We start from the raw sequence: 56580 nt of genomic DNA on the forward strand, positions 1-56580 counted from the left end.
CGGCTTCCTCCAGATTCGCAGTCGCCCGCGACACCCTTGCCGTTCAGCTAACTCTTCCCCTTGTCGGGCGAGTAGAGGACTTGCACCTCCCAGTGAGTGCGCCCTGCCGGGCGCACCATAAAAAAGGGAGCCGCAAGGCTCCCTTCTTACTGGCGTTGGCTATCCATTACATTATATGCTGGCCAATCCACCAGGCGACTGCAGCAACAAACGCGGAAGCGGGAATCGTGAAGATCCAGGCCCAGACGATATTGCCCGCCACGCCCCAGCGCACGGCCGACATTTTTTGCGATGAGCCGACGCCGACGATGGCGCCCGTGATGGTGTGCGTGGTCGACACGGGAATGCCCAGCGCCGTCGAGACGAACAGGGTGATGGCGCCACCCGTTTCGGCGCAGAAGCCACCTACGGGTTTGAGCTTGGTGATCTTCTGGCCCATGGTCTTGACGATGCGCCAGCCACCGAACAGGGTGCCGAAGCTGATGGCCGTATAGCACGAGATGATGACCCACATTGGCGGCATGGCGTCGGCCGCACTGGAGTAGCCGGCGGCGATCAGTAGCATCCAGATGATGCCGATGGTTTTTTGCGCATCGTTGCCGCCGTGGCCCAGACTGTAGGCGGCCGCCGATACCAGTTGCAAACGGCGGAACCACTTGTCGACCTTGCGCGGCGTCGAGCGCACGAATATCCACGACACCATCAGCATCATGATCGAGCCGAACACAAAGCCCAGTACGGGTGCGATGACGATGAAGGCGACGGTTTTCCACAGGCCGGCCGCGACCAGCGCACCCGTGCCGGACTTGGCGACAGCGGCGCCTACCAGGCCGCCGATCAGGGCATGCGAGGACGACGAAGGAATGCCGTAGTACCAGGTAAACAAATTCCAGAAGATGGCGCCCATCAGCGCGCCGAAGATCACGTACTGGTCGATCACTGCCGGATCAATGGTGCCCTTGCCTACCGTGGCGGCCACGGTCAACTGGTGGAACACGAAGATGGCGACGAAGTTGAACGTGGCGGCCATGGCAACCGCGGTCTGCGGTTTCAATACGCCCGTCGAGACCACCGTGGCGATCGCGTTGGCGGCATCGTGGAAGCCGTTCATGAAGTCAAACAGCAGCGCGAGGACGATCAACAGGCCTAGCACGTAGATGCTGATTTGTATGGTCATTGTAGTTTCTTTTCTGATTCTGGTTCAGGACATGCCCAACGCTTACGCGTTTTCGACGATGATGCCTTCGATAATATTGGACACATCTTCGCAACGGTCGGTCACGGTTTCCAGAATTTCGTAGATCGCTTTCAGCTTGATCAGGTTGCGCACGTCCGGTTCGTCGCGGAACAGCTTGGACATGGCGGCGCGCATCACGTGGTCGGCGTCCGATTCCAGGCGGTCGATCTCTTCGCAGATGGCGACGATCTTGCGCGAGTTATCCATGTTGTGCAGCATGGCGACGGCGTCGCGCACTTTTTCGGTACAGGCCAGCACCAGTTCGGCCAGGCGCTTGGCTTCCGGCGTGACGGCTTTCAGGTCGTACAGCGAAACGGTTTGCGCCGCATCTTCCAGCAGGTCGAGGATGTCGTCCTGGCGCGTAATCAGCTGATGGATGTCGTCGCGGTCGATCGGCGTGATGAAGGTCTTGTGCAGCATTTCCACGGTGGCGTAGGTGACTTTGTCCGCCTGTTTCTCGATGCTTTCGATCGCATGCACGCGGTTTTCCAGGTCGTCGAAATTGGTCATCAGGCCGAGCATCTCTTTGGCGCCCTTGACGCACAATTCCGCGTGCTGGTTAAACAATTCAAAAAACTTGCCCTCAGTGGGCATCAAGCGTCCAAACATGTCATTCTCCGTTAAGCATTGAGTCGTGTTATTTACTACAGAAAACCGCCCCGGTGGAGGGGGCGGCCAATGGAATACCAGTGCTGCTGTGTTAGTCGCCTTGGTAAAGCGCCAGGCCACCACTGTAATTGCCAAATTTGGTGTACTGCCCCATGAAGGTGAGGCGGATGCTGCCGATTGGACCGTTACGTTGTTTACCGATGATGATTTCGGCCGTTCCCTTGTCTGGGGAGTCGGGGTTATACACCTCATCGCGGTAAATGAACAGGATCACGTCGGCATCCTGCTCAATAGCGCCCGATTCGCGCAAGTCGGACATGACAGGACGTTTGTTCGGACGCTGCTCCAGCGAGCGGTTCAGCTGGGACAACGCGATCACGGGGCAACCAAGTTCTTTCGCCAGGCCTTTCAAGCCCCGCGAAATCTCGGAAATCTCCGTGGCGCGGTTGTCGCCCGGGCTATTGGCCGACATCAGCTGCAAGTAATCGACGATGATCAGGCCCAGCTTGCCGCATTGGCGCGACAAACGGCGCGAGCGGGCGCGCAATTCGATCGAGTTGAGCGCCGGCGTTTCATCGATGTACAACTGCGCGTCGTTCATCTTTTGAATCGCATTCGTCAGGCGTGGCCAGTCTTCGTCGTTCAGCCGGCCCGTGCGCAAACGATGCTGGTCGAGCTGTCCGACGGAGCCGAGCATACGCATGGCCAACTGGGCGCCGCCCATCTCCATCGAGAACACGGCCACGGGCAAGCCGCTGTCGATCGCCACGTTTTCGCCGATATTGACGGAAAACGCCGTCTTGCCCATCGACGGACGGCCCGCCACGATCACCAGGTCGCCCGGCTGCAGACCGGAGGTCATACGGTCGAGGTCGATGAAACCGGTGGGCACGCCCGTGATTTCACTCTGGTTGTCGCGGCTGTACAGCTCGTCGATACGCTCGACTACTTGCGTCAGCAGGGGCTGGATGGCGGTCCAGCCCTGCGCGCCGCGCGCGCCTTCTTCGGCGATGGCGAAAATCTTCGATTCGGCCTCGTCAAGCATCTGCTTGACTTCCTTGCCTTGCGGGCTGAAGGCCGTGCCGGAGATATCGTCGGCGACGGTGATGAGTTTGCGCAGCACGCCGCGGTCGCGCACGATCTCGGCATAACGCCGGATGTTCGCGGCCGATGGCGTGTTTTGCGCCATGGCGTTCAGGTAAGCGAGTCCGCCCACATCATCGGCCTTGCCGAGCTGGGTCAGGGTTTCAAAAACAGTAATGACATCGGCTGGCCTGGAGCCGTTAATCATCTTGACGATTTGCTCGAAGATGATGCGATGGTCATAGCGATAGAAATCCTCCGCATGCATGAAGTCGGCGATGCGGTCATACGCGGCATTGTCGCGCAGCAGACCACCAATGACGGATTGTTCTGCTTCGATCGAATGCGGCGGAATACGGAGGGAATCCAGTTGCGGATCAGAGGGGGCGTTCATGGCGCGAATTATACCCGCTTCGGCGTGCTGGCAAAAATAAAGGGCTGAAATTGAGCGAAAAAAAGGCCACAAAAAAGCCGGGCGAGCCCGGCTTTTCATACTGCGGCAACGCTTGCGGGCCAGGCCCGCAGACGATTACGCGTTCGCGTCTGGAACGACAGCGATAACAACTTCCACGACCACGTCGGTGTGCAGAGCAACCGAAACGTTGTGCTCGCCAACGATCTTCAGCGGGCCGGTAGGCATGCGGATTTGTGCTTTTTCAACAGCAAAACCTTGCTTGGTCAGCGCTTCAGCGATGTCGAAGTTGGTGACGGAACCGAACAGACGGCCATCAACACCAGCTTTTTGAGCAACTTGAACGGTCAGACCGCTCAGTTTTTCGCCCTGGGCTTGCGATGCGGCCAATTTGGCGGCAGCAGCTTTTTCCAGTTCGGCGCGCTTGACTTCGAATTCAGCCACAGCGGTTGCCGTAGCACGACGTGCCAGGCGTTGCGGGATCAGGAAGTTACGTGCGTAACCGTCTTTGACTTTGACGACTTCGCCGAGGTTACCGACGTTAACAACTTTTTCTAACAGAATGATTTGCATAGTTCTTCTCCAGGAATATCTGACCGATTAAGCGTGGTGCAGATCGGTGTATGGCAGCAGCGCGAGGAAGCGAGCGCGCTTGATTGCGGTGTCAACTTGGCGCTGGTAGTGCGCTTTGGTACCGGTCAGGCGTGCTGGCATGATCTTGCCGTTTTCTTGGACGAAGTCTTTCAGCGTGTCGACGTCTTTGTAGTCGACTTGCTCAACGTGAGCTGCGGTGAAGCGGCAGAACTTCTTGCGTTTGAACAACGGGTTTTGCTGTTTGCGTTTTTCTTTAAGCTTGAGCTTATTTTTGTCGAACTTTTTACCGAATGCCATGTCAGGCTCCTGTATCTAAAATGCGCTAGTCAAAGTGACTGCACTAAAATCAATGATGTGAAACACCAAACTCTTGCTGTTGCGGCTCTTCCTGGCCAGGAAACCCGTGAACTGATATACCCCGCCCAAGCTTGCCTGACTGAAACGGCCTGAGATTTCGCCAGCGGCTAGCGCGGCAACATCAAACTCGGTCAAACGGGCAATCCCTGCTTCCATCTGCTGCGAACTGTGTTGCAATACTGCATTCACAATCGGTAGCCCTGCCGGGGTATAGCGCAATATTTCGCGCTCGGCAATGATGGCGGTGACTTGTAGCTGGTTCAGCGCACGATCCTGGTCAAGAATTAAGCTGCTGCTGCGGCTGGAGCGGCTGCTGGTGCTTCGGTGCGGTGGCTTTTGGCCGCGTCTTCGCGTTGTACCGATTTCATCATCGGCGAAGGAGCTGTTTCAGCTTTCTTCATTTTAACGGTCAGGTGACGCAACACGGCATCATTGAATTTGAATGCTGTTTCCAACTCGACCAGGGTCTCGTTGTCGCATTCGATGTTCAGGCAGATGTAGTGTGCTTTAGGCAGCTTTTGGATCGAGTAAGCCATTTGACGGCGGCCCCAATCTTCCACGCGGTGAACCGAACCGCCGCGGGTGGTTACGCTGGCTTTGTAGCGTTCGATCATCGCGGGCACTTGCTCGCTTTGGTCCGGATGGACGATAAAGACTATTTCATAATGACGCATGCAAACTCCTTCAGGTCGGATTGATAATCGCCCACCCCGGCGTCAAGACGGGTGTGGGAAGGTCAGCCGAAGATTATAACCGCCTTTTGCAAACGTTTCAATCATTCCTTCCACCAGCGCCCGAAAAGCCTGCACTCGCCCCTGCTTTGCGCCCATGGACAAGTATTTCTTGCGAAATTCGCCTGAAACACGGAAATCCCCTTGCATAGTGGGCGATACTGTACAAAAATACAGACTGTTCATATAGACAGCATTTTAGTATGCACCCACCGCTCATGATCAAGCTGACAGCACGACAAGAACAAATCCTGAACCTGATCAAGGACGCGATTGAAAATACGGGTTTTCCTCCCACCCGTGCCGAAATCGCCAATGAACTGGGTTTCAAATCGGCCAATGCGGCCGAAGAGCATTTGCAGGCCCTGGCCCGCAAGGGCGCGATCGAGATTTCGCCCGGCACGTCGCGCGGCATCCGCCTGATCGGTGCGGCGGCGAGTGCGGCCGCCGATGCGCTTGCATCGAAAGTACCGGCGGCGCTGCTGCTGTCGCTGCCCCTGATCGGCCGCGTGGCGGCTGGTTCGCCCATCCTGGCGCAGGAAAACCTGGAAGCGAGCTACAACGTCGACCCCGCCCTGTTCTCAGCCAAGCCCGACTTCCTGCTCAAGGTACGCGGCTGGTCCATGCGCGACGCCGGCATCATGGATGGCGATTTATTGGCCGTCAAAAAGGTCGACAGCGCCAAGAATGGCCAAATCGTCGTGGCCCGCATCGGCGACGAAGTCACCGTCAAGCGCTACAAGAAAACGGGCTCCGTCATCGAACTGTTGCCGGAAAACCCAGACTTCAAGGTCATCACCGTGTCGCCGGAAGATGAGTTCGCCCTGGAAGGACTCGCCGTCGGACTGATGCGCAGCTGGCATTAAATTACATGCCGGGATCAGCGCCCGCCGGGTCTGACCCCAGTTTTTAGTTTGCCTCAAAACTGGCACACGGCCTAGTCACCAACACCGCTCTCAGCCCTCCAGCGCACCACGGAAGTCTTCCAGCAGATCGGCCTCATCCTCGATCCCGACGGATACGCGGATCAGCGATTCGGCGATGCCCATGCTGGCGCGGCGCTCGGCTCCCATCTCATAGAAGATCGTGTGGGCGACGGGAATGACCAGGGTGCGCGTGTCACCCAGGTTGCTAGCCGGAATCGCCAGATTCAGGCGATTCAGGAAATCGAAGCAATCGATGCCATCTTTTAATTCAAAGCTGAACAGCGAACCATAGCTGCGGAACAAGTCCGTCGCCAGCGCGTGCTGCGGGTGCGAGGACAAGCCTGGGTAATGCACTGCCGCCACTCTCGGGTCCGCTTGCAACATGGTGGCCAGCGCCAGGGCGTTCGAGCAGGTACGGTCCATGCGCAAGGCCATGGTTTCGGCGCCGACGGCGATATGGTGCGCCGCTTCCGGACCCAGGGATGCGCCGAAGTCGCGCAAGGCCTTGGCGCGGATTTGCGCGATGCCCCACTGTGCCGGCGCGGCCTTTTTATAATTATCGAAAATGTTTGGATACTGCGTCCAGTCGAACACGCCCGTGTCCGTCAAGCTGCCACCCAGCGCATTGCCGTGGCCGCCGATGGATTTCGTCAGAGCATTGACCACCAGGCCCGCGCCCACCGCTTTCGGGCGGAACAGGTATGGCGTCGTCATCGTATTGTCGACGATGTAAAGGATGCCCTTCTCACGGCACAGCTCGCCGATCTTTGCCAGGTCGGCGATCTGCGTGCGCGGATTGGCGATGGTTTCGACAAACACGATGCGCGTGGCCGGCGTGATGGCGGCGGCCACGTTGGCCACGTCGGTGGCGTCGACGAAGGACACGGCGATGCCCTGCCCCGTCACCGTTTGCCACAGGCTGTTGGTGTTGCCAAACAAAAAGGCTGACGAGACGACATGATCGCCCGCGCGCAGCAAGGATTGCACCACGGCGCCGATGGCGCCCATGCCGGTGGCGAAGCACAGGGTGGCCACGCCATCTTCCATCTTGTTGACCTTGTCTTCCAGCGCGGAGACGGTCGGGTTGCCCTGGCGGCCGTAGCGGAAGCCCGGCTCCTTGCCCTGGAACACGGAAGCGAGCTGGCGCGCATCGGCGTAGCCGAAGGCGACAGAGGTATGCACGGGTTTGTGCAGCGAGCCGTGCTCGATGCCCTTGCGGCGGTCGTTGTGCAGGATGGTGGTGGTGAAGCCGTAGGTTTTTTTGGTGGTCATGGTGGATGCTGGAAACTATTAACCCTAGACAAAAGCTGGGGTCAGTCCCTGCGGGATCGGAATGCGCACCACTGGCGCGCGTTCCCCCGACGAGTCTGACCCCAATGGCAAGGCGGCGATTACGCTTCTGTCGTTGCCAGGTTCAGGTTCAGCTGGGAACGCGGCGTATCTTCGGGCGCTGCCGCCTTCGGATGGTGGCGCGCATATTCCAGGCGGTCCAGGTATTCCTGCGACACGTCGCCCGTCACGTACACGCCATCGAAGCACGACGCCTCGAAGTTGGTCAGGGCCGGGTTGACGTCGGCGATCGCCTGCTTGAGCGCGCCGATATCCTGGTACACCAGGTAGTCGGCCGTGATTTCGCGGCACACTTCTTCCGTCGTGCGGCCGTAGGCGATCAGCTCGTCGCGCGTCGGCATGTCGATGCCATACACGTTCGGGTAGATGACCGGCGGCGCGGCCGAAGCGAAGATGACTTTCGTCGCGCCCGCTTCGCGCGCCATCTGCACGATTTCACGGCTGGTAGTGCCGCGCACGATGGAATCGTCGACCAGCAGCACGACTTTATCCTTGAATTCGGACGGGATGGCGTTGAGCTTCTGGCGCACGGATTTCTTGCGCGCCGCCTGGCCCGGCATGATGAAGGTGCGGCCGATGTAGCGGTTCTTGATGAAGCCTTCGCGATACTCGATGTTCAGCGCCATGGCCAGCTGGATGGCGGCCGGACGCGAGGAATCAGGAATCGGCATGACCACGTCGATATGCACGCCAGGCAACTCGGCACGGATCTTCTCGGCCAGGTATTCACCCATTTTCAGGCGCGTGGCGTACACGGAAGCGCCGTCGATGACGGAGTCGGGACGGGCCAGGTAGACGAATTCGAACACGCACGGGTTCAGGCTGGCATTGTCGGCGCACTGGGCGCTGTGCAATTTCTTGTCGGCATCGATGAAGACGGCTTCGCCGGGACCGATGTCGCGAACGAAGCGGAAGCCCATGCCTTCCAGGGCCACGGATTCGGAGGCAATCAGGTATTCGGGACCTTGCTCCGTTTCATTGATGCCCAGGCACAGCGGACGGATGCCGTGCGGATCGCGGAAGGCCAGCAAGCCCACGCCGGCGATTTGCGCGACGGCGGCGTAACCACCCTTGACGCGGCGGTTCAGCACGGTAACGGCCTTGAAGATGGCTTCCGGGTCCAGGTTCAGGCCCGTCGTCGCTTCCTGGATTTCATGCGCCAGCACGTTGAGCAGCACTTCCGAATCGGAATCGGTATTGATGTGGCGGCGGTCGTTCTTGAACATTTCCAGCTTCAACTGTTCCCAGTTGGTCAGGTTGCCATTGTGCGCCAGGGTGATGCCGAACGGCGCATTCACATAGAACGGTTGTGCTTCCTCTTCGCTCGACGAACCGGCCGTCGGGTAACGGCAATGGCCGATGCCCGTCGTGCCTTGCAGCGAACGCATGTTGCGCGTACGGAAGACGTCACGCACGAGGCCATTGGCTTTGTGCATGGAAAACATACTGCTGTGATTGGTCGCAATCCCTGCCGCGTCCTGACCGCGATGTTGCAGGAGCAACAATGCATCATAGAGCAATTGATTGACAGGTTGATGGGAAACGACGCCGACGATGCCACACATGGTGTGCTCCTAAACTGTGCTACTGATTTTAAAAAAATTCAAAATTTCACATGCTGCGCATAAGCGGCAGGCAGATAAGGCTTGATGGCGCGGGCGCCCTGCTCCGCGAGCGGGCTGAGCTGCGCGTTTTTCCAGAATGGCTGCTGCGGTATGGACGTCATGCCACACAAGATCACGGCGGTCAGCACGATCACAAGGCCCCGCGCCACGCCGAACAGGCTGCCCAGGGTGCGGTCAGCCAGACTCAAGCCCGTCACCTTGACCAGTGCATCGACCGTCATGGACAGCAATCCCATCAAAATGCGCACGCCGATGAACAGCACCACGAAGGCCAGCAACAGGCGGATGGCTTCGCCCGGCACGGCTTCCGGCAGGAATTTCGCCAAGGTGGCGCCATAGGCATTGGCAATGACGAAAGCCACGATCCAGCTGACCAAGGACAGTATTTCCTTGACCAGGCCGCGCATCATGCTGATCAGCACGGACGTCACAAGCACGAACAGCACCAGGTAATCGAAGATCGTCACGCGCGCTCAGCCTTGCAACATCACGCCGGTACCAGGCTGCCGCCCAGGCCCAGCTTTTGCAGCTTGGCGCGGGTCTTTTCGGCGTCTTCGCGGCTGCCGAACGGGCCCACGCGCACGCGGATGCGCTCGCCCGCCGGGCTGGAGACTTTCTGCGTGTACGACTTGATGCCCGCTTCGCGCAGCTTGTCCTGCAATTCATCGACCTTGTCCTGCGTCGCCAGCGCCGCCACCTGCACCACGAACTTGCCGCTGCCGGCATCGTGTGCCTTGTCTTGTGCTTTCTCTTGCGGCTTGTCTTGCGGCTTGCCTTCCAGGATAGCCAGCGCGCGCGCGGCATCGTCGGCCGATTGCGCCGGCTTGGCAGGCTTGGTCTCGGGCTTGGCTTCCGGTTTTACTTCATGCTTGGGCTCGGGCTTGGATTCGTGTTTCGGCTCCGGCTTGGTTTCATGTTTCGGTTCCGCTTTCGGCTCCACCTTGACAGGTTTCGGTTCAGGCTTGGGCTCGGGTTTCGGTTCCACATAGGCAGGCTTGAGCGGTGCAGGCTGGGCGGCGGCCAGCACGGGTGCCGGCGTAGGCGTAGGCTTGGCTGCAGCAGGCAGGGGCGCATCGACGATCTCTTCGGACTGGTCCAGGCCATTCGCTGCGGCCTGGGCCGGAACGGCCGCCACGGGCGCCGGCGCCGGTGCAGGTACAGGTGTGACGGCCTTTTCCTTCGACGGAATGTCGATGGCGATATCGTTGAAAGGCGCTTTCGGCTCGGAATCGAGCAGCATCGGCAAGCCGACAGCCACGCCCAAGGCCAGGGCGATGGCCCCGACCAGGCGGCGGCGTGCGCGCTTTTTTTCAGGCAAGACCGGATCCGGCGCTTCCTTGCCGCCACGGCGCGATCCGCCGCCACCGGAGGTGTTGGCGGCGCGTTTGCGGGTCGGCGACTGTGCTTCGCCAGGGACATAAAAGCCGCTGTCTTCGCCAGAGGATTCTTGCTTGTTTTTAAACAGTTTCGAGAACAAGCCCATGCGTGATTTTCAGTCAAGTGCGTTTCAGTGAAGTGAGGATTTTCGGGCCTTCATCACGCCGGCAACGGTGAGGAAAGAACCAAAGACCACAATTCTATCATTCTCACCGGCCCGGCTCATTGCATTTGCAAAAGCTTGTGCCGGATCATCGAAAATAGACACAGTATGTTCACTGCTGTCGGGCTTATCTTCCAGCATGATCTGCACCTTGGCGGCCAGCTCGGAAGCCGTGGCCGCGCGCGGCGAAGGCAGACCCGTCAGGCACCAGTGGTCGACGTGTTCGCTCATCGCGGCCAGCACGCCATCGATATCCTTGTCTTGCATGGAGCCGAACACGGCATAGGTGTAGGGGTGGAAACCCATATTGCCCAGGTTCTGGTTCAGTGCCGAGGCCGCGTGGGGGTTGTGCGCCACGTCGAGGATCACGCTGGGTCGGCCAGGCAAAACCTGGAAGCGGCCCGGCAATTCCACCGTCACCAGGCCCGTGCGCACTTCCTGCGCGCCCACGGGCAGTTTCAGCTTCAGCACTTCCAGCGCGGCCAGCACGGCCGTCGCATTGAGGATCTGGTTGGCGCCGCGCAAGCTTGGATACGCGAGCGAATTGCGGCGCTGTTCGCGCCCACCGTAGTTCCACTGCTGCTTGTCGCCCGAATAATTGAAATCGCGGCCCATCAGCCACAGGTCCGCGCCGATGGCGGTCGCATGGTCGATCAGCGACTGCGGCGGCACGGGGTCGCTGCAGATGGCCGCCTTGCCCGGACGGAAAATGCCGGCCTTTTCGAAGCCGATCGCTTCGCGCGTGTCGCCCAGGTAATCCGTGTGGTCGATATCGACGCTGGTGACGATGGCCACGTCGGCGTCGATCACGTTGACGGCGTCCAGACGCCCGCCCAGGCCCACTTCCAGGATGGCCACGTCCAGCTTGGCCTGCGACAGCAAATGCAAAATCGCCAGCGTGGTGAATTCGAAATACGTCAGCGGCGTGTCGCCGCGCACGGCTTCGACGACATTGAAGCTGGCAACGAGCTGCTCGTCGCTGGCCATCTCGCCCAGCACGCGGGCGCGCTCATTGAAATCGAGGAAATGCGGCTTGATGTACAGCCCCACTTTGTAGCCAGCACGCAACAGCACGGATTCCAGCATGGCGCAGGTGGACCCCTTGCCATTCGTGCCCGCCACCATGATCACAGGGCAAGTAAAAGCCAGCTGCATGCGTGCCTTGACGGCTTGCACGCGGTCCAGGCCCATGTTGATCTGGGTTTCCGAATGACGGGTTTCCAGCATGGCGAGCCAGTCCGGCAAGGTGGTAGGGAGGTTTTGCATGGGAGACTTCTTGAAAAGAGTGCGCGAGGCCGGAAAGACATGAGACCCAAACCGAAGACTGGGGTCGGATCCTTAGGGTCCGACCCCAGCAGTTCAGGTTTTGGGGTAAATCAAATTACGCAAGTACTTCGACAGCCTGGTTTTGCAGCAAAGCCAGCAGGCGGGCGATTTCTTCGCGCATCTTGCGACGGTCGACGATCATGTCGACGGCGCCCTTGGTGACGAGGAACTCGGCGCGCTGGAAGCCTTCCGGCAGTTTTTCACGCACGGTGTTTTCAATCACGCGCGGGCCGGCAAAGCCGATCAGCGCTTTCGGTTCAGCAATGACCACGTCGCCCATGAAGGCGAACGAGGCGGACACGCCGCCCATGGTCGGGTCGGTCAGCACGCTGATGAAGGGCAATTTCTTTTCCGACAGCTTGGTCAGCATGGCCGTGGTTTTCGCCATCTGCATCAGCGACAGCAAGCCTTCCTGCATGCGCGCGCCACCGGTGGCAGTGATGCAAATGAAGGGCACCTTCTGTTCCAGCGCGATTTGCGCGCCGCGCACGAAGCGCTCGCCCACGACGGACCCCATGGAGCCGCCCATGAATTCAAATTCGAAGCACGCCACGACCACTGGCAGGCTCATGATGGCGCCGCCCATGACGACCATCGCATCCGTCTCGCCCGTCGCTTCCATGGCGGATTTCAGGCGATCCGGGTATTTCTTGCTGTCCTTGAATTTCAAGGTATCGACGGGCAGGATTTCCTGGCCGATTTCATAGCGGCCGCCCGCGTCAAGCAGGCTGTCGAGACGTTCACGCGCGCGGATGCGCATGTGGTGATCGCATTTCGGGCAGACGTGCAAATTCGATTCCAGGTCCGTACGATACAGCACGGCTTCGCACGACGGGCACTTGACCCACAGGCCTTCCGGCATGGTCTTGCGCGCGGCAGCGTCCGAACGCTGGATGCGCGGTGGCAGCAGTTTTTCCAACCAACTCATATTTTCTCCTTGGGCCCTTGTAGGGGTAGCGTCGGTAGACGCCCCCGGCAGACGGTAAACGGCGACGCCCCGCAGGGCGCCACCAAAAATTTTATCTATTGCACAATAACAGCAAAATCAGTGGCCGAAGTGTAGCCGTTTATCGCCGGGCTGTCGAACTTTGCCGCCGACGCATCTTGCGTAAACGGCAAGCTTGCTCAGGCGTCCAGGGCGGCGCGGATGCCAGCCGTAAAGCTGCGCACGGCGTCGACGGCGCCCCCTTCCGGGGCATTTTCTATCTCCTGGATGATGCGGCTGCCGATCACGACGGCATCGGCCACCTTGGCAACGGCCTTGGCCGTGGCGCCATCGCGGATGCCGAAGCCCACGCCGATGGGCAATTTTACATGCTGGCGGATAGCCGCGAGGCGCTCTGCCACCTGTTCCGTATCAATGTTACCGGCACCCGTGACGCCCTTCAGCGACACATAATAGCTGAAGCCGCCGCCAACCTTGGCCACTTGCGCGATGCGCTCTTCGGTCGAGGTGGGCGCCAGCAGGAAGATCAGGTCGAGTCCCGCTTCACGCATGGCGGCGCCGAACTCCTCACACTCTTCCGGCGGATAGTCGACGATGATGGCGCCGTCGGCGCCGGCCGCTTGCGCTGCATCAATAAACGCGGCGCTGCCGATGCGCTCGATGGGATTCGCATAGCCCATCAGCACCACGGGCGTCGTCTGGTTAGTCTCGCGGAACTGGCGCACATAGCCGAACACATCGTGGATGCCGACATTGAATTTCAAGGCCCGTTCGCAGGCGCGCTGAATGACGGGGCCTTCAGCCATGGGATCGGAAAACGGCACGCCGAGCTCCAGTATATCGGCGCCGCCCTCGACGAGCGCATGCATCAGGGGCACGGTGGCGTCAGGGCCGGGGTCGCCGGCGGTGATGAAGGTGACCAGGCCGGTCTTGTTGTTCGATTTTAAGTTGGCAAAGGTGGTGGCGATACGGGACATGGATATCTCTTTTCTGAGGGAAATTGAAGGCTGGGTCAGACGGGGACGCCGAGTCCCGGCGGGTCTGACCCCGGTAGTCAACAGCTAACGATCAGCTAAAGTTGAGTCCCATGCGTTCCGCCACGGTATGCATGTCCTTGTCGCCACGGCCCGACAGGTTGGCCAGCACGATCTGGTCTTTCGGCAAGGTGGCCGCCAGCTTGGCCGCGTAGGCCAGCGCGTGCGACGATTCCAGGGCCGGGATGATGCCTTCGATATGGCAGCAGTCATGGAAAGCCTGCAAGGCCTCGTCATCGGTGATCGACACGTATTGCGCGCGGCCCAAGTCTTTCAACCACGCGTGTTCCGGGCCCACGCCGGGATAATCGAGGCCGGCCGAGACGGAATGCGTCTCGATGATCTGGCCGTTTTCATCCTGCAGCAGATAGGTGCGATTGCCATGCAGCACGCCCGGAAAACCGGCTGCCAACGAGGCCGAGTGCTTGCCCGTATTCAATCCTTCACCGGCCGCTTCCACACCGATCAGTTTGACATCCTTCTGGTCGATATACGGGTAAAAGATGCCCATGGCATTCGAGCCGCCGCCGATGCAGGCCAGCACGTAATCGGGCTGGCGGCCCGTCATTTCCGGCATTTGCACCAGGCATTCCTCGCCGATCACGGACTGGAAGTCGCGCACCATCATCGGATAGGGATGGGGGCCGGCCACGGTGCCGATGATGTAAAAAGTGTTTTCGATGTTGGTGACCCAGTCGCGCATGGCTTCGTTCAGCGCATCCTTGAGGGTCTTGGAGCCGGATTCGACGGGCACGACAGTAGCGCCCAGCAGTTTCATGCGGTACACGTTCTGCGCCTGGCGCTTGACGTCTTCGCTGCCCATGTAGACCACGCATTCGAGGCCGAAGCGGGCACAGATGGTGGCCGTGGCCACGCCGTGCTGGCCGGCGCCCGTCTCGGCGATGATGCGCGGCTTGCCCATGCGCTTGGCCAGCAGGGCCTGGCCGATCACGTTATTGATCTTGTGCGCGCCCGTGTGGTTCAAGTCTTCGCGCTTGAAATAGATTTGCGCGCCGCCGGCCATTTCGGACCAGCGCTTGGCGTGGTAGATGGGCGACGGACGGCCAACGAAGTGCTTGAGCTCGTAGCGGAATTCTTCGAGGAATTCCGGGTCGACGCTGTAGCGGGCGTAGGCGTCTTTCAGCTCGGCCAGCGCATGCGTGAGCGTTTCGGCAACAAATGCGCCGCCGTACGGGCCGAAGTGGCCCCGCACGTCAGGAAATGGGTAATCGGTGGCGTGGAACAATGCGGCGGCGGCGCCGGGCATGGTGGTGTGGTCATTCATGGTTGTTTCCTCTGGCAATGATGGCATCGGCATCCTGCACCGCGGCGATGAACGCGCGGACACGGGATGCGTCCTTGATGCCCTTGGACGCTTCGACACCACTGCTGATGTCGACGGCGTAAGGGCGCACGCGCACCACTGCGTCAGTCGCGTTTTGTACGCTCAAGCCACCACTTAAAACGACCCGAGGCGCGAGTTCTTCTGGAATGAGGGTCCAATCAAATACCTTTCCTGCACCGCCGTAGGCATCCACATAGGTGTCCAGCAAGAGGCTGGAAAACAAGGGACTGGCGGCGCGGTAGCGCTGTTCGTATTCTAGCAAATCTTCAAAGGAGGTGTCGGGTTTGATGCGGAACACTTGCGTAAACGGCGTATTCACGGCGCCGGCGAGCGCCGCGCTGTGTTCGGGCGTCTCATCGCCATGAAATTGCAACAGTGACAAGGGCGCCACGGCCTTCGTGGCCCGTACCTCGTCCACGGTGGCGTTGACGAACAGACCCACCGTCGTCACATAGGGCGGCATGGCCGCGATCAGACTGGCCGCCTGCTCGGGCGTCACATAGCGGGGGCTTTTCGGATAAAACACGAAGCCGATGGCGTCGGCGCCCGCCGCCACGACCGCCTGGATGTCTTCAACGCGGGTCAGGCCGCAGATCTTGATGCGTGTGCGTGGCATGTTATTCCTTGAGGTTATTGCTTGATGCGAAACGTCAGAACCAGGGCAAGGCGCTGCTGCTATCTTGCGGCAATGCCCATTTCGGGTCGTAATCGATCTGCGCCAGGTACAGTCCATCCGGCATGAAGGTGGGCGCGGCCGCGTGGCGATCCTTGCTTTCAAGCAAGTGCCCGAGCCAGTCCGGTTTTTCGCGCCCCGTGCCGATGTAGACGAGCGAACCGACCAGGTTGCGCACCATGTGGTGCAAAAAGGCATTCGCCGTAATGGTAAAGATGACGCAATCACCGCGCCGCTCGATGCGGATGTCATGCATGAGCTTGACGGGCGACTTGGCCTGGCATTGCGCGGCGCGGAAGGCCGTGAAATCGTGCCAGCCCAGCAGCGGCTGCACGGCCTGGCGCATCAGTTCCACGTCCAGCGGACGGAAAAAGAAGCCGGCGCGCCCTTCCACCAGCGGCGAACGGGTGGCGTTGTTATACAACACATAATGATAGGTGCGCGCACGGGCGCTGAAACGGGCGTGGAAGAAGTCATTGACCGTCGGATCGCCTTCGAGTTCCCTGGCCCAGCGCACGGCGATGGATTTCGGCAGGAAGGCGTTGACACCGCGCACCCACGAGTGCACGTCGCGGTTCAGTTCCGTATCGAAGTGCACGACTTGCTCGAGCGCATGCACGCCCGTATCCGTGCGGCCGGCGCAGGTGGTGGCCAGGCGCACGCGGGCAAACTGCTCCAGCGCGTTTTCCAGCTGGTCCTGCACCGTTTGCCCATCTTCCTGTTTCTGGTATCCGTGCCAGGCCGTGCCGTCGTACTGCAGGCCGAGGACGATACGCTTCAATGGCGTTGCTGTCGTAATATTTTGCATCGAAGCATTATACCGGCGCAAAGGCGGCCACGCCTTCTGGCCACACAAGCGCCTGAGACGGCGTTCAGGGCAAGGCGCGCGGTCGAAGACAGTACGAATAGTACGGCGAGACCGTGCAACGCAGCCATGGACGTCGTATCAGGTGCTTAGCTCAGCAGCGCGCGCATGGTATTGGCCTTGGCAACCTGTTCGGCGCTGCCACCCTTGATGACTTCATCGATCAACTCGCGCGCGCCTTCCTTGTCGCCGATTTCCTGGTAAGCGATCGCCAGGTCCAGCTTGGTATCCATTTCCATGTGGATGGCCGACAGCGGGTCGTCCACGCCGACGCTGGCCGTCTTGCCATCGTTGAGGTCCAGGTCGATGCCGGACAGGTCGAATTCCTGTGCCGGCGGTATGGCTTCCGGCAAGCTCGCTGGCGTTTGCGCGTCGTCGAACAGGCTGTCGAGGGAAGGCTCGGCCGCCGCGACCGGTGCGGCAGCTGGCGCCACCGGTTCGTCGAGATCGAAATGGGCCAGGTCCACGTCCTTCAATGGATCGGGCAGCGGCGTCAAGCCGGCGCCCACGCCGTTCACGGGACCGGCCGGCGGTTCCAGGTCCAGGCCGAAATCCATGCTGGCGTCATAGTGCGCATCCTGCGTGGCGGACTGCGGCTTGCTGTCCGGTCCCGGCATGACGATCGGGTCGCTGGTGGAAACGGGCTCGAAATCGAGGCTGTCGAGGTCAAAATCGAGTGGGGCGCGCGCATCGCGGGCCGTCACGGAGGACACGGGCTCGGCCGGCGCCAAGTCGGCCGATGGCACTGACTCAGGAGTAGACAGATCGTCAGGCAAGTCCATACTCTGGCCATGCAAATCGTCGCCGGCAGCCTTGCTCAGGCTGACAACGGCGTCGTCTTCCGTATCGCCATACAGGGGATTGGCAGGATCGAGCGCCAGGCCCAGGGCGGCCGCCTGCGGCCACTCTTCACCCTGGCCGCGCGTCAGGCTGTACAGCTCGCTGGCCTGGTCTTCAAATGCGCGCACGTCGTTGCGGGCCGAATAGATTTCCAGCAGCTTCAGGCGGGCCGCATGGCGTTCCGGGTGGATGCGCAAGGCTTCCTTGAGGATATCTTCGGCCTGGCCATCGCGGCCGTAGGCAATATACACATCCGCTTCGGCGACCGGGTCCGTCTCATTCGCATCGAGCATGCTGGCACCCGCCGCCGCGGCCACGCCGGCAGCGGCGGCGCCCGTGCCGAACAGGTGGTTGCTCGCTTCGGACTGCTGGTCTTCCGGCGCCAGCCCGGCCGGCGGCGCCACTGGCGCTTCCGGCTCGAACACGGGGGCGATATCTTCGGCGGGCGGCGGCGCGTCCTTGCGGCGGCGCGCGATCACCAGCGCGGCCACGGCGGCCAGCAGCGCGGCCAGGCCGATGCCGATGGCACCCAGGTGGTCGCTGATCTTGTCGGCGAAGGTCGGTTCCAGCGGCGACGGTTTTTTCACCAGCGGTACCGGCTTGGCTTTGGGCACGGGAGGCTGGGCTTCGGCCGGCGCGCTGGCGATGGCACTGGCCGAAGCACTGGCCAATGCGCTGGCAGCGACCTCGGCCGGTTTGGCGGGCGCCGGGGCGCTCTTGTCGGCCATGGCCTTGCTCTTGACCGCCATCAGCTTTTCCAGGTCGCTGACGTTCTTTTCCAGCTCTTTTACGCGGGCAGCCGCTTCATCGACCTGTTTCGCCTTGGCGATCTTGTCTTCCTCGCTGGCGACGGCGCTCTTGCCGGCAGACTTGGCCGCCGGCTCCGCCTTCGACAGTTTCAGCTTGTCTTGCGACTCACTCACGGCCGTCGGCTTTTCCTGCACCTTGGTCGGGCCGATCTTGCCGGCCGTGCTTTGCGTCGCTTGCGCGGCCTTGGTCGGCTTGCTTTGCGACACCTGGCCTGCCAGCTTGTTGCGGTAGGCTTCGAAATCGATGGCGTGCGCCGTCACGATGCCCTTCGCTTCAGCCGCAGCGGTAGCGCGCACCGTGTCCGCACCCGGCACGGCCAGAATGCGCCCGGCCTGCATGCGGTTCATGTTCTCGCCCTTGAAGGCGTCGGGATTGGCGCGGTACAGGGCCACGAGCATCATGTCGAGCGAGACGCCCGATGGTTTCAGTTCGCTGGCGATGCGGCTCAGGGTGTCACCCGCCTTGACCTTGTATTCACCAGCCGGCTTCTTGCGTGACTCTTGCGCCGCCGTCGGCTCCACATTGCGCCCGGCCCGGCCAGGTTCGGCCGGGGCCGTCACTTGCGCGCCGCGCGTCTGGCGCGCTTCGGGCGTGTCGAGCACGAACGCATATTCGCGCACCTGGCGACCGCTCTTGCTGCTCAGTTCCAGCAGCAGGTCGACCATGGGTTCGGCCACAGGTTGCGCCGAACTGATGCGGATGAAGGACTTGCCGTCGCGGCTTTCCACGGCAAACGTCAGCGCGTTCAGGGCGGGATTGAATTCCACGTTGGCCTGGCGATACGCGTCCGGCGGCGCCAACTTGGCCAGCAGGCTCGGGGCCTCGCCTGGCTTGACGGCCGATAATTCAACCTCGGCGCGCAGCGGCTGGCCGGCGGCGGACAGCACCGTGATCTTGCCCAGCTCGGCTGCGGATACCGCCGGTGACAAGAACACCGCACAGGCGACAGCGCTGCTGAGTGTTTTAATGGCAAGGGAGGCGACCCGGGGACGAGTGTGTACAGGCATAGTTGGCGGCATCTTAGTTGACATGGGAAAACTGTTACTTTTCCAGAGGTATCAACATATCATCATGCCCAGAGCTATGCAAGCTCCGCATGGTTGAGCCTTGACGGGCTCAGGGCGAAAAAAAAGCCGGGAAAACAGCCCCGGCTTGATTTTGATCAGCACTTTATTGCCATTACGCGTCGAGCAAAATGCGCAGCATGCGGCGCAGCGGCTCGGCCGCGCCCCACAGCAACTGGTCACCCACGGTGAACGCGGACAGGTATTCACCACCCATGCTCATCTTGCGCACGCGGCCGACAGGAATCGTCAGGCTGCCCGTGACCGCCGCCGGCGACAGGTCGCGCACGGACGCTTCGCGCGTGTTCGGCACGAATTTCACCCATTGATTATTGCTGGCGATGATGTCGTTGATTTCATCGAGCGGCACGTCTTTTTTCAGTTTGATGGTCAGGGCTTGCGAATGGCAGCGCATGGCGCCGATGCGCACGCACAGGCCGTCGACAGGAATTTCCTTGGTGCCGAAATCGATGCCGCGACCGAGGATCTTGTTCGTTTCCGCGCCCGCCTTCCACTCTTCCTTCGACTGGCCATTGCCCAGATCCTTGTCGATCCACGGGATCAGGTTGCCGGCCAGCGGCGCGCCGAATTGCTTGATTTCATCCGGGGAATAGCCGTGCTGGGTGGCCAGCACCTGGCGGTCGATTTCCAGGATGGCGGAAGCCGGGTTGTCCAGCAGCGCCTTGACGGAGCCGTTGATGGTGCCAAATTGCGTCAGCAGTTCGCGCATGTGCTGCGCGCCGCCGCCCGATGCCGCCTGGTACGTCATCGACGTCATCCAGTCGATCAGGTCGTGCTGGAACAGGCCGCCCAGGCCCATCATCATGCAAGAGACGGTGCAATTGCCGCCGATGTAGTTCTTGACGCCCTTGCCCAGCGCATCCTTGATGACGTGCAGGTTGACGGGATCGAGCACGATGACGGCGTCTTTTTCCATGCGCAAGGTCGAAGCCGCATCGATCCAGTAGCCATTCCAGCCGCTAGCGCGCAGCTGCGGGAAGACGGCGCTGGTGTAGTCGCCGCCCTGGCAGGAAATGATGATGTCGCACTTGGACAGTTCGGCAATGTTGTTGGCATCCTTGAGGATGGTTTCATTCTTCGCCATGGCCGGCGCCGCGCCGCCCGTGTTCGAGGTGGTGAAAAACACCGGTTCGATATGGGCGAAATCACCCTCTTCCTGCATGCGCTGCATCAGGACCGAACCGACCATACCGCGCCAACCTACCAAGCCAACTAATTTCATTACCATTCCTCAAGATGAGACGGCGACTGCCGTCATTAGACTATTTTATCCCAGTGCTTTTACAACTGCATCGCCCATCGCCTCGGTACCGACCAAAGTCGTGCCCGCTTCGTGGATGTCGGCCGTGCGCAGACCCTGCGCCAGCACTTGCTTGACGGCTGCCTCGATGCGGTTTGCCTGCTCTTCGCGGTTGAGCGAATAGCGCAGCATCATGGCGGCCGACAAAATCGTCGCCAGCGGATTGGCGATGCCCTTGCCGGCGATATCGGGCGCCGAGCCGTGCGATGGCTCATACAAGCCCTTGTTGTTGGCATCGAGCGAAGCCGATGGCAGCATGCCGATCGAGCCCGTCAGCATGGCGGCCGCGTCCGACAAGATGTCGCCGAACATGTTGCCCGTTACCATGACGTCGAATTTCTTCGGCGCCCGCACCAGTTGCATGGCCGCGTTATCGACATACATATGATCGAGCGCAACATCCGGGTATTCCTTGTGCACGTCGGTGACGATGTCTTTCCAGAACTGGAACGTTTCCAGCACGTTCGCCTTGTCCACGCTGGTCAGCCGCTTGTCGCGCTTCTGAGCGGCCTGGAAAGCCACGTGGGCGATGCGGCGGATCTCGCCTTCCGCATAGCGCATGGTGTCAAAACCTTCGCGCTGGCCCTTGAACGGACCGTCCGGGCACTCGCGCACGCCACGGGGCTGGCCGAAATAAATGTCACCCGTCAATTCGCGGATGATCAGGATGTCCAGGCCGGACACCACTTCCGGCTTCAGGGTCGAAGCGCCCGCCAGTTCCGGGTACAAAATGGCCGGACGCAGGTTGGCGAACAGGCCCAGGTTCTTGCGCAAACCCAAAATCGCCTGCTCCGGGCGGAACTGGCGCTCCAGCTTGTCGTATTGATAGTCGCCAACGGCGCCGAACAGCACGGCATCGGCCGCTTTTGCCAGCGCCAGGGTGCCTTCCGGCAAAGGATGGCCGTGGGCCGCATAGCCGGCGCCGCCGACCGGTGCTGTTTCCAGCTCGAACGATTCGCCCAGCACGTTCAACACCTTGACGGCTTGCGCGACGATTTCAGGACCGATGCCGTCGCCGGGTAAAATTGCAATTTTCATATTTTTATCGATTAGATGACGTTGGCGAGCCAGGGCTGACTATGTAAGTGACGCTCTTCGAAGGCGCGGATGTCGTCGGCATGGCGCAGGGTCAGGCCGATATCGTCGAGGCCATTCATCAGGCAATACTTGCGGAAGGCATCGATCTCGAACGGGTACGAAACGGAACCATTGCTGGTGCGCACGCACTGCCGTTCCAGGTCCACCACCAGCTTGTAGCCGGGGAAAGCCTTGACTTCATTGAACAGGTGCTCGACCTGGCTTTCCGACAGCACGATGGGCAGCAAGCCGTTCTTGTAGCAATTATTGAAGAAGATGTCGGCAAACGAGGGCGCGATGATGGCGCGGAAGCCATACTGGTCCAGCGCCCACGGCGCGTGTTCGCGCGAGGAGCCGCAACCGAAATTCTTGCGCGTCAGCAAGATCGACGCGCCCTGGTAGCGCGCCTCGTTGAGCACGAAATCGGGGTTCAGCGGGCGGCGGCTGTTGTCCTGGCCCGGTTCGCCATGGTCGAGGTAGCGCCATTCATCGAACAGGTTGGGGCCGAAACCGCTGCGGTGGATCGATTTCAGGAATTGCTTCGGGATAATCGCGTCGGTATCGACGTTGGCGCGGTCCAGCGGGGCCACCAGGCCTTCGTAAATCGTAAATTTATCCATGCTGTTTCTACTCGGTAGGACGCGCGGCGCAGGGCGCCGTCACGTCACGGTTTATTTTCCGCCGGCGCCAGTGACGACCTGGCCGACTTTCTGCACATCGCGGCCGATGCCGGAGACGGTGTTGCAGCCAGACAGGATGACGGTGGCGATGAGGAGGGCGAAGAGTTTTTTCATGATGATTTCGTTTATTTCAGGGGAATGGATGGCGTTAGTGTAAACCAGCAACTGAAAGCTGGGGTCTGACCCCAGAATTTAGCTGCGTTGCCACGCAGCACCCTTAATTCATCGCAATCCCCGCACGTCGACAAAGTGGCCGGCGATACCCGCCGCCGCCGCCATCGCTGGCGACACCAGGTGGGTACGCCCGCCCTGCCCTTGCCGGCCTTCGAAGTTGCGGTTCGAGGTCGAGGCGCAGCGTTCACCCGGTTCCAGACGGTCCGCATTCATGGCCAGGCACATGGAGCAGCCCGGCTCGCGCCATTCGAAACCGGCATCCTTGAAGATGCGGTCCAGGCCTTCGCGTTCGGCCTGGTCCTTGACGAGGCCGGAACCGGGCACCACCAGCGCCAGGGTGACGTTCGAGGCGCGGTACTTGCCGCGCACCACGGCGGCGGCCGCGCGCAAATCCTCGATGCGCGAATTGGTGCAGGAACCGATGAAGACCTTGTCGATGCGGATGTCTTCGATGGCGGTGTTGGGCTTCAGGGCCATGTAGACCAGCGCCTTTTCCATCGCATCGCGCTTGACGCTGTCTTTTTCCTGGTCAGGGTCCGGCACGCGGCCATCGACGCCGATCACCATCTCGGGCGACGTGCCCCAGGTCACTTGCGGCACGATGTCTTGCGCGTTGAGGGTGACGACCAGGTCAAAACGGGCGCCCGGATCCGAATGCAGGGTGCGCCAATAGGCCACGGCGCGTTCCCAGTGCGGCCCGGCCGGCGAAAACGGACGGCCCTTGACGTAATTGATGGTGGTGTCATCCACGCCGATGATGCCGGCGCGCGCGCCCGCCTCGATGGCCATGTTGCACACCGTCATGCGCCCTTCCATCGACAGGGCGCGAATGGCCGCGCCGCCGAACTCGATACAGTAACCCGTGCCGCCGGCCGTGCCGATCTTGCCGATGATGGCCAGTACGATATCTTTCGCCGTCACGCCGGCCGGCAAGGCGCCGTCGACTTGCACCAGCATGGATTTGGATTTCTTTTGCAGCAAAGTTTGCGTGGCCAGCACGTGTTCCACTTCAGACGTGCCGATGCCGTGCGCCAGCGCGCCAAAGGCGCCGTGCGTGGAGGTGTGCGAATCGCCGCAGACGACCGTCATGCCGGGCAGGGTCGCGCCCTGTTCAGGGCCGATCACATGCACGATTCCCTGGCGCTTGTCGTTCATGTTGAAGTAGGTCAAGCCGTAGTGCTTGGCGTTCTTGTCCAGCGTCTCGACCTGCAGGCGCGAGACGGGGTCGGCAATGCCGTCAACCCGGCTGGTGGTCGGCACGTTATGGTCGGCCACGGCCAGGTTGGCGGAAATGCGCCACGGCTGGCGGCCCGCCACGCTGAGGCCATCGAAGGCTTGCGGGCTGGTGACTTCGTGCAGCAGGTGCCGGTCGATATACAAAATTGTCGTGCCATCATCTTCGGCCCGAACAACGTGGGAGTCCCAGAGTTTGTCGTAAAGCGTCTTCATCATGATTTATGCAGCGTTGCCACAGCCTGTTTAAGTGATCTGTCGTACTGATCGAAGGGATCGGCAATGATTATGCCATATTTTGTGCAATGCAGAACCAAAAGCCGCCCCAGCGTGGGATGGGCGATACAAAATTTGGCGCGCTTTGCCGATATGGCGAAAAAATTGCTGATACGAAAATCCGCCAAAATGCCGGCGGGGCGAATAAAAATCGAAAAAAACCGAAAAAAAAGCCCGCTGCAGAGGTCTGCAGCGGGCTGGGTGTGAACTGGCCTGTGTCGTTAGGCAGCCATGCGCACACTTCCCCTGCAACCATCCATCAGGAAAGATAGGCCCACGACTAGCACCAGCTCGCCTTCGGCCGAGCGAGCGGTACCGGTAATGCCTTCCACGGTGATGGCCGTCATCGGCTTGATCACCAGGTCGGCCGTGCCATCGACGGCTTCCACGGCGAGAATGTACGGCTGTGGCGCAGCGACCACAATGCCGACGCGCTCGCTGCACGATTCGTAGCCCAGGGCGCCGGCCAGCGAGCGCACGGGCAATGGACGACCCTGGTCTTTCAGCACGGGCGCACCGCCCACTTCCATGAAGGTTTCCGGCAATTCGACGACGCGCTGCACCACCGCCATCGGCAGCGCCAGCGCGGCGCCCGAGGTCGACACCAGCATGGTCGGCACGATCGACAGTTCGATCGGCAGGCGGATGGCAAATTTCGTGCCCTTGCCCAGCATGGATTCGATGTGGATGGCGCCGCGGTTTTTCTCCACGGCCGTTTTCACCACGTCCATGCCCACGCCGCGCCCGGAAACGCTGGACGCGACTTCCTTGGTCGAGAAACCCGGCAGGAACACCAGCTGGAAGCATTCGTCGTTGCTCAACTGCGCGTTTTCGCTGATCAAGCCCTTTTGCTGGGCCTTGCTGCGCAGGAAGGCCGGATCCATGCCCTTGCCATCATCCTGCAGCACGATCATGACACTGTTCGCTTCCTGCCAGGCTTTCAGCGAAATATACGATTTGGCGGGCTTGCCGGCAGCCAGACGCGCTTCCGGCGATTCGACACCATGGTCGAGCGAGTTGCGCAGCATGTGCACGAGCGGATCGTACAGGCTGTCGACCACCACGCGGTCGACTTCCGTCTCCGCGCCTTCGATGGTCAGCTCGACATCCTTGCCCAGGTCTTTCGCCAGCTCGCGCACCAGGCGCGGGAATTTCTGGAACAGACGGCCGACAGGCTGCATGCGCGTGGCCAGGGTGGCCCGCTGCAGTTCCGTCGAGTAGCGCGAAGCGCGTTCCAGGGTTTCCGCCAGGGTCGCCATCAAGGTGGCGGCCTGGCCTTCGAATTTGAATTGCAGCAAGCGCTCGAGCAGCACGGCAGCCTGGTTGGCAGCCTGCACGGATTCGCCGGCCACTTCCAGCAGCGCGTCGAGCTTGACGGCGTCGACACGGATGCTATCTTCCTTGACGGGCGCGGCATGGCGCACTTCCGGCCGCTCTTCACGGCGGTCCACGCCATCCCATGCCTTGCCGGCCGGCTTGGCGGCAGCAGCCGGCGCCGCGACCACGGCGGCAGGAGCAGCAGCGACGGCGGACACTGGTGCGGCAGCGAGCCGGCTAGCCTCGGGCACGACGGTGTTATACATGCCTTCCCAGTCCAGGCCGTCGGCGCTGGCAGTGGCAACGGCGGCGGCAGGCGCGGCCACCACAACTGCGGCGACCTCAGCAACGACCACGGCGACTTCCGCCACCACGGCGGCGGCCGGCGCAGGCGCATCCATGCCCTTGCCTTCGATGGCGTTCGTCAGGATATGTTCCAGCTCTTCCGGCATGGCCGGCAAGCTTTCCGGCGCGGCGCCATTCGCCAGTTCCGTCAGCTGGTCGGCCACGAAACCGGACGCTTGCAGCGCTGCCTCGATGGCGATCGGCGTCACCGGCGCGGCGCCCGTGCGCAAGGCGTCGAACAGGTTTTCCGTCAGATGGCAGGCCGCCACCAGTGCGGGCAGACCCATGAAGCCGGCCCCACCCTTGATGGTGTGGAAGGAACGAAACACGGCATTCAGTGTTTCCTTGTTGTCAGGATCACGCTCGAGGCGCAATAAGTGCTCTTCAACATTAACCGCAAGATCCATCGCCTCAACGACGAAATCCTTGAGCATATCGTCCATTAGAATCCCAAATCCGCAAGAAGGTCGTCTACATTATCCTGGTCCAGCGCCACCGACGGCACGGACGGGCCCTGCATCAGCGGCACCGGCTTTTGCGCCAGTTTTTCGCGCACTTCAGCCGGCGCATTGTCGCGCAGCAGCTGAGCCAGCTCGTGCTCCACCGTCTTGGTGATGTTGACCACTTTTTTGATCAGCTGGCCCGTGATGTCCTGGAAGTCCTGGGCCATCATGATTTCCAGCAAGCGCGCTTTTTCCGCTTCCGTTGCCTCGGCAACGGCTTGCGCGAACTGGCGCGAGTCGCCGGCCAGGGCCTTGAATTCTTCCAGGCTCAGCTTGCCATCGAACAGCGCCGTCCAGCGGCTGTCCATGTCCTTGGCTTTCTTCGACAGCACATCTTGCGCTGGCATGCCTTCGTCGAGCGTATTCAAGACCTTGTTGGCGGCCTGTTCCGTCAAGGTGGCGACATACTCCAGGCGGTCCTGGGCATCGACAATCTGCGACGACGCTTCCGTCAACGCCTTGTCGTAGCCCAGTTCGCGCAGCGAATCGTGCAGCAGGCGCACGATGCCGCCCAGACGCTCGAACATCGGCTTGTCGGACTGGTCGACCGGATCGGCCGCTTCGCCAGACGCGCCGGCACTGGCCACGGGGGCCGCTTCCGGTGCGGCTGGCGCGGCAGCGACCGGCGCCGCGGCGACTGCCGGCACGGCGGCGCTGGCCGACACGGAGTCGAACAGCGCGTCAAAATCATCATCCGCGATCACGGCGGGAGCGGGCGCCGCGGCAGGCGCCGGCGTGGCTGCGGCCGCGCTTTGCGCGGATACTTCATCGAATAATGCATCGAAATCATCAGCGGCGTTGGTCATATCCCTGCTTCTCCATAATTTGTCAAAATTCCGCCTGAACTGTGCGCTTTACAGACTGATACCCACAATTTCTCGATTAAGATGATTTGAGGCAATACCGCTGCGATGGTGCGAGTGTAGCAGGGCGCCGCCCTGTTGGTAAATCTCAAAACGCGCTTCCTGGTGCAAAGCGGGCCTACAAGAGCTTTTCCGCCAGGAAATAAGTGTTCCTGCTGTTGTATTTTGAAATACTACCATTGGCGTGCGTGCAAGACCACGCGCCGCACAAGAAATCCTGCTTCCGGGCGGCTGCGCAACAGCCCCATATGGATATCGCTGGGACATCGTTGCAGCTAAAACACGATCTTTCTGCCAATGTTATCTATACTGAAGGTGCAATAGTATTGACAATTATCAAGTCTTAACATGAATACCATGCTGCCGCCACGTCTACAATAAGAGGCGTTGTGCGCGCTGAGTCACTGCCAAAGGACCTGCCATGTATAAGAAAATTCTGATCGCCACGGACGGCTCCACCGTCTCCAACTTGACGGCCTGTGCCGGCGTCGCCTTTGCTGAACAGATGCACGCCGACATCCTTGCCGTGTACGTGGCACCCGAGTACCAGTACCCGGTGTACATCGAAATCATTCCACCAAGTTATCCCAGCGAAGAGGAATACCGCATCGCCATGCGCAAGACGGGCGCCGAGCATTGGCAACCCATCCTCGACGCGGCCGCCAAGCGTGGCCTGCAGGCGACGGGATTGACGGCCTTTTCCGACAGCCCGGCCCTGAAAATCGTGGAAGTAGCGCAATTGCAGCAATGCGACCTGATCTTTATGGGCTCGCATGGCCGCAGCGGTTGGGGCCAGTTGCTGCTGGGCAGCGTCACCAATAAAGTGCTGTCGCACTCGAAATTGCCCGTTCTCGTGCATAGGCTGATCAAGGAACCGCCAGCAAAATAAGGCGCCACATGGCCACGCGGGCGGCCATTGCCGGCGCATCAAGAAAAAGGCACAATGCGGCAGCTTCGGTTAAAATGACAACATTTCTCGTTTCTTAACATTTGATTGTCCGGTGACGGACACCGCAGATTACACGCCACCAGATTGCCCGCCTATGATACGTATTGTGATTGCCGACGACCACACCATCATGCGTGAAGGATTAAAGCGCATCCTTGACGGCGCGCCGGATATCGACATCGTGGGTGAGGCCATCGACGGCTTTGAAGTACTCAACCACGTGCGCCAGGGCGGCTTCGACCTGCTGCTGCTCGACCTGTCGATGCCGGGCCGCAGCGGCGTCGACCTGATCCGGCAAATCCGCAGCGAGGCGCCCAAGCTGTCCATCCTGATCCTCACCATGCACGAGGAAGAGCAATATGCGGTGCGCGCCATCCGCGCCGGCGCGCAAGGCTATCTGACCAAGGAAAGCGCGGGCACCCAGCTCGTGGGCGCCATCCACAAGGTGGCGTCGGGACGTCCGTACATCAGCGCCGAAGTGGCGGAGCAACTCGTGCTCAACATCATGATGCCGAATGAAAGCTTGCTGCATAAACAGTTGTCGGACCGCGAATTCGAAGTCTTTTCCCTGCTGGTGGCAGGCAAGTCGATCACGGAAATTGCCAACAATCTGCACCTGAGCGTGAAGACGGTGAGTACGCACAAGACGCGCATCATGCAAAAAATGGGCATGAGTTCGCTGTCGGAAATGGTTCAGTACGCCGTGGCGCACCGCCTGCTATCCCCCTTCAAGACGTGAGTCCGGCGACGCGCGCCCGCGCGTCAGCTGTAGGAACAATCCTACTTCATCTACCGCGGCTCCTACTGCCATATTCAGCCACTGCTGATATTAATTGCATGCGCTTGTTGGCATACTGAAACCAGCCATCAAGTTGCTGGAAAGTTATTTCATCACGCAGCAAGTCTTTAGCGAATTGAGCATTACCTGCCTGGACGCGCGCCGCCGACCCTTGCCCGCCCGCCGTCCCGCGCCTCCCGTCATTCAACTCTGAACTACCTGTCACCAGGAGATGAACATGCTGTCCACGCAAACGCCCGACACCCGCGCTGCCGCTCCATCGCTGGCCCCCTCCTCTCCGATGGAAGCGGGGCGCCAGCGCCAGGGCCGGCTCTGGTCGAACCTGAAGGAGGTGTGCGACCTGCTGCATATCTCCAGCGCCTGCACCATCGCCGCCGACGAGCTGCTGTTCCAGCACGTGCAATTCAAGACGGGCCAGCGCGTGCACACCATCGGCCAGCCCTTCGACACCCTGTACATCGTCAATTCGGGCTTCCTGAAAACCGTGCTCATCGATGAATTCGGCAATGAGCAGGTGCTCAGCTTTCCCATGAAGGGCGACATGCTGGGCGTCGACGGCATCCACTCGCGCCATTACTCCTCGGAAGCGGTGGCCCTGTCCGACTGCGACCTGATCCTGCTGCCGTTCAAGAAACTCACGGCGCTGGGCAGAGTCCACTTGGAACTGGAAAACGTCATGTATGGCGTGATGAGCCGTGAACTGGTGCGCGAACAAGCCATGATCGGCATGCTGGGCGCCCTCAGCGCCGAAGCCCGCGTGGCGCGCTTCCTCGTCTCGCTGGCGGACCGCTTCGCGCAGATGGGCTACTCGAGCAAGCTGTTCAACCTGCGCATGACGCGCCATGAAATCGGCAGCTACCTGGGCCTGACCCTGGAAACGGTGAGCCGCACCTTGTCCGCCTTCAATGAAATTGGCCTGATCACGGTCGACCAGCGCACCATCGGCATCAAGGATCCGGACGCCCTGAAAACCCTGCGCCGCCTGCCGCCGTCGCGCTCGCGCGCCAAGCAACTGGCCGCCGCCAAACTCAAGGCCGACAGCACGGCTGCCGCCAGCGCCTCGGCGCAATTGCTGGCCACCATCTAGTTTCCTGCCGATTTACTCTCGCTTGGCACAGGCTTGACCCGGCAAGGCGCACGACGCCTTGCCGGGTCTTTTTTGCTGCCGTCCCCCTGCTACGCCGCGCTGCGGCCACCTTTGCGCCGCTGCATCCTCGACGCTGCCATGCCAGCGTAAAAAAGCGCGGATTGCGCACAAATAAGCCTTGCTTTTCGGGCCACATTCAACAATAATGCAAATACGAATCATTCTCAACTGAGATAAAGAAAGCCCAACATGCAAAGCTCAAAACCAGCCTTGATCCAGGATGCCGCTACGGCCCACGTCCGTCCTCCCGTCAGCATGACCCAGCCGGCGCGCCGCATCACCAGCGAAGCCTTGCTGCAGCAGGGGCGCGAAGTGGAGATTGAGCACAGCGGCAAGATCTATCGCCTGCGCGTCACCCAATTGAACAAGCTGATCCTGACTGCCTGACGCAGCACGGCAGCCAGTCACCACACTCGCCAGCCAGTCGCGCTCCGTGCGCGCAGCCAGCCAAACCACCGCACAGGAGTGTTTGATGGCGAACGACCGACCTTCCCCGATGTTTCCTTCCCCGCAAGGCCAACAGCCTGAACTGCTGCTGTCGGCCGTGCTGCACCTGATGTCGCACTACCATGCGGGCAGTCCCTGCGAGAAACTGGCGGGCGTCATCGAACGCCATCTGCAAGTGCTATCGAGTTCGCCCGGCCTGGGCCCCGTGTTGCAAGCGACCTGCCAGCAACTGTCGCAGCAATGGGCCGCCCTGGTGGCGCTGCACCGGCCCGCACCGCCCAGGAGTACCTTGTTTGAGCGCCTGGCACGCATGCTGAGCGCCAAGCGCCCTGCCTCGCCCCTGCCGCAATAATTTCTTTTCAATACCCCACCGCCCAACAGGATATCGCCATGTGTGACAAAGACCAGTCCCTGCCCGTCATCAGCAATTGTTCCAGCGACGGGGCCGAAACGGCCGCGCTCGCTTCGCGCCGCCGCCGGCTGTGGGAACTGTCGCATACCTGCCATTGCCCGCTGGTCGGCGTGGGCTTGCCATTGGGCTACCTGCGCAAGCTGGTGGGCAAGATGACGGGCGGGCGGGTGCTGGCCGACGACTACGAAGTGCACGTGGGCGCCGTGACGGAATGCGGCGCGCGCAACCGCCTGTCCGAAGCGCTGCAAAAGGAACTCGAACGCCGCTACGCCCCCGTGATCCTGCGCTTTCGCGGCGCCAAGACCACCGAGCAGGTAGCGCAACTGTGGCGCACGGCCGTCGCCAACGGCGACGTGTCGGGCGCCTTCTGGGCCGGCCTGACGCACCCGCGCTGCGACGCCGAACTGGAAGAGCAGATGTGCCGCGACTTGCACATGATCCAGCACCAGGCCGGCGCCTGCGTGCGCGCCGACATGGGCAAATTTACGGCCTTGCAGGAAGAAAATGCGCGCCTGGCACACGAACTGGCCAAGCTGCAACAGCGCAGCCAGGCCGCACTGATGGAAAAAACGGGCGAACTGGAGCGCCAGGAGGCCGTGCTGCTGCGCACGCGTTTTGATTCCATCAGCAAGGATAGCGTCATAGAGGAGCTGCGCGCGGAACTGGCGCAATTGCAGGCCGCCATCCCGGCGCTGGAATCGCGCACGCGCCTGGTCGAGCGCCTGGCGCAAATGGATGAGCGCGAAAAGGAATTGCGCCAGCATATCGCGGAATTGAAGCAAGCCCAGCCACGTCAGGCCGCTGTCGCGCCGCCACCGGCGCCGAAGCTGGAAGTACCGACCGGCGGCAAGCTGAAAATGCCGATCCGCCTCGTCGATCAAAGCGTCTTGTGCGTGGGCGGACGCAGCGGCAATGTCGCCACCTACCGCGCCCTGATCGAGCGGGTCGGCGCGCAATTTGCCCACCACGACGGCGGGCTGGAAGACAATGCCAACCTGCTCGATTCGAGCCTGGCAGCGGCCGACCTGGTGATTTGCCAGACGGGCTGCATCAGCCACAGCGCCTACTGGCGCGTCAAAGATTATTGCAAGCGCACGGGCAAGCGCTGCGTCTTCATCGACAACCCCAGCATTTCCAGCCTGGCACGCGGCTTGCAGGAAGTGAGTGGCGAAATGGAAGCGACGCCGCTGGCCGCGATCCAGCCGTAAGCATCCCCTTCTGTATTAATACACGTCGCGCCGGTAGCGCCCTTCGGCCGCCAGCGTATCGAGCGCGGGCCGGCCCAGCATCTCTTGCAGGGCCTGGTCGACGCCGCCCGCCATGCCCGCCAGGCTACCGCAAATATAGATGGCCGCGCCCTGCTTCAGCCACAGCTTGACTTCGTCGGCGTTGCCGCGCAGGCGGTCCTGCACGTACATCCGCTCGGCCTGGTCGCGCGAAAACGCCAGGTCCAGGCGCGGCAAGTCGCCGCTGGCATGCCAGCCTTCAATTTCATCGCGATAATGGAAATCGTGAACCGCGTTGCGCTCGCCAAAGATCAGCCAGTTGCGCCGCTGCCCCGCCAGTACGCGGCTTTTCAAATGCCCGCGCAAGCCGGCGATGCCGCTGCCGTTGCCGATCAGTATCAGGGGCCGCTCGGCATTGTCTTCCAGGCGGAAACGCCGGTGCTGGCGCAAGCGCAGCTGCACCACGTCGCCGACCTTGGCCTGCGCCGTGAGCCAGCCCGAGGCCAGGCCCAGGCTGCCATCGGGATGCGCATGCTGGCGCACCAGCAAGTGCACGCCGCCGTCGCGCGGGATCGAGGCGATCGAATATTCGCGCGGCTGCGATGGATCGGCGGGCGCGGTCACCTGCACCAGGTCGCCCGACTGCCAGTCAGGCAAGCTGCCCGCCACGGGCGCCAGCTCCACATGATAGATGGCGCCGCCGGCGCTGCCAGGATTGAGGTGGCGCCGCTGCGTCAAACGCCAGTCGCCAAAAGCGGGCGCGCTCCAGTCCGGCGCGTCGCTGGTGCCAGCCAGGTGGCTCAGGTGCTGGAACCATTGCTCGATGGCGGCGCTGGCGCTGCGGTCGACCTCGATGCGTTCGAACAGGCGCGACGCGCCCTGCGACGCCAGCCAGGCATCGAGCGCACGGCCAAAGCCGCAAAACTGGCCATAGCTGCGGTCGCCCAGGGCCAGCACGCCATAATGCAATTGCGGCAGCGCCAGTTCGCCCGTCATCAGCCTGCCCATGAAGGCGGCAGCATTGTCGGGCGCATCGCCTTCGCCATACGTGCTGACTAAAAACAAGGCCCGTTCGGCTTGTTGCAGATCAATGGCCGTGACTTCGGCCAGCGCGCACAGGCGCACGGGAATGCCGGCCAGTTGCAGGCTGCGCGCCGTTTGCGTGGCCAGTTCCTCGGCATTGCCCGTCTGGCTCGCATACGCCACCAGCCAGGCGGCACTGTTGGCCAGCGCCGCCTTGGCGGCGTCGGACGCGCGGCGCTTGGCGCGCGCGCGCAGCCAGGGCGCCAAGCACACGCCCGCGTAACTGAGGGACAGGGCAGCCAGCAAGGCCAGCCGCGTCGTATCGTGCGTAAAAATCATGGAATCAATCGTTCATTCGTCGAGCATGGCCAGCATGTGGCTACTCAGCGTTTCATGGTAGCCATCGCCATCGCGCTGCAGGAAGCGTGCGGCCAGGCCCTGCTCTTCGGCCAGCGCCATGCCAGCTTCTGGCCCCAGCACCGTCAGGGCCGTCGACCAGGCATCGGCCGCCATGCATTGCGCGTGCACGACGGTGACGGAAGCGAGTTGATTGGCGATCGGCATGCCACTGCGCGGATCAATGGTGTGTGAGAACCGCACTGTGCCGTCCTGGAAGAAACGCCGGTAGTCGCCCGAGGTCGCCACGGACAAGCCATGCAGCGCCAGCAACATTTCTGCCGGATGCCATGCATTATCGGCACGATCGGCAGCGCCATCGACCTGCTCCAGCATGACCCACCACGGCTGGCCGTCGGGCTTGCTGCCGGCGCCGCGCAGCTCGCCCCCCACTTCCACCAGATAATGATGAATACCCTGGCTGTCCAGGTAGCGGGCCAGGCGGTCCACGCCATAACCCTTGGCGATCGCGGACAGATCGAGCTGCAAGCCGCCAGGCTGGCGCGCGCGGCGGGCCGGCAAGTCCAGTTCCAGGCGCTGGCGCTGCGCCAGCAGCAGTGCCACGCTAGCGTCTTTCGGCGGCAGGAAGCCCGGCTCATCATAACGCTTGCGGGGGCCGAAGCCCCACAGGTTGACGAGCGCCCCCGCGCACGGATCGTACGCGCCACCGGACGCCTGCGATACGTGCATGGCAAAGCCCAGCACCTCGCAAAACGCGGCAGGCAGGCTGTGCCAGCTGCCGGGCTCGGCCCGGTTGAAGCGGCCCAGGTCGGACTCTTCGCTCCAGTGGCTCATTTGCGCCACGACCAGATCCAGCTGCTGCTGCAAGCCCTGCTGCAAGTCGACGCTGCCGGCGCGTCCCGGCATGGCGGACTCCAGCAGACGCACCGACCAGCTGGTGCCCATCGTCAGGCCGCGCAAATCCCGGATCGCGGCGCCGGGCGGCGCGACCTGATCGGACATATGTTGCGGCAGCAGGACCCGGCGCATCGGTGCTCTCGTGACGATGCCGCCGCTTACTGCGGCAACACTTCCACGGTAGCCGCATACGTCATGCGGCGCTCGGGCATGGCTGGCGGCTGGCCGGCCACGGCCGGTGCGGCCGCCGGCCAGGTGCTGCTCAGGTAATACATGCCGGCCGCCGGCACCGTGAACGTGATCTCGCCCTTGGCATCCGTGCTCTGGCGGATTTCACCCAGCACGCCACGGTAGCGCACGCCACCTGGCACCAGGCTGAAGGCCTGGTTCGCCGCCGGCTTGCCATCAAGCAGGAAGCGCCAGGTGGCTTTCTCGCCCGCGCGCAAGTCGTTCGGGTGCGTCACCGGCACGAATTCCAGGCCCACGCCCGTCGGTTTGAACACTTCCGTGCTGGTTTCGCCATTGCTGAAGAAGGTTTCCAGACGCGCTGCCGTGCGCGTGATTTTCAGCTCTTGCGCATCGGCCGGCACATCCTTCTTGAAGGTTTCCTCGTTGCCGCGGAAACGCTTCTGCTCGCCGTTGACCTTGTAGCTGGCCATGACGTTTTGCGACACGATGGCCGCCTTGTACGTGCCCGGCTTTTCCATTTTCACATCGAAGACGCTGCGCAAACGGCCCGTGACGGTGTTCGCCGGCGTCACTTTCGCGCCATCGGGAGCGATGACTTGCAGCGCGTCCAGGCGCAGCGGCTGGTGATCGATCTCGAACAGGCCGTCAGAGATGGCGGCGTCCACCGTCACCCAGGCGTCCTTGCTTTCCACCATCGTGCTCGAAGGCACCATCCAGCCCCGGTGGGCGTGGGCATTCATGGCCAGGCCGGCCAGGGCCAGGGCGATCAGCGGTTTATTGAGTTGCTTCAACATGGTAGAGGCGCCTTAAGGTTTGAGTTGGACGACGACATTGCCGAGTTCTTCCTTGCCTTTGGCAGGCACGGACTGGGCCGATTTCAGCGGCCACTGGAACGGCACGCGCACCAGTTCGCGTCCGCCCGCTTCGCGTGCCGCCTCCACCACCACCTGGTATTCCCCAGCTGGCAGCTTGTCGAGCAAGGCCTTGGCACCGGGGAAAGTCAGCGTGTGTTCGCCAGGCGCACGCGTAGCGCCGCTGACGCCATCAACGGGCATGGCCAGGTCGCGGCCGCTCTTGCGCCACCATTGACGCATATCCTTCAGCCACTTCTCGCCTGCCTTGTCCTTCTTTTTCACGTCATACAGCACCGTCAGGTTGCCGACGACCTTTTGATCGGCCGTTTCCAGCCACGCCGCCACGTAGGGACGGTGGTATTCCGCCACGTTCAGTTGCGGGATTTCAATCTTGAGGGCCAGGTCGGCTGCCATCGCCGACGTACCGATCAGGGGAAGGCCAAGCGCCAGGGAGTAGCGTAATTTCATGGTGTGCCTGTAAAAAGGAAAAAATAAAACGATCAGTGAATAAACAGCAAGGCGATCGCGCAAGGTATCAAGATACCGAGACCAACCATCGGCCAGGTAAATGGCCGGTTGGCCGCGTGGAACTTCAAAATCAATAGCCCCGTCAGGCAAAACACGATGCAGGCGCCGGCAAAAATATCGATGAACCAGCTCCAGGCCACGCCAGTGTTACGGCCCTTGTGGACATCGTTGAGCCAGGATACCCAGCCCCGGTCCGTCAATTCATATTCGGCGGCCCCGTCTTCCAGGCCGATGCGCACCCAGGCGTCGCCGCCCGCCTTGGGCAGCGGCAGATACACTTCGTCGATCGACCATTCGGCGGGACGACCGCCCGCGTTGAGCGACCATTGCTGCCTGAGCCAGGCTTCGGCGGCGGCCGGCATGGGCGCATTGGCGCCATCGTGCTTGGCGGCATACGCAGCCAGTTGCGTGACGAGGGGGGCCGGCAATTGCGCCTTCTGGCGCGTGATAGCCGGCTTGGCTTCGATCTGGCCGGCGTGGTTCAGGGTAATGCCGGTGATGGCGAACAGAAACATGCCCAGCAGGCAAAGCGCCGAGCTGATCCAGTGCCATTGATGCAAGTTCTTCAGCCAGACGGCGCGGCTGGCGTTGTTCTTGGCCTTGTCTGCGGCGCCCGCATTACCCATCAAGCGCTCCCGGCAAGGAGCGAGCCAGGTGGCGCGACAAGTCAGTGTGCTTCATTCCCATCCTTCAATCAAAGTTCATGCGTATATTTTCAAACAAATGATAATGATTATCATTTATTAAGTCAATACATGGGGCGGCTCTCCAGGCCAGCGTTTTGTAACAGCGTTGAAACATGCACAGCGCCGCCCGCAGCATGCACCGCTACGTAAGCTGCCGTACAGAGCCGTCTGTCAAGTCCGCCTATGCTGTTGTTCAAGACAATCAACCAGGAGCAACCATGCAAGCGTATTCCAGCGAACAACTGGCCAGCATCGCGGCCAGGATCAAGGACGTCAAATTCGGCATGCTGACCACCAGCGACGACATGCGCACCCTCACCAGCCGGCCGTTAACGCAGCAGCAGGTCGACAGCGAAGGGCATATCTGGTTCTTTGTCTCGGACGAGGCCGCCTACACGCGCGACTTGCTGAACAATCCACAAGTCAATGTCAGCTTTGTCGACACGGGCGACAGCCTGTATGTATCCGTCTGCGGCCACGCGCAGCTGCTGAAGGACCGCGCCAAGGCCGAGGAATTGTGGAACCCGCTGATAAAAGCCTGGTTCCCGGGCGGACTCGACGATCCGAAGCTGTCGCTGATCAAGGTGACGATCCAGTCGGCCGAATACTGGGATAGCAGCGCCAGCAAAATGATGCAATTCTATGAAATGGCCAAGGCCGCCATCACTGGCGAGCCGCCGAAGGACCTGGGCGAACATGGACGGGTCGACCTGTAGCCGAGCATACCTGCGCGCCGGCAGAAAAGGCCAGCCGGCGTGCGCGAACACGCCTGGCGGCTGGCCCTGTGGGAATTGTCAGACGGTGAAGAAGGGAAGCTCAGACGCCGGTGCTGCCCGTGGTGTCTGGCGCATCATCGGCACTCTGCCGGCTCTGCCCGCCGGAAGTGGACTGATGATGGGGCAAGCGGTCGGCGCGCCGCACTTCGCCGATGGAAAACAGATCGTCGCCGATATCGAGGCCTTGCCCGCTATCGACCAGCACAAAGTTTTCGGCTGAGTCAGCCGTGCTTTGCTTGCTGCCCGCCGTGGTTGACGTGCCGCCCTGGCTATTGCCCGGTTGCGGCGTATTCGAGTTGCCCATTATCTTCTCCCTGATCATCCATGCGAGGTGACTGCGAGGTGACTGCCAGCTGATTGCACATTGGCGACGCAGCTCATTCATCATAGTCCATGCCTGCTGCATTGCATCAAAATTTTGCGGCAACCGGACAGATGCTGCCATGACCAGCGGCGTGCCTGCCGCTGGCCATGATCAGTGCGACTACTCATTACTACTTGCTAATGCTTGTTGCGCGACCCGGAGCTCGATCCCGAAGTGCCGCTTTGCTTGTTGCCACTGTCGCGGCTGCCTTCCTGATGCATGTTGGCATTCTCGCGCGCACCACCGGAGCCGGCGGCGCTTTGCCGGTTGGCATCGTTCTTGTGGCTTTGGCTGCCTGCGCGGCGTGCCTCTTCCGATGTGAATTCATGCGCCGTGCCCTTTTCATGCGCGGCACGTCCGCCTTCGCTGGCGATTTCGCGCTGCTGGGCGGGGTCCATGGAAGCGAAGCCCCGTTTGCTGGTATCGCTTTGCTTGTTACCGCCGCTGCTGCTACTGGTCTTACTACCTTGCTGTTTATTGTCGCGCGATGTGGCCATGATGATCTCCTTGATCGATGGAATCGGAAAACAGTGCAAACCATGCAATTCTTCCCCCTCGCATGGCAAGGGAACCCTCATCTTAGTGCGCATATAGGGCACAAGAAATAGGAGGATGGCAAGAGCGCATGTAGGATGAGTCCCGCCCACGGTAGCGTAGTTACTTTCAGTTTTCCACCAAAAGTACCAAACACTCAGCAGTTAGCGGGTAGCGGGAAAATCGCCGCGTCGGCCGTCACGTACACGCGCTCGCCAGCGGCCGGCTGCACCGCATGGCCCCCCGTAAAGGCGCCAAACGAGGGCAGGATGGCGCGCTGCCGGCCCAGCAGAAAACACGGCAGGCGCAAGCCGCCCCCATGTAGTCCCCTCCCTGTTGCGCGCAAGTGAAACACGGGATGCACGTGGCCCGCCAGCACATAGCCGGGCGCGACGGTATCCGGGTGATGGCAGAACGACAGATGGCCCACCTGCTGCGGTTCATCGACCATGCGTATCCCCAGCGCGGCGGCCGGATCGCCCGCATGCGCATCGTGGTTGCCGCGCACCACCGTCAGGCGCACCTTGGGATGGCGCGCGCGCCAGGCCAGCATGGCCGCCACGGTGGCGGGCGCATGCGCGGCGCGCGCGTGCAGGAAGTCGCCCAGAAAGACGATTTCCCCGCAGGCATACGTGGCCAGCAAGACGTCGAGCGCCAGCAGGTTTTGCGTGGTGGTGCCGCGCGGCACGGGTACGCCCAGCGCGCGGAACGCGGCCGCCTTGCCAAAATGGATGTCGGCGATGACCAGCATTTCGCGCGCCGGCCAGTACACAGCCTTGTGCGCCAGCAGCCACAGCGTCTCGCCGGCCAGTTCCACCACACAATAAGTTTGGCGCTGGTCATTCATGCGGCCGCCTTTTCCAGCGCGCTGACCAGCCGTGCCACCCGGTCCGACAACTTTTCTGTCGTCAGCTGTTCGCGGAAGCGCTCGACCATCAGGCCGAAGGCAAAGGGCGATGCCCGCTCCAACGCTTGCAGGGAAATCTGCCGACCATGCAACTCGCGCAAGGTGGCGCGCAAGCGCGTCAGTTCCAGTTCCTGTTCCAGCACTTCGCGCTGCGCCTGCGTGAGCAGCAAATTGGCCGCGTCGTGCTTGCGGAACACGTCAAAGAACAGCGAGGACGAGGCCTGCAACTGGCGCGCGCTTTTCGGCTGGCCCGGATAGCCCTGGAACACGAGGCCGGCGATGCGGGCGATTTCGCGGAAGCGCCGCTGCGACAATTCCGTCGCGTTCAGGCTGGCCAGCACGTCTTCCAGCAGATTGTCCGTGCTGAAGAGGGCAATATCGGCGCCGGTGGTGGCCGCCAGCAGCGGCGCAAATGCGATATCGTCCGCGCCCAGCAACTCAAAGCCGTAATCGTTGACGGCAATCGACAAGGTCGCCGGCCGCACGCGCGCGATGCGGTACGCCAGCAGGGACGCCAGGCCCAGGTGCACCGAGCGGCCCGCGAACGGATACACGAACAGGTGCTGGCCTTCGCGGCTGGACAAGGTTTCGAGCAAGAGGCTGGCACGCGTGGGCAGGCTGGACCATGTCTGCTGGATGGCCAGCAGCGGCGCCAGCGCGCGCATTTCCGGCCCGCTGGCACGCCCTTCTTGCGCCAGCTGCAACTGGTCCAGCACGGCATGCGCGAGTTCCGACGATAGCGGCATCTTGCCGCCCTGCCAGCGCGGCACGGCGCCGCGGCTGCCCGTGGCGCGCCGCACGTAGGCCGTCATCTCGTGCACGCGCACGAATTCCAGGATGCGCCCGCCAAACAAAAAATGGTCGCCCGGCTTCAGGCGCGCGATGAACGATTCCTCGATGCTGCCGATGCGTCCGCCGCCGAGGAACTTGACCTGGATCGCCGCCTCCGAGACGATGGTGCCGATGCTCATGCGGTGGCGCCGCGCCAGCGCCACGTCCGGCACGCGGTACACGCCCGCCTCATCGGGTAGCACGCGCCGGTATTCCGGATACACGGTCAGGCTTTGCCCGCCGCGCGCGACGAAATCGAGGGCCCATTGCCACTCGTCCAGAGTCAGGTGGCGGTACGACCAGGCGGCGCGCACTTCCTGGTACAGCGCCAGCGACGCAAAACCGCCGCCCAGCGCGATCGTCACCAGGTGCTGCACCAGCACGTCGAGCGGTTTGTCCGGCACGGACCGCGCTTCCAGGTGGCCCTGCGCCAAGGCAGCGCGGGCGGCGGCCGCTTCCAGCAATTCCAGGCTGTTGGTGGGCACCAGGGTGACGCGCGAAATGCGTCCAGGCGCGTGGCCGCTGCGCCCGGCCCGCTGCACCAGGCGCGCGATGCCTTTCGCGCTGCCCACCTGCAGCACCCGTTCGACGGGCAGGAAATCGACGCCCAGGTCCAGGCTGGAGGTGCACACGACGGCTTTCAGTTCGCCCGTTTTCAGGTGCTGCTCGACCCACTCGCGCACTTCGCGGTCGAGCGAACCGTGGTGCAGGGCGATCAGGCCCGCCCAGTCGGGCCGCGCATCGAGCAGGTGCTGGTACCACAGCTCGGCCTGCGAACGCGTATTCGTAAACACCAGAGTGGTGGCGCTGCCCTCGATCTCGGCGATCAGCGGCTGCAGCATCTGGATGCCCAGGTGCCCGCCCCAGGGAAAGCGCGTGAGGTTGACGGGGATCAAACTGTCGACGAGGATGCGCTTCCTGACCTTGCCTTCCACCAGCACACCGGCGTTTTCCTCGCCCAGCAAGACGTCCTGCGCCTGCTGCAAGTTGCCCAGGGTAGCCGACAGGCCCCACGTCATCAATGCGCCATTCCAGCGGCGCAAGCGGGCCAGGGCCAGCTGCACCTGCACGCCGCGCTTGCTGCCCATCAATTCATGCCACTCGTCGACGATCACCGTTTCCAGCAGGCTGAAGCGTTCCTGCGCATCGTGCTGGCTGAGCATCAGGGACAGGCTTTCCGGCGTCGTGACGAGCACCTCGGGCCAGGCCTTCGCCTGCCGCGCCCGCAGCGCGGCGCTGGTATCGCCCGTGCGCGCCTCGATACGCCAGCCGGGAGCGAGCTCGGCACCAGAGGCTTGCAGGGCGCGCACGGTGTCGGCCGCCAACGCCCGCATGGGCGTGATCCACAGCACGCGCAAACCCTGCTTGCGCCCCTTGCGCGCCAGCCGCTCGGCGCGCAGCAAGGCGCCGAACCAGACGGCATACGTCTTGCCGGAACCCGTGCTCGCATGCAGCAGGCCGGAGCGGCCCTGCGCGCCAGCGCGCCAGACGGCGCGCTGGAATGGAAACACCGTCCAGCCGCGCCCGGCAAACCACGCATCGATGCGCTGCACCAGCGCGCTTTTGCTCATGTGGTCTGGGCCAGCATGGCCTTCAGGGTGGCCAGCGTGTCCGCGTCGGCGATGGCCTTGTCTACACGCCGGCGCAGGATGCGGGGAAAGCGCACGGCGATGCCCGCCTTGTGGCGGCTGGACGCGGCGATGCCTTCGAAACCGATCTCGAACACCATCGTCGGCTGCACGCTGCGCACGGGGCCGAATTTTTCTATCGTCGTCTTGCGGATGGCAGCGTCGACTTGCGCGATTTCCGCATCCGTCAAGCCGGAATACGCCTTGGCGAACGGCACCAGCTTGCGCTCTTCACCACCCTCACCCCCCTCGTCATCCCATACGGCAAACGTGTAATCCGTATACAGCGACGCGCGCCGGCCGTGGCCCGCCTGGGCGTAGATCAGCACGGCATCGATGGCATACGGGTCGATCTTCCATTTCCACCAGGTGCCCACGTCTTTCGTACGGCCCACGCCATACGCGGCCGACACGGCCTTGAGCATCAAGCCTTCCACGCCGCGCGCCCGCGATTCAGCGCGGATGCCCGCCAGCGCGTCCCAGCTCGCTGCGGCGATGCGCGGCGACAGGCGCAGCGCGGGAGCATCCACCTGCGCCACGACGCTTTCCAGCAGGGCGCGGCGTTCCAGCTGGGGCAAATGGCGCACGTCCACGCCATCCATTTCCAGCACATCGTAGGCCACCAGCACGGCAGGCAGCTCGGCCAGCAGCTTGGGCGACACCGTCTTGCGGCCCATGCGTTGTTGCAAATCGGCAAATGGCGCCGGCACGTCGCCCGGCTGCCAGATGAGGATTTCGCCATCGAGCACGGTGCCCTCGGGCAAGACCAGCTGCGCCAGTTCGGGAAACCGCTCCGTGATCAATTCCTCGCCGCGCGACCACAGCCAGTTCACGCCCTCGCGGCGTAGCAGCTGGGCACGCATGCCGTCGTATTTCCATTCAGCAAGCCACTCACTGACGTCGCCCAGCGTCACCGGCTCCGCCTGCAAGGGGTGCGCCAGGAAGAAGGGGTAAGGCTGGCCGCCGCGCAGCGCATGTTCGCCCTCCGACTGCGCGGCGATCAGTTTGAGAAAGCCCGCGCCCGTGGGGCTGACCTTGCCATCGGTCCAGCCCATCAGGCGCTGGGCGATCAGCTTGCTGTCGACGGCGGCGATGGACGCCAGCGCGCGCGTCACCAGCAGTTTTGACACGCCCACGCGAAAGCCGCCGCCGATCAATTTGATCAGCAGGAAGCGTTCGCGCGTTTCCAGCTCGTCCCAGTAGGCCAGCAGTGCCGCGCGGATGGCGTCGGGCGCCGCGCCGCGCAAGGGCGCGATGCGCTGCTCGACCCACTCGGCCAGGCCGATATCGCTGTGCCTGGCGGGCGCGGGCAGGATCAGGGCGATGGTTTCGGCCAGGTCGCCCACGGCGTGATAGGCCTCGTCGAACAGCCAGGCGTCGAGGCCCGCCCTCTCGGTCGCGTACTCGCGCAGCAACTTGGTGGGCACGGCCTGGCGCGGCTTGCCGCCGGCCAGGAAATATACGGCCCAGGCAGCATTCTCGGGCGAGGCGCCGCGAAAATAGGCTTGCAGCGCCGCCAGCTTGCGGCTGGTGGCGGTGGTCTCGTCGAGCTCCGCGTAGAGCCGGGCAAAGTCACGCATGGGTGACGTCCTGCGCTGCCGTGGACGCACCGGGCGCACTGTCATCGGCTTCGTCATCGCCATACTCCGTCTCGAAGCCGCCCGCCTGCCAGCCGTTTTGCTGCAGCCAGCGCACCATCACGGCTATCGAGCCGTGCGTGACGATGATGCGTTCGGCCTGCGTGGCCTGGATGGCTTGCATCAGGCCGGGCCAGTCGGCATGGTCGGACAGCACGAAACCCCGGTCCACGCCACGCCGCCGGCGCGCGCCGCGCAGCAGCATCCAGCCGCTGGCAAACGCATCGCTGTAGTCGCCGAAGCGCTTCATCCACGGCGAACCGGCCGCCGACGGCGGCGCGATCACCATCGCCGTCTTCAGGGCCGCCTTGTGCGTGACGTCGCTCACCATGACGGTGGCGGGCAAGGCCACGCCGGATTCGCGGTAGACCTGCGTCAATGCCTGCGCCGCGCCATGGCAGATGATGGGGCCGATGCTGGCATCGAGCCCCGCCAGGATGCGCTGCGCCTTGCCGAAGGCATAGCAGAACAGCACGCTGGTGCGCCCTTCGGCCGCATTCCCACGCCACCACTGGTTGATGTCGTCAACAATTTCCTGCGGCGCCTGCCAGCGGTAGATGGGCAGGCCGAAGGTCGATTCCGTGATGAAGGTGTCGCAACGCACGGGTTCAAACGGTGCGCAGGTGGGGTCGGGCTGCAGCTTGTAGTCGCCGGACGCCACCCACACTGCGCCGCCATATTCCATGCGCACCTGGGCCGAACCGAGCACGTGGCCGGCCGGATGCAGCGACACTTGCACGCCGTGGTGTTCGATGCTGTCGCCATACGCGAGGGCCTGGATGGAAACGGCGCCCAGTCGCGCGCGCAGCACTTGCTCGCCGGGCGCGGCGCACAGGTAATGCCGGTGCCCGACTCTCGCATGGTCGGCGTGCGCATGCGTGATGATGGCACGTTCGACGGGTCGCCACGGGTCGATGTAGAACTGACCCGGCACACAATACAAGCCTTCCTTGCGCACCACCACCATGTCTGCCATGCCCTGCTCCCTCTGTAAAAAACGCATTGGAATGGACTGATTCTAGCGCTCTTGCGCCAGATCACTGTTCGACAGCGCACCATGGCCTCACGCGGGGACAGGGAATTGCGCCATGAAAGTAGGCGTGGTGTTTTCCGGAAAGGCAATGCTGACCTGGTCGCCCGCCACGGACAGCACGGTGCCGATCCGTTAGCGGGGCACGCGCACGCGGCTGCCGACGGCGATCCGGGGCACCGATGCTGGCGCCTCAGCAGGCGCTGGCGGTAACTCGTCCAGGGTGATGGGCGCGGCCAGCGCGGGCGGCGACTGGCAATTATCGCAAGTGCAGCAGCGCTCGACATCGCCGGTATCGCCAAAGTCATCGAGCAGCGGTTTGCAGCGGCACAGGCCACTTTGCGCATACGAAGGCGTGGCCGGCGAGGAGGCTTTCAAGCTGTAGCCCAGCTTGCGGTCCTGGCGCAGCAGCTTGCCGTCTTTCAAGAGTTTCAGGCACACCTTCAAGTGGCCGTCGGAAAACCCGTGCAGGATCGCTGCCAGCGCAGCGAAAGCACACCTGGCGGGCAATTCTTGCGCGGCCGCCACGATGCTGGCCAAATCGTCAGCCGTGGGATAGTGCTACGCCAGAATGAATTGCTGCACCCGCTGGTCTTCCTGGAAGTACAGCAAGGTGCAGTCGGCGGGCAAGCCATCGCGCCGCCAGGTCTTCGACGGCCTTGAGGGTGGCCGCATACACGATGCCCACGCCTGGTGTCTCGCGCAGCAGGCGCTGGATGTGTCGTCCAGACATGTACACTGAAGCATGCATCATTACCGTCCCGAAAGTAGCACTGCCGGCGCCGCGGCGCCAAGGTGCAGCTACTTTACGGCCGGGCCTGGCGCGCCGCCATAGGACGGGTGCCACAGCTGACGCAGGAATTCAGGAAGCAAACAGGATGGCCCAGAACAGCATCAGCAAACCGGCAATCGACACGCACCAGACGAGCGTGCGCACGACGGGCACGCCAAACGCGTACAGGGGCACATACAGTACGCGCGCGGCCAGGTACAGGGCGGCGCCGTACAGGGTCAGCGCGCTTTCCTGTGCCGTCACGTGGGCGATCAGCACGGCGGTGGCGAACAGGGGCAGGGTTTCGAACAGGTTCGCCTGGGCCCGCCGCAAGCGTCCCGTGATCTTGCCCACAGGCGGCCCGTCGCCGTCGCGCGCGCTCACGTTATAGGCCGTGCCCGTTTCGCGCGTGCGAAACAGCGCGGGCAGGAGGATTTGCACCAGCGCCAGCACCAGAGTACAGGCCAGCATCGTCAGTTCAGGGGTCATGCTTTACCTCTGCAGGGTGGGACAGGCAAGCCGTGCCAGCGCTTGCCCGTCAGGGTTGGTCGAGTGCCGCTTGTAACTCCAGCAAATCATAGGGCTTGCGCAAGACGCTGGCGGAAAAGCCCAGTTCATCCATCGATTCCTTGCCATAACCCGTGGAAAAGATGATGCGCATGTCCGGTTTATCGCGCAACACCATGCGTGCCAGGGCGATGCCGGACATGCCGGGCAGGCTGACATCCGTAAACAGGATATCGAAGTCTTGCTCGTTAAGCAACTCCCACGCCGCCTCGCCATCGGACACGCCGCTGACCGTGTGGCCCAGCATGCCCACCAGCTCGCACACCATCAGCTGCGAATCGAGATTGTCTTCCACCACGAGTATTTTCATCGATGTCGGCATATCCCCCTGCGGGACTAAAGCATGCCCCGTCAAATCCAGCCCCGGCGTGCCGCCTCCCAGCACGCTGGCCGCCGTGCTGCCGGCCGCCTGCATGCCAGCCACAGGCGCGCCGGACTGTTCAAACTGGCGCGCGCGCATTTGCTGCTGGCGATTGGCCAGCACATGGCGCAACTTGCGCGCCAGCTCTTCGCGCCGGTACGGTTTGCTGAGCAATTCCACTCCCGCGTCGAGACGCCCCTCGTGCACGATGACATCCTGCGCGTAGCCCGACGTAAACAGCACGGCGATATCGGGCTGCAATGCGCGCGCCTGAAGCGCCATCTCCGTGCTACTGACGGGACCGGGCATGATCACGTCCGTAAACAGCAAATCGATCTGCGCCCCGCTATGCAGCACGGCCAGCGCGCTTTCGCCATCCTCGGCCTTGAGCACCTTGTAACCGAGCGCGCCGAGCATGTCGACCACGGTGGTGCGCACGCCCACGTCGTCTTCCACCACCAGCACCGTTTCCGTGCCACCCGTGACGACGCCGCTCAATTCCAATTCCTCGTCCGCTTCGGCCATCAGGGAACGGGGCAAATAGATTTTGACTCCCGTCCCTACGCCAGGTTCACTGTAAATGCGAATATGACCACGGCTTTGCGTGACAAAGCCATACGCCATCGACAGGCCCAGGCCCGTGCCCGCGCCTTCCGGCTTGGTCGTGAAGAACGGCTCGAACGCGCGCTGCAGCACGGGGCCACTCATGCCGCGCCCCGTATCGGTCACCGACAGCATCACGAACTGGCCGGCCGGCACGTCGACCAAGTTGTGCACATACTGTTCGTCGAGCACGACATTACCCAGCTCGATGGTCAGCTTGCCCACGCCATCCATGGCATCGCGCGCATTGATGGCCAGGTTGAGGATGACGTTTTCGATCTGGCTGCGGTCGACCAAGGTATTCCACAGCCCACCGCCGCCCACCAGCACGATGTCGATCGCTTCGCCCAAGGCGCGCCGCAGCAGTGCATCCATGTTGCGCACCACGCGCGCCAGGTCGGCCACCACGGGTTGCAAGGGCTGGCGCCGCGCAAACGCCAGCAAATGCGACGACAGCTTGGCGCCCCGCTCGACGGCGGCAATCGCCGTGTCCAGGCGCTGGCGCATCAAGCCATCCGTGCCCGCCATGTGATGCAACAGATGCAAATTACCGGAAATAATTTGCAGCACATTGTTGAAGTCGTGCGCGATGCCCCCCGTCAACTGGCCCACGGCTTCCATCTTTTGCGCCTGGCGCAAGGCCTCTTCGGCCTTGGTGCGCTCACCCACTTCCTGTTCGACACGGTGTTCCAGCGTTTCGTTCAATTCATGCAGCGCTTTTTCCACGCGGCGCCGGTCTGTGATGTCCGTCTTGACGGCGATCAGGGAACGCGTATGACCCTGCTCATCGACCAGGCGGCTGACATTGCTCGACACCCACACTTGCGAGCCATCGGGCCTCAGGTAGCGCTTTTCCAGCGAGAACGACTCGCCCGTTTCCACCAGGCGCTGGAACAGCACGCTGTTGCCGGGCACGTCCGCCGGATGCATGATGTCGTTCATGTTTAGGCTCAGCAGCTCTTCGGCGGAACGCCCCAGCATGCAGCACAGGGCGCCGTTAACGCGCTGGAAAGTACCATCCAGACCCAGTTCGGACAAGCCCACCGAAGCCTGGCCGAAAATGGCGGCCATGCGCTCCTGGCTGGCGTTGAGTTCATCTTCGATGCGGTGCCGCTCCGTCACGTCGAATGACACGCCCACGTAGCGGCGCTGGCCCGGCACGCGGCCAGCCACCACCTCGCCCTGGCGCGCGATCCAGCGCAACGCGCCATCGGCGGGACGGCGAATGCGGTATTCCACGTATTCGAGGGGATTGGGCGCCAGGTCAAGCTTGCTGGGTCCGACCTTTTGCTGGTCGCGCGCATCGACCAGGTCCACCAGCAGGCGTTCCGTCACTTCTTCCTCGTCGGTAATGCCCCACAGGCGGCGGAAGGTGGGCGACACCAGCATCGCGCCCGTATCGGGGAACCATTCGAAGGTGCCGATGCCGCCCGCCTGCTGGGCCAGGCGAAAGCGCTCCTCGCCTTCCATGCGCTCGGTGACATCGATACCATCGACGAGGATGCCCGTGACCACGCCCTCGTCATCCTTGATGGGCTGGTAGACGAAGTTGATCTGGCGCTGCCCCGTCTGCCCATCCGCCGTCTGCAAATCCAAGCTGACCTGGCGCCCTTCGAAGGGCACGCCCGTGCGGTAGACCTGATCGAGCAACTCGATGAAACCTTGCGACTTGACTTCGGGCAAGGCCATTTCGACTGTCTTGCCGAGTAAATCGCGGTGCCCCACCAGACGCAGATAATGTTCATTCGCCAATTCGAACACGTGCTGCGGCCCGCGCAGCAGGGCCATGAAGCTGGGCGCCTGCTGGAACAGGGCGCGCAGCAGCGCGCGTTCCTCGCCCAGGCGGCGGTTGGCCGCGCGCACGGCCTCGCTCTCGATCTGCAAGGTGGTGTTGAGTTCGCCCAGCTCGGCCGTGGCCAGCTTCAGCTGGCGTCCCTCTTCCATGCGCGCCGTCAATTCCAGTGCCGTGCACAGCACGCCGTCCACCTGGCCACCGGCGCCATGCACGGGCGTGTAAAACAGGTCGAAACAGACGTCCGTGCGCTGTCCGTCACGCAACAGCGGCAGGCAGCACTCGCGGTGCACCTGCGTCTCGCCGCGCAATCCCGCTGCGAGGATGCGCGCGTTCCAGTCCCAGATCTCGGGCCAGACGTCGGGCACCGTGCCGCCCAGCGCCGCCGGATGGCGCGCCCCGGCGATCTGGATGTAGTCGTCGTTGTAAATCATCACGTGCTGCGGCCCCCACATCAGCACCATCGCCATCGGCGAATGGAGCAAGATGTCGACGCTGGTGCGCAAATGGGCCGGCCAGGACTCAAGCGCGCCCAGGCCGGTGGCGGACCAGTCGTGCCCGCGCACCAGCTCGCCCATGCTGCCGCCGCCGCGCGGCCAGGCTGGCGCGCTCATGTGGACAGTCCCGCTTGCACGCGCACCTGGCAATGGCGCGGGATGCGCACCGTTGCCAGCGTACCCTGCGCGGCCGTCGAACTGAGCTCGACACTGCCACCATGCGCCTTGACGAACATCTTCACCGTGTACAGGCCCAGCCCAAGGCCCTGCCCCATCCTGCGCTTTTCACCCGCTTGCTGGAACGGTTCGAACAGGGTCGGCAGCAAGGCGGCGGGGATGACGCCACGATTGGCGATGCGCAATTCAATGCTGTCGGCGGCGCGTCCGTCCAGGGCCAGGTGCACCGGCGTGCCCGCCTCGCCATGCGTGAGGGCATTGCATAACAGATTCGAGATGACTTGCGACAGCAAGCCCGCATCGCATTGCCCGTGCAACTCGCCGACACTGCTGAGCTCGACAAGCGGAGCCTGGCCGGCCGTCTCGCATTCCTCGACGATGGCGCGTGCCAGCGCCAAGTAGTCGTGCGTGCTGCTGCGCAACTCCATCGTGCCGGAACGGATGCGCGCCAGGTCCAGCAACTGGTCGACCATGCACGCCATGCGCTTGGCGCTGCTTTCGATGCGCTGCGCCGTGACGATGACCTTCGGGTGGTCGCTCATCATCGGCAACAGCATGGCGCCATTCATCACCACCGACAGGGGCGTGCGCAAGTCGTGGCCCAGCACGGCCGTGAACAGTTCATTGAGGTGCAGCGCATGCTTAAGCTCGTCAAGCTGGGCCGACAATTCGCGTTTCTGCTGGTACAGCTGGACCAGCACCGCCACCTTGCTTTGCAAGGCTTTCACGTCGATGGGCTTGTACAGAAAATCGACGGCGCCCGCCTCGTAGCCACGGAAACTATAACTGGGTTCGCGCGATGCGGCCGTGAGGAAAATCAAGGGGATGCCGCGCGTGCGTTCGCTGCCGCGTATCAGTTCGGCCAATTCGAAGCCATCCATCTGCGGCATTTGCACGTCGATCAGGGCCAGTGCCACTTCATGCGTCAACAGCAATTCCAGCGCCTCGGCGCCCGAGTTGGCCTTGAGGATGAGAATACCGGGCCGTGCCAGCACGGCTTCGGCGGCCACCAGGTTTTGCGCAATGTCGTCAACGACGAGGATATGGATAGGTGCGGTCACGGAATCATCTTCAAGCATCGCAACGGCAAGATGCCATCGTGTTTCGATATGGACATAAACATTGTTTCAATTCTCACATATATTACACGCACTGCTCGACTCCCACTCACTTGTGTTCGCCATCGCCGAGCAAGGCCAGGCTGGCAGCCATCTGCGGCAAATCGAGCACACGGTCGGCGCCGGCCTGCTTCAGCGCGGCGGCCGGCATGATGCCACAACTGGCCCGCTGTGGGTCTTGCACCCAGGCACTGCCGCCCAGCTGCCGCACGCGCGTCAGTCCCGCCGCGCCATCGGCCGAGGCCCCCGTCAGAATAATGGCCAGCATGGCACGCCGGTAGGCGTACGCGGCCGTTTCCAGCAAGACATCGATGGATGGGCGCGAAAAATACACGGGCGCTTCCTGCGACAGGGAAAAACAGCCCTCGGGTTCGACTTGCAGATGGTAATCGGGTGGCGCGAAATACACGACCCCCGCCTCCAGCGGCTCCTTGTCCTGCGCCTCGCGCAAGGGCAGCTGGCAACGTTCCGCATACAGCTGCGGCAACTGGCTCGAGCGGCCAGGCGCCAGGTGCAGCACCACCACCACAGTTGCACGGCAGGTGGCGGGCAAGGCGCGCAGCACGATGCCCAGCGCTTCCACGCCGCCGGCCGAGGCGCCGATGGCGATCAGGCGCAGGCCGGCAGGCGGTGGCGCGACGTCGCTGGTCGGCAGCATGTCAGGCACGCTGGAAGATGCGTACAGCCGGGCTCAGCTCGTTGAAGCTGGACGCATGCCGGCTGAAGTGCAGGCTTTCCTTCATGCCCAGGCCCAGGAAGCCCCGGTTCACCAGCGCTTCATGGAACAGGCCCAGGCTGCGGTCTTGCAAGTCTTTATTGAAGTAAATCATGACGTTACGGCAGGAAACCATGTGCACCTCCGAAAACACGCTGTCCGTCGCCAGGCTGTGATCGGCGAAGACGAACTGGCGCCGCAAGCGCCGCTCAAAGATGGCGCCCTTGTAAGCGGCCGTGTAATAGTCGGACAAGGAGCGCTTACCGCCCGCCAGCTGGTAATTCTCGCTGAACTGGGCAATGCGCTCGACCGGATAGATGCCCGCTTCGGCGGCGGCCAGCGCTTCCACATTGATGTCGGTCGCATAAATCATGCTGCGCTCAAGCAAGCCTTCTTCTTCCAGCAAGATGGCCAGCGACCACACCTCTTCCCCGCTGCTGCAGCCGGCCACCCATATCTTGATCGAGGGATAAGTGTGCAGGATGGGCACGACTTTTTCGCGCAAGGCGCGGAAATACGCGGGATCGCGGAACATCTCGCTCACTTGCACCGTGAAAAACTGCAGCATCTGCGCGAACATGGCCGGTTCGTGCAAGATGCGGTCCTGTAACTGCGACAGGCTGGCGCAGCCGAAGCGCTCCATGGCCTGGCGCATGCGCCGGCGCAGAGACGCCACGGAATAGTCGCGGAAATCGTGCTGATACCGGAGCAGTATTCCCTCAAGCAATAACTTCAGTTCTATATCAAAAATATCGTCATCTAACAACATCCACCTCATCGGATACCAGAGCGTTGGACACGGTGCACATTACACCTTGCACCGCGCAGTCACTGCCAAATGCTAGCAGATCGTCACCGATTATCCCGCAAGGAAAGTGTCTGTTAGGTACGCTGGCGTACACTGCGCCATCTTTTTCAGGCATCCACGCCCTTCATGCCTTCCGCCGTATAGCGCGCGCCCGCCGCCATGCCCAGGGGAAAGGCAGCGTTCATCGCCGCCAGTTCGGCCCCGTCCAGCCGCACGGCCAGCGCGCCGAGGTTATCGTGCAAATACGCTATGCGCTTGGTGCCGGGAATGGGAATGATGTCATCGCCTTGCGCCAGCAACCAGGCCAGCGCCAGCTGGGCCGGCGTGCAGCCTTTTGCGCGCGCGAGGTCCCTGACCTGCGCGACGATGGCCTGGTTGCGTCCCAGGTTATCGGCGGCAAAGCGGGGATTGAACTGGCGAAAGTCGCCCGCGTCGAGACTGGCCGCATCGGCAATGGCGCCCGTCAGGAAACCGCGCCCCAGCGGGCTGTAGGCAAAGAAACTGGCGCCCACGTCGCGGCAGGCGGCCAGCACGCCCTGCTCCGGTTCGCGCGTCCACAGCGAGTATTCGCTCTGCACGGCGGCCACGGGACAGATCGCCGCCGCGCGCCGCAAGGTTGCGGCGCTCACTTCGCACAGGCCCACGGCGCGGATCTTGCCCTCTTGCCGCAGTTGCGCCAGCGCCCCCATCGAGTCTTCCAGCGGGGTGTCGAGGTTCAGGCGGTGCAGGTAAAACAGGTCGATGGCGTCCACGCCCAGGCGCGCCAGCGAGGCTACACACGCCTGGCGGATGTAGGCGGGGGAATTGTCGACACGGCGCGCATAACTGCCCGCTTCGCGCGCCAGGCCGCACTTGGTGGCAACCAGGGCTTGCCCGCGATGGGCTGCCAGGAAGCGCCCCAGCAATTGCTCGTTGTGGCCGAAACCGTAGGCGTCGGCCGTGTCGAACAGGGTCACGCCCGCCGCCAGGGCCGCTTCTAGCGTGGCCAGCGATTGCGCCTCGTCCGTGGCGCCGTAGAATTCCGACATGCCCATGCAGCCCAGGCCCAGTGCCGAGCTGGTCAAGCCGCTATGGCCAATGCGTCGTTGTTGCAGTTGCATGTTGATCTCCCTCACGTTGACTCAATGCAGCCAGTCTAGGCCGCGCCGGCTGGCGGGGGAATGCGCAATTTCGTGATACCTTTCTGGTATGAGAGCCCTCGATACCCATGCCTTGAGCCTGTTTTGCGCCGTCGCCCGCTGCCTGAACTTCCGCCAGGCGGCGGAGCAATTGCACATGACCCAGCCGCCCCTGTCGCGCGCCATCAAGGCGCTGGAAGAGCGGCTGGGCGCGCGCCTGTTCGAACGCGACACGCAGGGCGTGGCCTTGACGCAGGCGGGCCATAGCCTGCTGCCGCAGGCCCTGCACATCCTCGCTTTGCTCGATACCGCGCAAGCGTCGCTGCAGCGAGACAGCGCGCCCGAGCGCCTGCGCCTGGGCCTGACGAGCTCCGTGGCGGCCTGCCTGTTCCGTCCGCTGCTGGCGGCGCTGGAAGGGCAATTGGGCAATGTCCGCCTGGAACTGACGGCAGCCCCGTCGCCGCGCCTGGTCGCGGCCGTGCGCAAGGGCCAGCTTGACGCGGCCCTGCTTGCGCTACCCAGCGCCACGTTCGAACTGGCCGTGCAGCCGCTGGCGCGCCAACCCATGATGCTGGCCCTGCCCGCCGGCCACCGGCTGGCAAAAAAGCGCAAGCTCAGCCTGTTTGATATCGCCGATGAATCTGTCTACTGGTTCGAACGGGCGCGCCAGCCCGCCTTCTTCGACCATTGCCAGGTCGTTTTCCGCCGGCATGGCTTCGCGCCGATTTTCCTGCGCGAAGCGCCCGACCACCATGTGCTGCTCGGCGACGTGGCCGCTGGCAAGGGGATGGCCCTGCTGGCCGACTCGTTCCGCGCGCTGCGCCTCGCTGGCGTGCTCTACCGGCCATTGGTCGAAGGCGAGGAACTGGCGGCCGGCATCGGCCTGGCCTGGCGGGAAGAGCACGGCCATGTGGCCCTGCCCCTGCTGCGCCGGCTGGCGCAAGACCATCTGAAAAAGTGAGGGCCGCGCGCAGATGCGCCAGACGCGCTACCATGGCGCCTTCCCCATTTTCGAGCGCCACCACAACCATGACGTTTACCATCAGCGACGCCGCCTACGGCACCGATACCCCCGCAGCCAAGCAAGCCATGTATGCGGACCTGCGTTTGCAGCTGCAAGGCTTGCTGTCGGGCGAAAGCGACTTGATTGCCAATACGGCCAACTTCAGTTCGCTGGTCTTCAACACCATGCCTGGCCTGAACTGGGCCGGCTTTTATTTCCTCAAGGGCGAGGAGCTGGTACTGGGACCGTTCCAGGGCAAGCCGGCCTGCATCCGCATCAAAAAGGGCCGCGGCGTGTGCGGCACCACCGTGGTCGAAGGCAAGTCCATCGTCGTGCAGGATGTGCACGCGTTTCCCGGCCACATCGCCTGCGACGTCAATTCACGTTCGGAACTGGTGGTGCCCGTCTTTGCGCATGGCCAGATCATCGGCGTGTTCGACCTCGACAGCCCTTTGATCGGCCGTTTCGACGAGGTCGACGCACAGGGCGTCGAATCGCTGGTGCGCGTGCTGGAAGCGGCGATCGCCGCAGAGTAATCAGTTACCGGACTTGACGGCGATGAATTCGCCCTTGCCGACAGTCGCCATGCAAGTCGTGTAGCGGCTGTCGGCGCGGATGGTGTCAAGGAACTGCGCCATGTCCGCGTAATGCGAACTGGCGTTGTCGACCACCAGCACGCCGCCAACCGCCAGTACGCGGTCCAGCTGCGGCCACCACTGCGCGTATTGCTGGCGCGCGGAATCGAGGAAGATCAAATCGTAGGCGCCATCCAACGCATCGCGCAGCACGTCGCCCGCGTCCGCCAGCAACTGCCCTATCACGCCCTGCAATTGCGCGCGCACAAAATTGGCATGCGCCATGTCGAACTTGTCCTGCGCCTTTTCCACCGTCACCACGCTGCCGCCCAGCGCCTGCGCCGCGCGCGCCAGCCACAGGGTGGAATAACCGTTCGAGGTGCCGATCTCCAGTACCCGGCGCGCACCGTGCGCGTGCACCAGCACGGCCAGCAATTCGCCCGTGTCGCGCGTGATGTTGAGCATGCGGCTGGCGCGCTCCACATGCGCCGCATCGTTGCTGCTGCCAAATGCTTCGAGTTCACATAATAGGGTATCGAGGGTATCGAGGGTATCGATGTCCGGCATGATGACTCCTTGTTCAAAACACCAGCATAGCACTAGGCGCTGGCGCGGCGCAGGGGACGTTTCAGGTATTGCACCATCACCACACCCAGCAGGGTCACGCCGCCGCCGATCACATCGTAGCTGTGCAAGGTTTCACCGAGGAACAGCATGGCGATGATTACCGTAAACACGGGCAGCAGGTTCATCAATGTCGTCGCGCGGCTGGGACCCAGCTTGGCCAGGCCATGCATCCACAAGAACGGCGCGATGATGGACGCGGGGATGCCGGCAAACAGCACCAGCGGCAAGCCGGCGCTGGTGACGGGCGGCGCGGACTGGCTCAGGTAATACACGAACAGCACGGGCACGGCGCACCAGACCTGGATCAGCAGCGAATGCCAGTTATTCAGGGGAATCTTCCAGCGCTTGAGCAGCACGCCATAGCCCGCGTACGACAAACACGCCAGCAGCATCAGGGCGTCGCCCACGGCCGCGCCATGGGCGATCAGGGCGGCCGGGTCACCATGGCTGAGCAAGTAGCCCAGTCCCAGCAGCGACACGAGGCCGCCAACCACCCCGCCCACGGTGGGCGCCTCTTTCAACAACAGTACGGACAGGCCCACGGCCAGCAGCGGCATCAGGGAGGCGAGGATGCCCATGTTGGTAGCCGTCGTCGTTTGCGCGGCGATGTAGGCCAGGCATTGGTACATGACCATGCCCAGCATGCCCAGCACAAACAGTTTGCCCAAATACGGTTTCACCACGGCCCGCTGCTTCCACACGGCGCGGCCAAACACCAGCGCCAGCAGGACGCCGGCCAGCAGCCAGCGGTAAAACGAGATGGCGGCCGGATCGATCACGCCCACGGCCATCTTGCTGACGATGGTATTGATGGCCCAGATCAGCACGGCGATCACGGGAAACAGATAATGCTTGGCTTGCATGCGAAGAACTCCATTATTCAATGAGCGCCATTTTCGCATGGTCCGATTCCATGGATATAATGCATACCGGACAAACGATGCGAAGAACAGGACAAAACGGGAGACACGATGGCCAGCAACCAGCATTTCCCCGCCATTTCCGACGCCCTGCCCTACCCCGTGTATTTTCGCCTCGACGACTATCACGCGCACCAGCAATTCGATTACCAGAGCCATCCCTGGGGCCAGCTCACGTATTGCTCCACGGGCGTGATGGAAATCATGGTGGCGGGCCAGCGCTACCTGTCGCCACCCCAGTACGCCGTGTGGATACCACCCGAGACCTTGCACGACGGCTATATCCGCCAGGATGTGGTGTTTCACTCGGCCTATATCGATGCCAGCCTGTGCACGCAACTGCCCACGCAACCGTGCGCGCTCGTCCTCAGTCCCCTGCTGAAAGCCATCCTCGGCGACTTTGCCGAACGGGGCGTCACCACGCCCGCCACCTTGGCCGACCAGCGCCTGGCGCAGGTGCTGGTCGACCAGTTACAGCTGGCGCCGTGCAGCCGCAACTATCTGCCGGGTAGCGACGAGCCCGTCATCGCGGCGCTGCTGGCGGCCCTGC

General features: G+C 62.6%; 57 protein-coding genes (1 of these 57 only partly in view). 11 read left to right on the top strand and 46 right to left on the bottom strand.

Annotation, left to right across the window (positions count from 1 at the left end; genetic code table 11):
• Positions 1-166: 166 nt before the first annotated feature.
• The 8 genes from ACQ4WS_RS18430 to ACQ4WS_RS18465 all read right to left on the bottom strand — a co-directional run bounded on the left by ACQ4WS_RS18430 (position 167) and on the right by ACQ4WS_RS18465 (position 5209).
• Positions 167-1177, bottom strand: a complete 1011-nt coding sequence (locus tag ACQ4WS_RS18430) for an inorganic phosphate transporter (RefSeq protein WP_436478537.1) — start codon at positions 1175-1177, stop codon at positions 167-169.
• A gap of 42 nt (positions 1178-1219) precedes the next feature.
• Positions 1220-1846, bottom strand: coding sequence for a DUF47 domain-containing protein (locus ACQ4WS_RS18435; protein ID WP_010400015.1), 627 nt, complete (start codon positions 1844-1846; stop codon positions 1220-1222).
• A gap of 91 nt (positions 1847-1937) precedes the next feature.
• Positions 1938-3323, bottom strand: a complete 1386-nt coding sequence (locus ACQ4WS_RS18440) for a replicative DNA helicase (RefSeq protein WP_071076107.1) — start codon at positions 3321-3323, stop codon at positions 1938-1940.
• Positions 3324-3458: 135 nt separating this feature from the next.
• Entirely contained in the window at positions 3459-3914 is a 456-nt protein-coding gene (gene rplI / locus ACQ4WS_RS18445) for a 50S ribosomal protein L9 (protein ID WP_034783456.1), read from the bottom strand.
• Between the two features lie 27 nt (positions 3915-3941).
• Positions 3942-4232, bottom strand: a complete 291-nt coding sequence (gene rpsR, locus ACQ4WS_RS18450) for a 30S ribosomal protein S18 (protein WP_010400024.1) — start codon at positions 4230-4232, stop codon at positions 3942-3944.
• Positions 4233-4247: 15 nt separating this feature from the next.
• A complete protein-coding gene (gene priB / locus ACQ4WS_RS18455) occupies positions 4248-4556 on the bottom strand; it encodes a primosomal replication protein N (RefSeq protein WP_102121956.1) in 309 nt (102 codons plus the stop codon).
• 20 nt (positions 4557-4576) lie between these two features.
• A complete protein-coding gene (gene rpsF, locus ACQ4WS_RS18460; protein ID WP_034750499.1) occupies positions 4577-4966 on the bottom strand; it encodes a 30S ribosomal protein S6 in 390 nt (129 codons plus the stop codon).
• A gap of 42 nt (positions 4967-5008) precedes the next feature.
• A complete protein-coding gene (locus ACQ4WS_RS18465) occupies positions 5009-5209 on the bottom strand; it encodes a hypothetical protein (RefSeq protein ID WP_436478538.1) in 201 nt (66 codons plus the stop codon).
• A gap of 32 nt (positions 5210-5241) precedes the next feature.
• Between ACQ4WS_RS18465 and lexA the strand changes: the two genes are divergently transcribed.
• Positions 5242-5889 carry a transcriptional repressor LexA gene (lexA, locus tag ACQ4WS_RS18470; RefSeq protein WP_436478594.1) on the top strand — a complete coding sequence of 216 codons (648 nt, stop codon included), beginning with the start codon at positions 5242-5244 and terminating at the stop codon, positions 5887-5889.
• Positions 5890-5979: 90 nt separating this feature from the next.
• Here lexA and ACQ4WS_RS18475 read toward each other — a convergent pair whose 3' ends face one another.
• The 18 genes from ACQ4WS_RS18475 to ACQ4WS_RS18560 form a co-directional block, all read right to left on the bottom strand.
• The gene (locus ACQ4WS_RS18475) at positions 5980-7221 is read right to left on the bottom strand and encodes a cystathionine gamma-synthase family protein (RefSeq protein WP_436478539.1); all 1242 of its coding nucleotides are present in this window, start codon (positions 7219-7221) and stop codon (positions 5980-5982) included.
• A gap of 119 nt (positions 7222-7340) precedes the next feature.
• Positions 7341-8864 carry an amidophosphoribosyltransferase gene (gene purF / locus ACQ4WS_RS18480; protein ID WP_034750508.1) on the bottom strand — a complete coding sequence of 508 codons (1524 nt, stop codon included), beginning with the start codon at positions 8862-8864 and terminating at the stop codon, positions 7341-7343.
• 38 nt (positions 8865-8902) lie between these two features.
• Entirely contained in the window at positions 8903-9391 is a 489-nt protein-coding gene (locus ACQ4WS_RS18485) for a CvpA family protein (protein ID WP_077407525.1), read from the bottom strand.
• Between the two features lie 20 nt (positions 9392-9411).
• Positions 9412-10407 (bottom strand): SPOR domain-containing protein, encoded by a 996-nt coding sequence (locus ACQ4WS_RS18490; protein WP_436478540.1) that lies wholly within the window; start codon positions 10405-10407, stop codon positions 9412-9414.
• A 24-nt stretch (positions 10408-10431) separates the two neighbouring features.
• Complete coding sequence (folC, locus tag ACQ4WS_RS18495; protein ID WP_436478541.1) at positions 10432-11730, bottom strand: bifunctional tetrahydrofolate synthase/dihydrofolate synthase; 1299 nt, start codon at positions 11728-11730, stop codon at positions 10432-10434.
• Positions 11731-11845: 115 nt separating this feature from the next.
• A complete protein-coding gene (gene accD, locus ACQ4WS_RS18500; protein ID WP_010400390.1) occupies positions 11846-12718 on the bottom strand; it encodes an acetyl-CoA carboxylase, carboxyltransferase subunit beta in 873 nt (290 codons plus the stop codon).
• Positions 12719-12915: 197 nt separating this feature from the next.
• Positions 12916-13713, bottom strand: a complete 798-nt coding sequence (gene trpA, locus ACQ4WS_RS18505; protein ID WP_436478542.1) for a tryptophan synthase subunit alpha — start codon at positions 13711-13713, stop codon at positions 12916-12918.
• 91 nt (positions 13714-13804) lie between these two features.
• Positions 13805-15055: a tryptophan synthase subunit beta gene (gene trpB, locus ACQ4WS_RS18510; RefSeq protein ID WP_436478543.1), complete on the bottom strand. Its 1251-nt coding sequence runs from the start codon at positions 15053-15055 to the stop codon at positions 13805-13807.
• Complete coding sequence (locus ACQ4WS_RS18515; RefSeq protein ID WP_436478544.1) at positions 15048-15848, bottom strand: phosphoribosylanthranilate isomerase; 801 nt, start codon at positions 15846-15848, stop codon at positions 15048-15050. The genes trpB and ACQ4WS_RS18515 overlap by 8 nt, the downstream gene beginning before the upstream one ends.
• Entirely contained in the window at positions 15766-16569 is an 804-nt protein-coding gene (truA, locus tag ACQ4WS_RS18520; protein WP_436478545.1) for a tRNA pseudouridine(38-40) synthase TruA, read from the bottom strand. Before truA ends, ACQ4WS_RS18515 begins: the two co-directional genes overlap by 83 nt.
• Positions 16570-16742: 173 nt before the next feature.
• Complete coding sequence (locus ACQ4WS_RS18525) at positions 16743-19232, bottom strand: motility hub landmark protein FimV (RefSeq protein ID WP_436478546.1); 2490 nt, start codon at positions 19230-19232, stop codon at positions 16743-16745.
• Positions 19233-19482: 250 nt separating this feature from the next.
• Complete coding sequence (gene asd / locus ACQ4WS_RS18530; RefSeq protein ID WP_436478547.1) at positions 19483-20610, bottom strand: aspartate-semialdehyde dehydrogenase; 1128 nt, start codon at positions 20608-20610, stop codon at positions 19483-19485.
• A gap of 45 nt (positions 20611-20655) precedes the next feature.
• Positions 20656-21726 (bottom strand): 3-isopropylmalate dehydrogenase, encoded by a 1071-nt coding sequence (gene leuB / locus ACQ4WS_RS18535; RefSeq protein ID WP_436478548.1) that lies wholly within the window; start codon positions 21724-21726, stop codon positions 20656-20658.
• A gap of 11 nt (positions 21727-21737) precedes the next feature.
• Positions 21738-22385: a 3-isopropylmalate dehydratase small subunit gene (gene leuD / locus ACQ4WS_RS18540; RefSeq protein WP_436478549.1), complete on the bottom strand. Its 648-nt coding sequence runs from the start codon at positions 22383-22385 to the stop codon at positions 21738-21740.
• A gap of 51 nt (positions 22386-22436) precedes the next feature.
• Entirely contained in the window at positions 22437-22559 is a 123-nt protein-coding gene (locus ACQ4WS_RS18545; RefSeq protein ID WP_010400408.1) for an entericidin A/B family lipoprotein, read from the bottom strand.
• A gap of 108 nt (positions 22560-22667) precedes the next feature.
• A complete protein-coding gene (gene leuC, locus ACQ4WS_RS18550; RefSeq protein ID WP_436478550.1) occupies positions 22668-24071 on the bottom strand; it encodes a 3-isopropylmalate dehydratase large subunit in 1404 nt (467 codons plus the stop codon).
• A gap of 278 nt (positions 24072-24349) precedes the next feature.
• Positions 24350-26233, bottom strand: coding sequence for a chemotaxis protein CheA (locus tag ACQ4WS_RS18555; protein WP_436478551.1), 1884 nt, complete (start codon positions 26231-26233; stop codon positions 24350-24352).
• On the bottom strand, positions 26233-27099 hold the full coding sequence (locus tag ACQ4WS_RS18560; RefSeq protein WP_436478552.1) for a protein phosphatase CheZ: 867 nt from the start codon (positions 27097-27099) through the stop codon (positions 26233-26235). Before ACQ4WS_RS18560 ends, ACQ4WS_RS18555 begins: the two co-directional genes overlap by 1 nt.
• 478 nt (positions 27100-27577) lie before the next feature.
• On the opposite strand from ACQ4WS_RS18560, the gene ACQ4WS_RS18565 reads away from it, so the two are divergent.
• From ACQ4WS_RS18565 to ACQ4WS_RS18590, 6 genes are all read left to right on the top strand, one after another.
• Positions 27578-28045, top strand: a complete 468-nt coding sequence (locus tag ACQ4WS_RS18565) for a universal stress protein (RefSeq protein ID WP_436478553.1) — start codon at positions 27578-27580, stop codon at positions 28043-28045.
• Positions 28046-28199: 154 nt separating this feature from the next.
• Complete coding sequence (locus ACQ4WS_RS18570; protein ID WP_034783426.1) at positions 28200-28844, top strand: response regulator; 645 nt, start codon at positions 28200-28202, stop codon at positions 28842-28844.
• A 340-nt stretch (positions 28845-29184) separates the two neighbouring features.
• Positions 29185-29991, top strand: coding sequence for a Crp/Fnr family transcriptional regulator (locus tag ACQ4WS_RS18575; protein WP_436478595.1), 807 nt, complete (start codon positions 29185-29187; stop codon positions 29989-29991).
• 249 nt (positions 29992-30240) lie between these two features.
• Positions 30241-30438, top strand: coding sequence for a hemin uptake protein HemP (hemP, locus tag ACQ4WS_RS18580; protein ID WP_436478554.1), 198 nt, complete (start codon positions 30241-30243; stop codon positions 30436-30438).
• An 85-nt stretch (positions 30439-30523) separates the two neighbouring features.
• Positions 30524-30850 carry a hypothetical protein gene (locus tag ACQ4WS_RS18585; RefSeq protein WP_436478555.1) on the top strand — a complete coding sequence of 109 codons (327 nt, stop codon included), beginning with the start codon at positions 30524-30526 and terminating at the stop codon, positions 30848-30850.
• A 38-nt stretch (positions 30851-30888) separates the two neighbouring features.
• Positions 30889-32118, top strand: a complete 1230-nt coding sequence (locus tag ACQ4WS_RS18590) for a DUF2325 domain-containing protein (RefSeq protein ID WP_436478556.1) — start codon at positions 30889-30891, stop codon at positions 32116-32118.
• A gap of 15 nt (positions 32119-32133) precedes the next feature.
• On the opposite strand, the gene ACQ4WS_RS18595 is transcribed toward ACQ4WS_RS18590, so the two are convergent.
• From ACQ4WS_RS18595 to ACQ4WS_RS18615, 5 genes are read right to left on the bottom strand one after another with little or no spacing between them, the layout of a single operon-like run.
• Positions 32134-33498 carry a sulfite reductase subunit alpha gene (locus ACQ4WS_RS18595; RefSeq protein ID WP_436478557.1) on the bottom strand — a complete coding sequence of 455 codons (1365 nt, stop codon included), beginning with the start codon at positions 33496-33498 and terminating at the stop codon, positions 32134-32136.
• Positions 33499-33510: 12 nt separating this feature from the next.
• Positions 33511-34545 carry an FAD:protein FMN transferase gene (locus ACQ4WS_RS18600; protein ID WP_436478558.1) on the bottom strand — a complete coding sequence of 345 codons (1035 nt, stop codon included), beginning with the start codon at positions 34543-34545 and terminating at the stop codon, positions 33511-33513.
• Positions 34546-34571: 26 nt separating this feature from the next.
• Positions 34572-35396 carry a DUF4198 domain-containing protein gene (locus ACQ4WS_RS18605; protein ID WP_436478559.1) on the bottom strand — a complete coding sequence of 275 codons (825 nt, stop codon included), beginning with the start codon at positions 35394-35396 and terminating at the stop codon, positions 34572-34574.
• A 12-nt stretch (positions 35397-35408) separates the two neighbouring features.
• Entirely contained in the window at positions 35409-35924 is a 516-nt protein-coding gene (locus ACQ4WS_RS18610) for a DUF2271 domain-containing protein (protein WP_034783417.1), read from the bottom strand.
• A gap of 32 nt (positions 35925-35956) precedes the next feature.
• Positions 35957-36610: a PepSY-associated TM helix domain-containing protein gene (locus ACQ4WS_RS18615; RefSeq protein WP_436478560.1), complete on the bottom strand. Its 654-nt coding sequence runs from the start codon at positions 36608-36610 to the stop codon at positions 35957-35959.
• 278 nt (positions 36611-36888) lie between these two features.
• Between ACQ4WS_RS18615 and ACQ4WS_RS18620 the strand changes: the two genes are divergently transcribed.
• Positions 36889-37386: a pyridoxamine 5'-phosphate oxidase family protein gene (locus ACQ4WS_RS18620; RefSeq protein WP_436478561.1), complete on the top strand. Its 498-nt coding sequence runs from the start codon at positions 36889-36891 to the stop codon at positions 37384-37386.
• Positions 37387-37486: 100 nt separating this feature from the next.
• Here ACQ4WS_RS18620 and ACQ4WS_RS18625 read toward each other — a convergent pair whose 3' ends face one another.
• The 13 genes from ACQ4WS_RS18625 to ACQ4WS_RS18685 all read right to left on the bottom strand — a co-directional run bounded on the left by ACQ4WS_RS18625 (position 37487) and on the right by ACQ4WS_RS18685 (position 52887).
• Complete coding sequence (locus ACQ4WS_RS18625; protein WP_436478562.1) at positions 37487-37750, bottom strand: hypothetical protein; 264 nt, start codon at positions 37748-37750, stop codon at positions 37487-37489.
• 197 nt (positions 37751-37947) lie between these two features.
• Complete coding sequence (locus tag ACQ4WS_RS18630) at positions 37948-38307, bottom strand: KGG domain-containing protein (protein WP_436478563.1); 360 nt, start codon at positions 38305-38307, stop codon at positions 37948-37950.
• A 194-nt stretch (positions 38308-38501) separates the two neighbouring features.
• A complete protein-coding gene (pdeM, locus tag ACQ4WS_RS18635; RefSeq protein WP_436478564.1) occupies positions 38502-39191 on the bottom strand; it encodes a ligase-associated DNA damage response endonuclease PdeM in 690 nt (229 codons plus the stop codon).
• Positions 39188-41653 carry a ligase-associated DNA damage response DEXH box helicase gene (locus tag ACQ4WS_RS18640; protein ID WP_436478565.1) on the bottom strand — a complete coding sequence of 822 codons (2466 nt, stop codon included), beginning with the start codon at positions 41651-41653 and terminating at the stop codon, positions 39188-39190. The genes pdeM and ACQ4WS_RS18640 overlap by 4 nt, the downstream gene beginning before the upstream one ends.
• Complete coding sequence (locus ACQ4WS_RS18645; protein ID WP_436478566.1) at positions 41650-43290, bottom strand: ATP-dependent DNA ligase; 1641 nt, start codon at positions 43288-43290, stop codon at positions 41650-41652. Before ACQ4WS_RS18645 ends, ACQ4WS_RS18640 begins: the two co-directional genes overlap by 4 nt.
• Positions 43283-44323: a ligase-associated DNA damage response exonuclease gene (locus tag ACQ4WS_RS18650; RefSeq protein WP_436478567.1), complete on the bottom strand. Its 1041-nt coding sequence runs from the start codon at positions 44321-44323 to the stop codon at positions 43283-43285. Before ACQ4WS_RS18650 ends, ACQ4WS_RS18645 begins: the two co-directional genes overlap by 8 nt.
• Before the next feature lie 189 nt (positions 44324-44512).
• Positions 44513-44905 (bottom strand): hypothetical protein, encoded by a 393-nt coding sequence (locus ACQ4WS_RS18655; protein ID WP_436478568.1) that lies wholly within the window; start codon positions 44903-44905, stop codon positions 44513-44515.
• A gap of 334 nt (positions 44906-45239) precedes the next feature.
• The gene (locus ACQ4WS_RS18660; protein WP_436478569.1) at positions 45240-45638 is read right to left on the bottom strand and encodes an MAPEG family protein; all 399 of its coding nucleotides are present in this window, start codon (positions 45636-45638) and stop codon (positions 45240-45242) included.
• A gap of 49 nt (positions 45639-45687) precedes the next feature.
• Positions 45688-49086 carry a hybrid sensor histidine kinase/response regulator gene (locus tag ACQ4WS_RS18665; RefSeq protein ID WP_436478570.1) on the bottom strand — a complete coding sequence of 1133 codons (3399 nt, stop codon included), beginning with the start codon at positions 49084-49086 and terminating at the stop codon, positions 45688-45690.
• Complete coding sequence (locus ACQ4WS_RS18670; protein WP_436478571.1) at positions 49083-50207, bottom strand: hybrid sensor histidine kinase/response regulator; 1125 nt, start codon at positions 50205-50207, stop codon at positions 49083-49085. The genes ACQ4WS_RS18665 and ACQ4WS_RS18670 overlap by 4 nt, the downstream gene beginning before the upstream one ends.
• 106 nt (positions 50208-50313) lie before the next feature.
• Positions 50314-50922: a chemotaxis protein CheB gene (locus ACQ4WS_RS18675; RefSeq protein ID WP_436478572.1), complete on the bottom strand. Its 609-nt coding sequence runs from the start codon at positions 50920-50922 to the stop codon at positions 50314-50316.
• Position 50923: 1 nt separating this feature from the next.
• A complete protein-coding gene (locus ACQ4WS_RS18680; RefSeq protein ID WP_436478573.1) occupies positions 50924-51757 on the bottom strand; it encodes a CheR family methyltransferase in 834 nt (277 codons plus the stop codon).
• A 137-nt stretch (positions 51758-51894) separates the two neighbouring features.
• Complete coding sequence (locus tag ACQ4WS_RS18685) at positions 51895-52887, bottom strand: aldo/keto reductase (protein ID WP_436478574.1); 993 nt, start codon at positions 52885-52887, stop codon at positions 51895-51897.
• 88 nt (positions 52888-52975) lie between these two features.
• On the opposite strand from ACQ4WS_RS18685, the gene ACQ4WS_RS18690 reads away from it, so the two are divergent.
• Both ACQ4WS_RS18690 and ACQ4WS_RS18695 read left to right on the top strand, forming a co-directional pair.
• Entirely contained in the window at positions 52976-53866 is an 891-nt protein-coding gene (locus ACQ4WS_RS18690; protein ID WP_436478575.1) for a LysR family transcriptional regulator, read from the top strand.
• A gap of 68 nt (positions 53867-53934) precedes the next feature.
• Positions 53935-54444 carry a GAF domain-containing protein gene (locus ACQ4WS_RS18695; protein ID WP_436478596.1) on the top strand — a complete coding sequence of 170 codons (510 nt, stop codon included), beginning with the start codon at positions 53935-53937 and terminating at the stop codon, positions 54442-54444.
• On the opposite strand, the gene ACQ4WS_RS18700 is transcribed toward ACQ4WS_RS18695, so the two are convergent.
• Together ACQ4WS_RS18700 and ACQ4WS_RS18705 are read right to left on the bottom strand one after the other, a co-directional pair.
• Complete coding sequence (locus ACQ4WS_RS18700; RefSeq protein WP_436478576.1) at positions 54445-55050, bottom strand: O-methyltransferase; 606 nt, start codon at positions 55048-55050, stop codon at positions 54445-54447.
• Positions 55051-55082: 32 nt separating this feature from the next.
• Positions 55083-55973, bottom strand: a complete 891-nt coding sequence (locus ACQ4WS_RS18705) for a DMT family transporter (RefSeq protein WP_436478577.1) — start codon at positions 55971-55973, stop codon at positions 55083-55085.
• Between the two features lie 108 nt (positions 55974-56081).
• Between ACQ4WS_RS18705 and ACQ4WS_RS18710 the strand changes: the two genes are divergently transcribed.
• On the top strand, positions 56082-56580 hold the 5' portion of the coding sequence (locus ACQ4WS_RS18710; RefSeq protein ID WP_436478578.1) for an AraC family transcriptional regulator. The gene runs 281 nt beyond the window's last position; 499 of the gene's 780 nt are visible here — the first part of the coding sequence; the start codon lies at positions 56082-56084; the stop codon falls past the right edge of the window.

The organism is Janthinobacterium leeuwenhoeki (assembly GCF_051380795.1).
In the GTDB taxonomy this organism is placed as follows: Bacteria; Pseudomonadota; Gammaproteobacteria; order Burkholderiales; family Burkholderiaceae_D; genus Janthinobacterium.

Coding starts and splice junctions, on each gene's coding strand:
- ACQ4WS_RS18430 (WP_436478537.1), bottom strand. CDS start 1,177: ATGACCATACAAATCAGCATCTACGTGCTAGGCCTGTTGATCGTCCTC.
- ACQ4WS_RS18435 (WP_010400015.1), bottom strand. CDS start 1,846: ATGTTTGGACGCTTGATGCCCACTGAGGGCAAGTTTTTTGAATTGTTT.
- ACQ4WS_RS18440 (WP_071076107.1), bottom strand. CDS start 3,323: ATGAACGCCCCCTCTGATCCGCAACTGGATTCCCTCCGTATTCCGCCG.
- rplI (WP_034783456.1), bottom strand. CDS start 3,914: ATGCAAATCATTCTGTTAGAAAAAGTTGTTAACGTCGGTAACCTCGGC.
- rpsR (WP_010400024.1), bottom strand. CDS start 4,232: ATGGCATTCGGTAAAAAGTTCGACAAAAATAAGCTCAAGCTTAAAGAA.
- rpsF (WP_034750499.1), bottom strand. CDS start 4,966: ATGCGTCATTATGAAATAGTCTTTATCGTCCATCCGGACCAAAGCGAG.
- ACQ4WS_RS18465 (WP_436478538.1), bottom strand. CDS start 5,209: ATGAACAGTCTGTATTTTTGTACAGTATCGCCCACTATGCAAGGGGAT.
- lexA (WP_436478594.1), top strand. CDS start 5,242: ATGATCAAGCTGACAGCACGACAAGAACAAATCCTGAACCTGATCAAG.
- ACQ4WS_RS18475 (WP_436478539.1), bottom strand. CDS start 7,221: ATGACCACCAAAAAAACCTACGGCTTCACCACCACCATCCTGCACAAC.
- purF (WP_034750508.1), bottom strand. CDS start 8,864: ATGTGTGGCATCGTCGGCGTCGTTTCCCATCAACCTGTCAATCAATTG.
- ACQ4WS_RS18490 (WP_436478540.1), bottom strand. CDS start 10,407: ATGGGCTTGTTCTCGAAACTGTTTAAAAACAAGCAAGAATCCTCTGGC.
- folC (WP_436478541.1), bottom strand. CDS start 11,730: ATGCAAAACCTCCCTACCACCTTGCCGGACTGGCTCGCCATGCTGGAA.
- accD (WP_010400390.1), bottom strand. CDS start 12,718: ATGAGTTGGTTGGAAAAACTGCTGCCACCGCGCATCCAGCGTTCGGAC.
- trpA (WP_436478542.1), bottom strand. CDS start 13,713: ATGTCCCGTATCGCCACCACCTTTGCCAACTTAAAATCGAACAACAAG.
- trpB (WP_436478543.1), bottom strand. CDS start 15,055: ATGAATGACCACACCACCATGCCCGGCGCCGCCGCCGCATTGTTCCAC.
- ACQ4WS_RS18515 (WP_436478544.1), bottom strand. CDS start 15,848: ATGGACTGTACCTGGCGCAGATCGATTACGACCCGAAATGGGCATTGC.
- asd (WP_436478547.1), bottom strand. CDS start 20,610: ATGAAATTAGTTGGCTTGGTAGGTTGGCGCGGTATGGTCGGTTCGGTC.
- leuB (WP_436478548.1), bottom strand. CDS start 21,726: ATGAAAATTGCAATTTTACCCGGCGACGGCATCGGTCCTGAAATCGTC.
- leuD (WP_436478549.1), bottom strand. CDS start 22,385: ATGGATAAATTTACGATTTACGAAGGCCTGGTGGCCCCGCTGGACCGC.
- ACQ4WS_RS18545 (WP_010400408.1), bottom strand. CDS start 22,559: ATGAAAAAACTCTTCGCCCTCCTCATCGCCACCGTCATCCTGTCTGGC.
- leuC (WP_436478550.1), bottom strand. CDS start 24,071: ATGATGAAGACGCTTTACGACAAACTCTGGGACTCCCACGTTGTTCGG.
- ACQ4WS_RS18555 (WP_436478551.1), bottom strand. CDS start 26,233: ATGGACGATATGCTCAAGGATTTCGTCGTTGAGGCGATGGATCTTGCG.
- ACQ4WS_RS18560 (WP_436478552.1), bottom strand. CDS start 27,099: ATGACCAACGCCGCTGATGATTTCGATGCATTATTCGATGAAGTATCC.
- ACQ4WS_RS18565 (WP_436478553.1), top strand. CDS start 27,578: ATGTATAAGAAAATTCTGATCGCCACGGACGGCTCCACCGTCTCCAAC.
- ACQ4WS_RS18570 (WP_034783426.1), top strand. CDS start 28,200: ATGATACGTATTGTGATTGCCGACGACCACACCATCATGCGTGAAGGA.
- ACQ4WS_RS18575 (WP_436478595.1), top strand. CDS start 29,185: ATGGAAGCGGGGCGCCAGCGCCAGGGCCGGCTCTGGTCGAACCTGAAG.
- hemP (WP_436478554.1), top strand. CDS start 30,241: ATGCAAAGCTCAAAACCAGCCTTGATCCAGGATGCCGCTACGGCCCAC.
- ACQ4WS_RS18585 (WP_436478555.1), top strand. CDS start 30,524: ATGGCGAACGACCGACCTTCCCCGATGTTTCCTTCCCCGCAAGGCCAA.
- ACQ4WS_RS18590 (WP_436478556.1), top strand. CDS start 30,889: ATGTGTGACAAAGACCAGTCCCTGCCCGTCATCAGCAATTGTTCCAGC.
- ACQ4WS_RS18595 (WP_436478557.1), bottom strand. CDS start 33,498: ATGATTTTTACGCACGATACGACGCGGCTGGCCTTGCTGGCTGCCCTG.
- ACQ4WS_RS18600 (WP_436478558.1), bottom strand. CDS start 34,545: ATGCGCCGGGTCCTGCTGCCGCAACATATGTCCGATCAGGTCGCGCCG.
- ACQ4WS_RS18605 (WP_436478559.1), bottom strand. CDS start 35,396: ATGTTGAAGCAACTCAATAAACCGCTGATCGCCCTGGCCCTGGCCGGC.
- ACQ4WS_RS18610 (WP_034783417.1), bottom strand. CDS start 35,924: ATGAAATTACGCTACTCCCTGGCGCTTGGCCTTCCCCTGATCGGTACG.
- ACQ4WS_RS18615 (WP_436478560.1), bottom strand. CDS start 36,610: ATGGGTAATGCGGGCGCCGCAGACAAGGCCAAGAACAACGCCAGCCGC.
- ACQ4WS_RS18620 (WP_436478561.1), top strand. CDS start 36,889: ATGCAAGCGTATTCCAGCGAACAACTGGCCAGCATCGCGGCCAGGATC.
- ACQ4WS_RS18625 (WP_436478562.1), bottom strand. CDS start 37,750: ATGGGCAACTCGAATACGCCGCAACCGGGCAATAGCCAGGGCGGCACG.
- ACQ4WS_RS18630 (WP_436478563.1), bottom strand. CDS start 38,307: ATGGCCACATCGCGCGACAATAAACAGCAAGGTAGTAAGACCAGTAGC.
- pdeM (WP_436478564.1), bottom strand. CDS start 39,191: ATGAATGACCAGCGCCAAACTTATTGTGTGGTGGAACTGGCCGGCGAG.
- ACQ4WS_RS18640 (WP_436478565.1), bottom strand. CDS start 41,653: ATGAGCAAAAGCGCGCTGGTGCAGCGCATCGATGCGTGGTTTGCCGGG.
- ACQ4WS_RS18645 (WP_436478566.1), bottom strand. CDS start 43,290: ATGCGTGACTTTGCCCGGCTCTACGCGGAGCTCGACGAGACCACCGCC.
- ACQ4WS_RS18650 (WP_436478567.1), bottom strand. CDS start 44,323: ATGGCAGACATGGTGGTGGTGCGCAAGGAAGGCTTGTATTGTGTGCCG.
- ACQ4WS_RS18660 (WP_436478569.1), bottom strand. CDS start 45,638: ATGACCCCTGAACTGACGATGCTGGCCTGTACTCTGGTGCTGGCGCTG.
- ACQ4WS_RS18665 (WP_436478570.1), bottom strand. CDS start 49,086: ATGAGCGCGCCAGCCTGGCCGCGCGGCGGCGGCAGCATGGGCGAGCTG.
- ACQ4WS_RS18675 (WP_436478572.1), bottom strand. CDS start 50,922: ATGCTGCCGACCAGCGACGTCGCGCCACCGCCTGCCGGCCTGCGCCTG.
- ACQ4WS_RS18680 (WP_436478573.1), bottom strand. CDS start 51,757: ATGAGGTGGATGTTGTTAGATGACGATATTTTTGATATAGAACTGAAG.
- ACQ4WS_RS18685 (WP_436478574.1), bottom strand. CDS start 52,887: ATGCAACTGCAACAACGACGCATTGGCCATAGCGGCTTGACCAGCTCG.
- ACQ4WS_RS18690 (WP_436478575.1), top strand. CDS start 52,976: ATGAGAGCCCTCGATACCCATGCCTTGAGCCTGTTTTGCGCCGTCGCC.
- ACQ4WS_RS18695 (WP_436478596.1), top strand. CDS start 53,935: ATGACGTTTACCATCAGCGACGCCGCCTACGGCACCGATACCCCCGCA.
- ACQ4WS_RS18700 (WP_436478576.1), bottom strand. CDS start 55,050: ATGCCGGACATCGATACCCTCGATACCCTCGATACCCTATTATGTGAA.
- ACQ4WS_RS18705 (WP_436478577.1), bottom strand. CDS start 55,973: ATGCAAGCCAAGCATTATCTGTTTCCCGTGATCGCCGTGCTGATCTGG.